The organism is Pseudomonas sp. 8(2025), assembly GCF_052665325.1.
On record NZ_JBQOIE010000016.1, the window covers coordinates 1 to 55,623 of the forward strand.

A 55,623-nucleotide genomic window follows, 5' to 3' on the forward strand; every position below is an offset into this window, starting at 1 on the left:
TGAAAAGCATCGGCAGGTTTGGCGAGGACTGCGTCCTCGTGCGCAGCCTCGCTGCGCTCGACAGCGGCTACAGGTTTCGACGGTCAGGGCCGTCAGGAAACTGCTTCGTTTTGCGCTTTTCAAAAGTGAGTCTCTGTAAGAGCGAAACCATAAGCCGTCGTGACCGCAGCAACGGATATGTACACAGAACCGTATGCAGCCAGGTGAAAAGCATCGGCAGGTTTGGCGAGGACTGCGTCCTCGTGCGCAGCCTCGCTGCGCTCGACAGCGGCTACAGGTTTTGGTCTGGCCCTTCAGCCTTCGCCACAGGGGGTGTGGCCTGCCAAATGGCGGGGGCTGCCACAGGAAAGACTCCAGCCTCAGCGGCCGTAGCCCCGCTTTTCAGCCAATGGCCCGAGCCAACCGCACCGCCACACTCACCGCCTGCTCCGCACTGACCACATTAGTGAACCCCATCACCAACCCCTGCCTAACTCCATCCCCCAGATACCACTGCGACAACGGCTCCACCGCAATCCCCTCCCCCCGCGCCCGCCGAGCAATCTGCACATCGTCCCCCTCCCCCAGCCCAGCCACCACATGCATGCCCCCCGCCTGCGGGTCTATCTGCAAACGCCCACCCAACGCCTGGTGCAACGCCACCACCAGCCACTGCCGCCGACGCGCATACAGGCCACGCATTTTGTTCAGGTGCCGGGCAAAGTGCCCCTCGTTGAGAAAGGCCGCGACCGTCGCCTGCAGCAGGTGCGGGCAGTGGTTGTGCAAACGATCCGCCTGGCGGGCGAACGCTGGGGTCTGTTCGGCGGGCACCACCAGGTAGGCCAGGCGCAGCCCTGGAAACAGGACTTTGCTGAAGGTGCCGGTGTAGAGCACGCGGCCCTGCTGGTCGAGGCTCTTGAGCGCCGGCAAGGGCTTGCCCTGGTAGCGGTATTCGCTGTCGTAGTCGTCCTCGATGATCCAGCTGCCTTGGCGGTTGGCCCAGTCCAGCAGGGCCAGGCGCCGCGGCAGGGACAGCGACACCCCCAGCGGGCTCTGGTGGGTCGGGGTGACCACGGCAAAGCCGGCCTCCGGGGCGCGGGCGATGCCTTGGGCGACGTCCAGGCCCTGATCGTCCACGGGCACCGGCACCAGTTGCGCACCGGCTTCCAGCAGCGCGCTCCTGGCCATGAAGTAGCCGGGCTCTTCCAGCCAGCAAGTGGCGCCCGGGCGCATCAGCGTGTGGCTGATCAGGTCGAGGCAGGCGCGGTAGCCGGCGCAGACGAAAATCTGCTCCGGGTGGCAACTGATGCCCCGGGAAATCCCCAGGTAGGAGGCAATGGCCGCCCGCAACGGGGCGTAGCCGCGCGCGTCCGGGTAGACCAGGCCTTCGACGCCCGCCTGGCGCAGTTGCCGGCCCGCCAGGCGGGTCCAGAGCTTGCGCGGAAAGGCGTCCAGCGCTGGCAGGCCCATTTGCAGTGCCAGCGGCAGCGTGCCGGCATGGGTGGCCTGGTAGGTCGTTGCAGCCACTGGGGCGCGCTGCGTGGGCGCCGAAACCGGTGCCAGTTGCGGCGTGACAATGGTCCCGGCGGCCCCGCGAGCAGTCAGGTAGCCCTCGCCTATCAGCAGCTGGTAGGCCGCTTCCACGGTGCCCCGCGCCAGGTTGAGTTCCGCCGCCAGGGCGCGGACCGCCGGCACTCGGTCCCCCGGACGCAGGCGGCCATCGGCGATGGACTCGCGAAACCGCTGGTAAAGCTGGCGATAGATCGGCGCCGTCTGGCTGCGGTCCAATTCGAAAGGAAGGATCATGGCCTAGTCATTTATGCATTTTTTGGCCCTATAGCTTAAGCCATTGACCTTCTAAAGTGGGTCATCTCTTTTCAGCGGATGACGGACATGCCCTACACCCTTCAACACCTCGAAAGCGAAGCGGCCCTGGCGGCCAGTTTCGACTTGATGCGTGTCTTGCGCCCCCACCTCACCAGCTCGGCAGCCTATGTCGCCCAAGTAGCCCGGCAAACCGAACAGGGCTATCGCTTGCTCGCCGCGTGGGACGCTGAGCGCATCGTCGGCCTGGCGGGCTACCGCGAGCTGGAAAACCTGCTCTACGGGCGCTTCATCTACGTCGATGACCTGGTCGTGAGCCCGGAGCTTCAGCGCAGCGGCTTGGGTGCGCGGCTGTTGAGCGCCGTGCGTGATGAGGCCGTGCAGCGTCAATGCGATCACCTGGTGCTGGATACCGGCCTGCATATGCCCCTGGCCCAGCGTTTCTATTTCCGCCAGGGGCTGCTGGCCCGGGGCATGCATTTCACTCAACGACTTCAGGGTGGGGAGCCGGCATGAACAACCTTCTACTGATCAACGCCAGCCCCCGTGGGCAGGTTTCCCATGGCAACCGGCTGGCACTGGAACTGGTGAGCTCCCTGCGCCAACGCTATCCGCACCTGGAACTGGTCGAGCGCGATCTGGGGGCCAATCCGTTGCCACCCCTGGGCATGGACTACGCCCACGCCCTGACCACCCCCACGCCCTTCGACGCGCCACTGTTCGAGATGTCCGAGGGGCTGATCGGCGAGTTGGAGCGCAGCGATGCCCTGCTCATTGCCACGCCCATGCACAACTTCACCCTGCCGGCCGCGCTCAAGCTGTGGATCGACTATGTGCTGCGCATTCACCGCACCTTCAGCTCCGGCCCGGAAGGCAAGGTTGGCCTGCTCAAGGACCGCCCGGTGCACGTGCTGGTCAGTTCCGGCGGCTTTCACCAGGGCCCGCGGGCACGCCAACCGGATTTTCTGACGCCTTACCTGCGCCAGGTGCTGAACACCCTCGGCCTGTTCGACCTGCAGTTCACTTATCTGCAAGGGTTGGTGTTCGGTGACGAGGCCGTGCGTGCAACCCTCGACGAGGCCCGCAGCGCACTGTCCTTGCAGCCCCTGTTCAACCCTCTCGTTTGTGCCTGATCACTTTTTTCCCTATCGGAGTTTCACCATGAGCCAACTCAGACTGCCCTTTGCCACCCTGTCGCCAGCCGCCTATCAAGGCCTGCTCGCCACCAACACCGCCCTGGTCGCAAGCCCCCTGGGCTTGCCCCTGGTGGAACTGGTGTTTTTGCGCGTGTCGCAGATCAACGGCTGCTCGTTCTGCCTGGGCAAGCACTCACAGACCCTGCGCGAGTGTGGGGTGGCGCAAGACAAGCTGGATTGCCTGGCCGGCTGGCGCGTCAGCGAACTGTTCAGCGAACGCGAGCGCGCCGCGCTGGCCTGGACCGAAACCCTCACCTACGTCCACGACAAGGGCGCGCCGGACGAGCTGTACGAACCGCTGAAAGCGCACTTTAGCAACGTTGAAATTTCCGACCTGACCTTGGCCGTGTCCTTGATGAATGCCTTCAACCGGCTGGCGGTGGGCATGAAGCTCTGAGAGCGAGGCCATCGTTGGCGGTGTTGGCTGTTGATCTTCCTGCCCCTGCGCACAGGAGGGTCGAAGGCAGGCATTGAGCCGTGGCCAACCCGGCAGGATGCCGGGTTGGCCGCCACCCGCCCCCAGGTGCACGCGGTAAGAAGGTGGCTCCGCGTCTTCGTTGGCGAGCTTCGCTGGCAAGCCAGCTCCTACAGGGGAAGCGATATCAGGTCGGCTCAGGGCCTCTCCTGCTCTATGCGAGAAAAGCTCCGCTGGCGCCGGCATCGGCCAATGCAAACAGCAGCGCTTCCAGCGCTTCTTCGGGCGCCGAGCCGAGGTCAATCTTGACCCTGTACCCCTCCTCCGTGGCCTCCGGGTCCGACACAAAATGCAGCACCCCTTGCAGCCCTTCTTCGGTTGGCGAATTCTCGTCTTCGCCATCGAACCACTCAAAGAACCACACCCGAATAACCTCAGAGGCCTGTTCCAGGCTCAAGCCCCGCACCTCCAGGGGCAACCAGTCCCAGCCAAAGGGCGAGATCACCACCGCCATCTGCTCGATCGCAAAGCGCACAGGCTCAAAGCCCAGCTCGGTTTCGGAATCGACCTGCACCGGCTCCCCGCTCTCGGCCGCAATCACATCCACCCGGCAAGGCGTGCCCATGGCCCCTTCAACCGCCAGCGAACCATCGCTGTTGCGGTAAGCGGGCTCGACATGCGCCGCCCCTTCTGCGGCGATACGCGCCAGGGTTTCGACATAGGGTTTACGAATGGCGGCAAGCAGTTCGCTGACGGTCATGGGTCTGATGACTTCCTTGGCAAGGGGCCGTCGAGGGTTCTGTCTTCGACGGGAGGGTGATGGGTGGCTGAAAGGCCGGCGCAATAGTGCAATGGGCGGCCGTGCAACGTCCATGAAAAGCCACGCTCCTCTGGCCGCTCCCCGCCATAGGCCTGCGTCTCGAAAAATTTTGGCTTGCCCAATACATATGGATATTCGTATATTCGATTTTCCACATATAAGGAGCGAGCATGATCACGCCTCCCGAAGTCTTCAAAAGCCTGGCCGACGAAACCCGTGTGCGCGCCACCCTGCTGATCGCCGATCAGGGGGAGCTGTGTGTCTGCGAGCTGATGTGTGCACTCGACGACAGCCAGCCAAAAATCAGCCGCCACCTGGCGCAACTGCGCAGCAGTGGCTTGCTGCTCGATCGCCGCCAGGGCCAATGGGTGTATTACCGCCTCAACCCCGAGTTGCCGGGCTGGGTCCGGGAGATTCTGCATGTGACGGCCAAGGCCAACGCCGCTTGGCTCAAGGACAACGCCGCGCGCCTGCAGAACATGGATGGCCGCCCCGTTCGCGAAGCCGCTTGCTGCTGACCCCTATCGAGTGAATCTGCATGTTTGTCGCTGTGGCTGTTTTTCTCTTCACCCTGATTCTCGTCATCTGGCAGCCCAAGGGCCTCGGCGTCGGTTGGAGCGCCACGCTCGGCACAATCATCGCGCTGGCGGTGGGCGCGGTATCGCTGCAGGACATTCCCACGGTGTGGGCCATTGTCTGGAACGCCACCGCGACTTTCATCGCGGTGATCATCATCAGTCTGCTTCTGGACGAGGCCGGGTTCTTCGAATGGGCCGCCCTGCATGTGGCGCGCTGGGCCAGGGGCAGCGGCCATCGGCTGTTCGCCTTCTGCGTGCTGCTGGGGGCGGCGGTGTCGGCGCTGTTCGCCAATGACGGCGCAGCGCTGATCCTCACGCCCATCGTCATGTCGATGCTGCTGGCGCTGCGTTTCAGCCCCGGGGCGACCCTGGCCTTCGTCATGGCCGCGGGCTTCATTGCCGACACCGCGAGCCTGCCGCTGGTGGTGTCCAACCTGGTGAATATCGTGTCCGCCGACTACTTCCGGCTGGGGTTCGCCGAGTACGCGGCGGTGATGCTGCCGGTGAGCCTGGCCAGTGTCGCCATGACCTTGCTGGTGCTGTTCCTCTATTTCCGCAAGGACCTGCCGCACCGCTACGCCCTGGATGCGTTGCCGCAACCTTGCACGGCGATCCGTGACCGGGCCACCTTCAGGGTCGGGGGCTGGACCCTGCTGATGCTGCTGGTCGGGCTGTTCGCCCTGGAGCCCCTGGGTATTCCTATCAGCGCCGTGGCGGCGGCCTGTGCCGCGCTGCTGTTTGCCGTCGCCGCCAAGGGCCACCGGATCTCCACGCGCCGGGTGCTGCGCGAGGCGCCGTGGCAGATCGTGGTGTTCTCGCTGGGCATGTACCTGGTGGTGTACGGCCTGAAGAATGCCGGCCTGACGGACCTGCTGGCCCAGGTGCTGAACCGCCTGGCCGAACAGGGGCTGTGGAGCGCCACCCTGGGCACGGGCCTGTTGTCGGCGCTGCTGTCCTCGGTGATGAACAACATGCCCAGCGTGCTGATCGGCGCGCTGTCGATACAGGCCAGCGAGGCACAGGGGCTGGTGCGCGAGGCGATGATCTACGCCAACGTCATCGGCTGCGACCTGGGCCCGAAAATCACCCCCATCGGCAGCCTCGCCACATTGCTCTGGCTGCACGTGCTGGAGCGCAAGGGCCTGCGCATCACCTGGGGGTATTACTTCAAGGTCGGCGTGCTGCTGACCCTCCCGGTTCTTCTGGTCACCCTTTCGGCCCTGGCCCTGCGCCTGAGCCTCTGACAGCCGCCCAAAGCGGCAGGAGCCCCCCCATGCGAGTCCTGTTCATGTGCACGGCCAACAGTTGCCGCAGCATTCTTTCCGAAGCCCTGTTCAACCATCTGGCGCCCGAGGGGTTTGCGGCGGTCAGCGCCGGCAGCTTCCCCAAGGGCCAGGTGCTGCCACATAGCCTGTCGACCTTGCAGCAGGCCGGCATCGCCACCGACGGCCTGTACAGCAAGGGCAATGACGCCTTCGCCGACAACCCGCCGGATATTGTCATCACCGTCTGCGACAAGGCGGCCGGTGAAAGCTGCCCGGTGTATTTCGGCCCGGCGCTCAAGGCCCATTGGGGGCTGGCGGACCCGTCCGATGTGCGCGGTGAAGAGGCAGCGATCGACGCCGCGTTCCGCGCCACCCTGGCGCAGATCGAACAGCGCTGCGCAGCCTTCTTCGCACTGCCCTTCAACCACCTCAGCCGCGATCAGCTCAAGACCGAGCTCGATCGCATCGGCACGCTTTAAGGAGGCCCCATGTCCGAGCACCTGCCTAACCTGGATTTGCGCCTGTTCGATGGCGCACCCACTTCGACGCCAGACGAGCACAAGCCGCGCATCCTGTTGCTCTACGGTTCCACCCGCGAGCGCTCCTTCAGCCGGCTGCTGGTCGAAGAAGCCGCGCGCCTGCTGGAGCATTTCGGTGCCCAGACGCGGATCTTCAACCCCTCCGGCTTGCCCTTGCCCGACGATGCCCCGGTGGACCATCCCAAGGTCCAGGAACTGCGGAAGCTGGTGCTGTGGTCAGAAGGCCAGGTCTGGTGTTCGCCAGAACGCCACGGGGCGATATCGGCGGTGTTCAAGGCACAGATCGACTGGGTTCCGCTGGAGCTCGGCGCGGTGCGTCCGACCCAGGGCAAAACCCTGGCAGTGATGCAGGTCTGCGGCGGCTCCCAGTCGTTCAACGTGGTCAACCAGTTGCGCGTGCTCGGGCGCTGGATGCGCATGTTCACCATCCCCAACCAATCCTCGGTGCCCAAGGCCTACATGGAGTTCGACGACGCCGGGCGGATGAAGCCTTCGCCGTTCTACGACCGGGTGGTGGATGTGATGGAAGAGCTGGTGAAGTTCACCGTGCTGCTGCGCGACCGGCAGGCGTTTCTGGTGGACCGTTATTCCGAGCGCAAGGAAAGCGCCGAGCAATTGATGGCCCGGGTCAACCAGCGTTCAATCTGAGGGGCGCAACAGCCCATTTGCAGCCTGCGCCGACAAAAGCCTGTGAACCCGGATTTCAAGAATGGGTTTGGGCAGGCGCACGCTGGCTTGCAAAACACTCGCTGGCGCCGCATTGATTCGCTGATTGCGCATCATCGTTGGCGAGCTTCGCTGGCAAGCCAGCTCCTACGGAGGAACCAGACCACCGTAGGGCAAAAAGCCGCGCTCAAACCTTGAACCGTGCCACCAGCCGGTTCAATTCGATCGCCAGATTGGCCATCTCCCCGCAGGCGCTGGCCGTCTGGCTGGCCCCCGCCGAGCTCTGGATCGACAGCTCGCGAATGCTGGTCAGGTTCTGGTCCGCCTCACGCGCCACCTGGGCCTGTTCTTCCGAGGCGGTGGCAATCAGCAGGTTGCGTTCGTTGATCTGGGTAATCGCCTGGGCGATCTGCTTGAGGGACAGGTCGGCGTTCTGCGCCACGGAGATCGAGCTGCTGGCCATCTCGGCGCTGACGTTCATGGCGCTCACCGCGTGGGTCGAGTCGGCCTGGATCGCGCTGATCATCTGTTCGATTTCCTGGGTCGACTGCTGGGTGCGGTGGGCCAGGGCCCGCACTTCATCGGCCACCACCGCAAAGCCGCGGCCCTGCTCGCCGGCGCGGGCGGCTTCGATGGCGGCATTGAGGGCCAGCAGGTTGGTCTGTTCGGCAATGGCGCGAATCACTTCCACCACTTTGCTGATGTCCTGGGCGCGGCTGGACAGCGCCTTGACCTGCTCGCCAGTGCTGGCCACGTTGCCGGCCAGGCCTTCGATGGCCTTGAGGGTCTGGGCCACGTTCTCGATGCCGGAGCGGGTGAATTCCATGGACTCGCGGGACGACTGGGCGGCGGCTTCGGCGTTGCGGGCCACCTCGTCCACCGCGGCGCTCATTTCGGTCACTGCGGTGGCCGCCTGGCTGACTTCGTCGTTCTGGCGCACCAGCCCGCGGCTGGCGTCTTCGGTCACTGCGGTCATTTCTTCCGAGGCCGAGGCCAGTTGGGTGGAGGAATCGGCGATGTGGGCGATGGTTTCCCGCAGGTTGGTCTGCATCTGCGCCAGGGCGGCCAGCAGGCGGCCGGCTTCATCGCGGCCACTGACGCCGATCTCCCGGGACAGGTCGCTGCCGGCAATACGTTCGGCCACGGCCAGGGCGTCGCTGATGGGCGCGGTGATGCTGCGGGTCAGCACCGCCGCCAACACCACGGTGAGCACCACCGTCACCCCCATCAACACCAGCACCAGCGTCAGGCCACTGCTGTAAACCGACGCCGCAGTGATCCCCGCCTGCCTGGCGCCCTCGTCGTTGAAGTCCGAGAGTTTGTCCATCTTCTCCTGCATGGCGTTGGTCATGGGGCTGATGCGGGTGTTGATCAGGGTAATGGCCGCGGCGTTGTCGCCACTGCGCAGCAGCGGCTCCAGCTCGTCCACCAGCTTGAAGTAGGCCTGCACATCGGTCGCTACAGCCTGGTACAGCTCACGCTCCGCCGGCCCGGTGATCAGGGGTTCGTACTGGTTGATAGTGTTCTGCAGGTTGGATCGATAACCGCTCAACGAGGCGATGCGGGTCTGGCGCTGCTGTTCGTCGGTGGTCACGGTGATGCGGATGCTTTCCAGACGCAGGCGCAAGACGCTGCTCTTCATCTTGCCGATCTCGCGGATGCTGGTCATCCAGTTGGTCTCGACATCCTGCTCCGCGTCTCGCAGCTTGCCCATTTGCAGCACGGCGACAATGCCCAGGGCGAACACCACCAGGACAATGAGCGAGAAAAAGGCGGCAGACCTTGGAGCAAGATTCATTGTCCTGACGTTCATTTTTTATCTCTCTAATAGAATGGTCGGTACTTCCCTGCTGTCATTCCACGCTATCGACTGAGTGTCAGAGAGCTGCAAACACCCCGACGACCAGGTTAGCGGCCCACCCGGCACGGCAACGTCGATACTCACTCGGGTCAATCCAGGCCTGTCGGGATCGCAGGCCCCACTCGGTCCTCCTGCGCCCATGTCCCCCTTGGCGGGTGAGCATCAGTTAAGTCGAATAACGCGGCCCGCGCCGTCTCGATTTTTCTGGGCAATGGCACCTGGAGCCCGGCATCTATCCACGGGGGGCCTAACAAGCCATAGCAGATGATGGCGTTTTGTCACTACCGTCGATCAGGCCGCTATTGAAAAGAGCACGCCGCCGCTCGATCAGGTTGCGCCTGAACGGGGCAAGCCCACCCTGGCCTCGCCCACGGGCCGGAACCGCGACCACCGATTGCCCACTGAAGAAACCCATCGCTACGGCCTATAATGCCGCCGCCCCCACGTTCTGAAGGATCAGCAATGTCCATCACCAATCCAAAAGTCATCGATATCTGGGCCATCCCCAAATCCGCGCCCGACAGCCTGCTGTTGATCATGGTCGACCCCCTCGAATGGGGTGACGAAGCGGCACACAGCGAACACCTGCTCCTGCTGCAAGAGAAGATCAACACCTACATCACCTTCATCGAAAGTGAAGAGATCTACAGCGAAATTCCCGATGCCTGCGGCAAGCACCTGATTATCCGGGTACTGGGTTTGCACGAACTGCCCGAGCAAGTCGATTGGTTTTTCAAACGCATTACCGAGATCCTCCATGAACGGAGCATCGGCTTCGATTTCGAGCTGAAAGTGAACCAAGAGGCTCCCAGCCTGTAGCTCGCCCCCTGCGCGCTCGCCGATTGAGCCGCGCGCAGGGACACCTTGTGCAGGCAGGATCAGCGCCCGATCAAGCGCAATGAAATCCACATGCGGCTCATGGAAAACGCGTCGAGCACCCCGCCAGCGTGACGGTGGGAGCCAGCAAAACGCATGGGGGCTTGGCTGTCGTCAGGCTGCCGGCCAGGGCACCGAGAGCGAGCCGGGTGCGAATGAACTTCTATTTGAACTCGAAATACTCTCTCATCATTTCAATTGGCTTCATCGGTTCCACATTCAAGAAACCCAACACCTCAAGAAACCACGAGAGGTTATCTCCCAACACGGAAATATCGTCCTCATCATTCGACAGCAGACAAATGGCCAGTCGTGCCTTCAATACCTCCCGATCCTTGAACCCTCGTATTGCCCCTTGCTCATCGATTTTTGCCCACCAGAGTGCAGCCTGCGCCTTGCAGCGTTCAGCAGGAATTTCCCCGGCAACATAGGCTTTCGCCAGGCGCAGAGGATCCTGCTCGCAGTCGGAGAACTGGATATCCAGTTCCTCCAGAACCTTGATCAGGAAGCCGAGCTGGTGTTTGAGCGCAGCAGAGCTTTGAGTGGCCCGAACAATGGAGCCGATATTGAATTTCTTGAAGTCATCCGGATTCATGCAGCAACCTTGAAACTGAGTAAAGGATCACGACGATGGGGGCCCGATCATCATCGGCAACGCGCACATCCTATGGCCAACTATCCATTACGCAACGGTTGTTGGAAAATCGCCGGAGCGGTTCTCGCCATCAGGGCCCGGCCCGGTCACTAGAACAGTTCCTGCATCGTGCGCTGCATGTCCGCAGCGCCGTCGACAGCTGCCCCCTCTCCCGCGCCCACCGGCGGCACGTTGTCACTCCTGAACACCTCCATCGCCGTGCCCGGCGCCTGCGCGCTGGCGGCGCTGCCATCTTCCAGGTTGATCCGGCGGGTCACGATGCCATCCGGCTCCGGCTGGGAGTAAGGCGCCGTTCCCTCAAGCGCCGCCGTCATGAAGTCCATCCAGATCGGCAGCGCGATGGTCACGCCCCATTCGCGCCGCCCCAGGCTCTGCGGCTGGTCGAAACCGGCCCAGACGCTGGTGACGTAGTGGCCGTTGTAACCGGTGAACCAGGAGTCCTTGGCCTCGTTGGTGGTGCCGGTCTTGCCCGCGATGTCCGGGCGCTGCATGGCGGCTGCGGCGCGGCCAGTGCCGCGCTTGACCACGTCCTGCAGCAGGCTGGTGAGCAGGTAGGTGGTGCGGCTGTCGACTATCTGCTCGGCCACCGCCTCGGGGGCTGGCCGCTGTGCAGTGGGGGCCGAACGCGGGCTGGCCTGGAACACGATCTGGCCCTTGGGGTCTTCAATGCGCTCTATGAAGTACGGGCTGATCTTGTAGCCGCCGTTGGCAAAGGCGCTCCAGCCCGCGACCACCTCCATGGGCGTGACCGACGCGGTGCCCAGGGCCAGGGAAAGGTTGTGAGGCAGGTCCTGGGGGTCGAACCCGAAACGGGCGATGTAGTCGATGGTCTTGTCCACCCCCATGGCTTGCAGCAAGCGTATGGAGACCATGTTCCTTGAGCGGTTGAGGGCTTCGCGCAGGCGAATCGGCCCCAGGAAGGTCCGGTTCTCATTCTGCGGGCGCCACACCGGGCCGGAGTAGTCGCCCCCCAGGACGATGGGGGCGTCGTTGACCAGGCTCGCCGGGGTGTAGCCGCTGTCCAGCGCCGCGCAGTAGATGAAGGGCTTGAAGCTCGAACCCGGCTGGCGCCTGGCCTGCAGCACACGGTTGAAGCTGCTTTGTTGAAAATCAAAACCGCCCACCAGCGCCTGGATCGCCCCGTCCTCCGGGGCGATCGACACCAGCGCGCCCTGGGCCCTGGGCACCTGGCTGAAGCTCAGCAGCGGATCGTGCTCGGGGTCGACACGGATCACATCCCCGACCTTGACCACCTCGGCCGGGCGCACCGGCTGGCGCCCCAAGGCGCTGTGGCCCAGATAGGGGCGCGCCCATTTCATGCTGCTCCAGGGCACGGAGTGCTCCTGGCCACGGTCATCCACCACGCTGATGCTTTGCTCGAAAACCTGGGTCACCGCCACCGCCCGCAAGCCGCCATACGCTGGAAAAGCCTTCAGTCGCTCGGGCCACTGGCTGCCGGCCCGGCCTGCGAAATGCCCTTCAGGGCCGCGGTAACCATGGCGCTTGTCATAGACCTTCAAGCCCTTGCGCAGCGCGGAAGTGGCCGACGCCTGCAATGAACCGGGAACCGTGGTCACTACCCGCAGGCCCAGGGTGTAGGCCTCATCGCCAAAACGCCGGAACATTTCCGCCCTGACCATTTCTGCGATGTAGGGAGCATCGATCTCGGGTTCCGGGGCGTGGTAGCTGGCGTCTACCCCTTGCGCCAGGGCTGCTTGATACCTGGCTGTATCGATGCTGCCCAACGCGTGCATGCGCCCCAGAATCCAGTCGCGGCGCTGCTTGGCCCTGGCGGGGTTGTTGATCGGGTTGTAGCGCGATGGCGCCTTGGGCAGCCCGGCAATCATCGCCACCTGAGCCAGGCTCAGCTGCGCCACCGGCTTGCCGTAATAGATTCTGGCGGCTGCCGCGATGCCATAGGCGCGCTTGCCCAGGTAGATCTTGTTGACATACAGGTTGAAGATTTCCTCCTTGCTCAGGCTGCGCTCGATCTGCAGGGCCAGGAGAATTTCGCTGAGCTTGCGTGAAAAGGTCTGCTCGCGGCTCAGGAAGAAGTTCTTCGCCACTTGCATGGTGATGGTGCTGCCGCCGGAGCGAACGTGGCCGCTCTTGAGCAACTCGAACGCCGCCCGCAGCAACCCGGCCGGGTCGACCCCGGGGTGCTGATAGAAGTTGCCGTCCTCGGCGGCCATGAAGGCCGCTCGAAAGTCAGGGGGTATGTCCGCGCTGGCGAGGGGTATGCGCCGCACTTCACCGAACTCGGCGATGAGTTTCCCATCCCGGGTGAAGACCTGCAGGGGCTCTTGCAGATGCACGTCCCTGAGGGCCGCGACATCGGGAAGCCGGGGTTGCAGATACAGGTAGGTGCCACTTGCGGCCAGCAGCCCCACGCTGACCAGCGCGAGCACACTCCAACCCAGATATTCAATGACTCGCACCCGCTGTTTCCTCGCTTACCGTTTGAATGTGAACCTGGCGGGCCCTGGAGCCCTGGCTGATTTCCTGCGCGCCTAGCTGGCGTTTACCGTCAGGGTGTTTGCGCGCTTGTCGCTGGATACCGGTACGGCGAACTGCGGCTGCAGATGCCCACTGGCATCGAGCAGCCAGGCGTCCATGACTTTCCTCACCACAGGGCCGGCCACCCGGGCCCCGGCCTCGCCGTTCTCGATCATCACCGCCACCACGATGGCCGGCTGTTCGGCCGGGGCGAAGCCGACAAAGAGCGCGTTGTCCCGGTGGCGCTCATGGGTCTTGTTGCGGTTGTAGCGTTCGCCCTGCTTGATCGCCACCACCTGCGCCGTGCCGCTCTTGCCGGCAATGCGGTACTGCGCGCCCCGGGCTGCTGCGCGGCCTACGCCACGGGGGTTGTGCATGACCATCTGCATGCCCTGGATGACCTGATCCCAGGAATGGGCATCCTTGAGCACGATGTTCGGCATGGGCCTGGGGTCGACCGGCGCCTGGCCGCCGACCGCCAGCGCCAGGTGCGGCCGGTGCCAGATCCCCCGATTGGCGATCAGACTGGTGGCCTGGGCCAGTTGCAGGGGTGTGACCTGCATATAGCCCTGGCCGATGCCCAGAATCAGGGTTTCCCCAGGGAACCAGGGTTGCCGGCGGGTGGCGCGCTTCCATTCAGGGGACGGCATCAATCCCGCTGCCTCTTCGAACATGTCGATCGAAACCTTTTGCCCCAGACCGAATTCGCTGAGGTAGCTGTGCAGCCTTCTGACCCCCAGCCTGTGGGCCAGGTCATAGAAGTAGGTGTCATTGGAGCGCATGATCGCGTCGTACATGTCCACCCAGCCTTCGCCGCCCCGGTTCCAGTTGCGGTACTTGTGCTTGTAGTTGGGCAGCTCGAAATAACCCCGGTCAAACACCTGGCTGGTGGGGGTGATCACGCCGCTGTCCAGGCCCGCCACCACCACCATGGGCTTGATGGTCGAGCCCGGGGGATAGAGCCCGCGCAACACCCGGTTGAACAGCGGCATGTCATCGGAATCGCGCAAGGCGGCGTAGCCTGGCGCAGAGATGCCCTTGACGAAGGGGTTGGGGTCGAAGCTCGGCCGGCTGACCATTGCCAGCACCTGCCCCGTGGCCGGGTCCAGGGCCACCACCGCGCCCCGCCGGTCCCCCAGCGCTTCCTCGGCGGCACCCTGCAGCCCGGCGTCGAGGGTCAGGACGATGTCCTGCCCGGCAATCGGGTTGTGCCGGCGCAGCACCCGCATCACCCGGCCCTGGGCATTGGTCTCCACTTCTTCAAACCCCATCTGGCCATGCAGGGCGTCTTCGTAGAAACGCTCGATCCCGGTCTTGCCGATCAACTGGCTGCGCAGGTATCGGGCCGGATCGAGGCGCTTGTACTCCTGCTCGTTGATCCGCCCGACATACCCCACCGAGTGGGCAAAATGCTCGCCATGGGGGTACTGCCTGAGAAACTGCGCCTGGACCTCGACACCGGGCAACAGGAACTGATTGACCGCTACCTGCGCCATCTGTTTTTCCGTCAGGTCCAGCATCAGCGTCACGGGCTCGAAGGCTCTTCTTGCGCGGCGCAGTTCCTTCTCGACCCGGCTGCGTTCGGCTTCGGGCAATTGCAGAATCCGCGCCAGATGGCCAAGGACGACACCGACATCCCCGGCGCGTTCACGGGTCAGGGTCAAGTTGAAACTGGCTACGTTATCGGCCAGAACCACCTTATTGCGGTCATAGATAAGCCCCCGTTCTGGCGGGATGAGCCTGATGTGCACGCGGTTCTTTTCCGCAACGGCAACCTGGTACTCATGTTGCGTCACTTGCAGAAAATAAAGCCTGACCACCAGCGCCGCGGTCAGCAGAACCACCAGCACGGCACTTGCCATTATTCGTTTGGTGACGATCGCATCTTCTGTTTGCTGGTGATTGAAGTTACTGATTTGCGGCATGGGCAACTCTTGCTGCATAGGCTTCAAATATCATCGGGAGCCACGTTATTGAGGCGCAGAGTCTGCGACATGATCTTGCTGAACAACGGGGCGGATACCAGCCCGCCAAAAAAACCGTGGTGCCTGGGGTTGTCCACCACGACCACGATCACGAACCTGGGGTTTGCCGCCGGGGCGAAGCCGGCAAACATGGCGCGATAGGAGCTGGCCAGATAGCCCTTGGCACCCTGGCTGGTTTTTTTCGCGGTGCCGCTTTTTCCGCCCACCTGATAGCCAGGCACCTTGGCCCGATAGATGCCCCTGGGGCCTTCAACCACCTGCACCAGCATGTCTTTCACGGTATTGGCCACGCTGGCCGGCATCACCTGGACGCCCTTGGGCACGGCAGAAACCCGCAGCAGTGAAGTGGGCACCCGGACACCGCCGTTGACCAGGGTGGCGTAAGCCCTGGCCAGCTGTACCGCGGTAACGGACACCCCATAGCCGTAAGCCAGCGTCGCGGTTTCGGTGGGCCGCCACTCCCGGCGCAGGGGCAGCACCCCGGTCTGTTCACCGGGGAACCCTACGCCCGTCTCCTGGCCCAGCCCCACCCGGTGCAGCAGGTCATGAATCCGCGGTGCGCCGATATCGAAGGCCACCTGGCTGATGGCAACGTTGCTCGAACGCACCAGGATGCCGGTCAGGTCCAGGGTTTCGCCCGCGGTCCTGGAAGCATCGCGAATGGTGTATCGGCCGATCTGCAAGGTGCCGGTTGCCACGTGCACCCTGTCCCCCGGCTTCCAGCGCCCACTTTCCAGCGCGGCGGCCACCGAGAACGGCTTCAGGGTTGAAGCCGGCTCGAATACATCAACCACTGCGCGATTGCGCATCATCGACGGCGTCACCCGAGAGCGATTGTTCGGGTTGTAGCTGGGCTGATTGGCCAAGGCCAGGATCTCGCCGGTGCGCACATCCATGATCACCACGCTGCCGGCATCCGCACCATTGCTGGCAATGCCCTCGCGCAGCTCTCGATCGGCCACGTATTGCAGGCGCAGATCCACAGACAGCGCGAGTGCCTGCCCGGGCCTGGCCAGGCGCGAAACCCCCAGGTCCTCGATCAAGTGGCCACGGCGATCCTTGAGCACCAACTGCTTGCCATCGCGCCCGCGCAGCACACTCTCATAAGCCAGTTCGAGCCCTTCGCTACCGCGGTTGTCGATATCGGTAAAGCCGATGACGTGCGCGATGGAGGCGCCCGCCGGATAAAACCTGCGGGACTCTTGCAGCGTATGAACCCCCGTGACCTTGAGTGCCTGCACCGCCTGCATCATCTGTTCCGCCACCTGGGGAGCAACGCGCCGATGCAGGTAGGCAAACTCTTTCTGCCGGTTGCGCAGGATGATCGAGCTCAACCGGCTCTGTGGCACGTCAAGCGCCTGGGCCAGCGCAGCCCAGTGGCCCTGCTCGCCCATCAGCTCCCGGGGGTTGAGCCAGACCGTGGTCACCGGCGTGCTGACGGATAGAGGCTGCCCATGGCGATCGGTGATCAAGCCTCGGTAGGCCGGGATAGCCACAGAGCGCAGGCTTCGGGCATCGCCCTGCTTGATCAGAAACGCCTTGTCGGCGATCTGCAGTTGAATGATCCGGCCGCACACAATTGCGGCCATCACCCCCACCAGAACAACAGCCAGCCTGAATCGCCACGGATAACCAGACGCTGGGCTATGGGTTAAAGCCATAAGAATAAAACCACTTTCCAGCCACTGACCTTTGATAGCGAAACAATTACGTTTCCCTGTACCGGACCTTCAAGCCACACACTTATTCCGATAACCACAAGGGCGGCCTTATATCCAGCCTTTGCAGGATCTGCGAGTTGATACTGCCGGTTAACGGAAGTTCACAGTCCATCTGGAACAGAAAGATGGCTTCTTCGGTTTTCTCCCCCACCACGCCATCTATTGTTCCCTGATAATAATTTCGCGCCGCCAGGGCCTGCTGCAATCTACCCACAACCTCTTCTCCCAAAGGTGAGCCGATGGCGGTTTCAAACAGGCAAGCAGAAGCCGCAAAGGCCCAGGCAAAGAGCACCATGGCCGCAAGATACTTACAGTGGCGCGCCATACTTCAACCTCTGGTTAAAACCTCTTACCCAACAGCCAAGGCTTATGCCCGCCTATAAAAAACCGAACTAACGGGCACTAACCCAGTATTGGAAACATCAACACCGGCTCTGTAATTCAAGCCGTTGATTGTTTTGGCGGGTCATTTTATGGCTGGTACAATATAGATCAATGCTCTATTCAAGCTATCTGATATGAAAACCATTGATATCGAGAACACCGACCTGAACCTGCTCCGGGTTTTTGCCGCCCTGGTCGAAGAAGGCGGTGCCAGCCGCGCGGCTATCCGGCTGGGCGTCACCCAGCCGGCGGTCAGCGCTTCCCTTGCACGTTTGCGAGAGATCTATAGCGACCCGTTGTTTGAGCGCACAGGGCGCGGCCTGCGCCCGACCATGCGCGCAAGCGAGTTGTACCCCCTGGTCGAAGAAGCCATCAACCGCTGCAGGCTGGCCCTGGCCATGGCCTCCGACGGCCAGCAAGTGCAGGGCCGCACCCTCACCATCGGGCTCTCCGATGACAGTGAAATCGCCCTGGGGCAGAAAATTCTCTCGGTGGTGGAAGAGCGCCTGCCCGGGCTGCGCATCCTCTTCCGGCAAACCCACAGCGGCGTCGTACAAGACATGCTGATGGGCCACAAGATCGATCTCGCCATCTCCGCCGGAGGCTTGTCCTCGCACTTGATCACCCGCATCAGGCTGGGCCGCGGCAACTACCTGGGCATCGCCGATGCCCACAACACCGTCCCGGTGACCGCGGAGGATTACGCTCAGCGCCCGCACCTGCTGGTGTCGTCCGCAGGTTATGTCGGCATTGTCGATGAAGGCCTGAACAACGTCGGCCTGACCCGAACGATCAAGGCCTCGACCTCGCACTTCGCCGCCGTTCCCTTTCTGCTGGTGGGCTCCAAACTGATCACCACCGTGCCCACCCACGCCGCACGCGCAATGGAACGGATCAGTTCGCTGCAAACCTTCCCCTGCCCCGTGCCCATGCCTTCCTACGAACTTGAGATCGGCATGCGCGTGGGCAGCAAACACGACAACGCGTTGCAGATCGTCAAGTCACTGCTGCTGGATTCGATCAAGGAGCATTTCTTTCTGCAATGAAGGGCGAAGGCTTACGAACGTCTAAGAACGGACACTTGCTACAGCACCGCCACTAACCCCGGGGCACGTAATACAATCCCCGCCCCCGCCGCCTGAAGGATCAGCCATGTCCGTCACCAATCCCAAAGTCATCGATTTCTGGGGGATCTCCAAGGAGGCTCCCAACGACCTGCTACTGGTGATGACCGACCACCTCGAATGGGGCGACAAGGCGGAACAAGGCGAGCACTTGCTCGTGCTGCAAGAGAAAATCAACAGCTACATCGCCTTCATCGAAAGTGGCGAGATCTACACCGAGATCCCCGGCGCCTATGGCAAGTACCCGATCATCCGGGTCATTGGCTTGTATGAATTGCCCGCGCAGGCCGAGTACTTCATGGCCCGGGTCACCGAAACCCTGAATGACGTGGGCATTGGCTTTGAGTTCGAGCTCAGGGTCGACGAGAGGATTCGCAACATGTAGACGGGCCGGGCACGGCGCTGCCTCAGGCAGGCTTGATCACAGCCCGGTTGAGGGCAATCACATCCACATGCTCTTGGTGCGAGAAGTGCTCGATCACGTCTTGCAGGTGCACATGCTCCAGGCCATTGGCCGCCATGTCGGCTGAAGCGTTGATCAGGAACTCACCCAGTGCCCTGAGTGTGTCCGGCTCGGCGAGAACGGTCAGCAGCCTCCCTCAGCCCTCTTTCTGCAACCGCGCAATCAAGGTGTCGATAAAGAACGCGAGGCTTTCCGGCAACACCCGCTTGGGCATGGTCAGCACCTGAATGTCCCGATCGCCCAAGCGCGGGTTGGACAGGGGCACCGATACCAGCCCATCCATCCCCTGCCCTTCGCCGCTGATGGCGCTGGCAAAGGCCACCGTGTCGGACTGGCGCACAAACTCATGCAGGGCCCCGGAAAAGTTGCAGGTCATCACCTGATCGAAGCTCAGGCCGTCCATCTGGCACACCAGGTCCAGCAGTTGCCGCTGGGTGGTGCCCTTGGGCGTCAAGGCCACGGGAAACGCCTGCACCTGCTCCAGTGACAGCACCCCGGCGCTGGCCAGCGGATGCCCGGCGCGCATCAGGGCGCGAATCGGCGAGCGGATCGAGTAGCACACGTTGACCCCCTCCACCGGCTCGGTGCTGAAGGTCAGCCCCACGTCCGCCTCTCCCCGGCGAATGCGCTGCACGCACTCGTGGGGCGAGATCACGTCCAGGCGGTACTCGGCTCCGGGCCGCAGGCGGTAATGCTCCAGCAGCACCCGCGGCAGGAAATACCGCGACAGGCCCTCGGTGGATACCAGGCGGATCACCTTGGCCCCCGGGTAACCCTCGCCCCGCAGTTCGGCGAGGATGTTCTCCTGTTCCAGCCAGGTGCGCCGGGCGTGTTCGGCCAGGGCTTCGCCAGCGGCGGTGAGTTGCATGCCCCGCGGGCGCCGCTCGAACAGCGCCACGCCAACGCTCTCTTCCAGCAGGGCGATCTGCCGGCTCACCGCGCTGGGGGCGATGTGCAAACGCTCCCCCGCCGCGGCCAGGGAGCCCGCATCGATCACCGCCAGAAAATACCGATAGTCCATCTGCATCCCCTTGCCAGGCATCCAATTTTTAGAATCATGCCTTCAAAAAACAGCAATATACAGATGCCTTTGCCAACTCCACCATGGGCCCGTTCCCTTGCCCGACCGGAGTTGCAATGACCAAGCAAGCTGCCCTCGCCGGCGTTCGCCAGTACCTGGACGACGGCCACTTTGAACAGGACCTGCGACGCCGGGTGGCGTTTCGCAGTGACAGCCAGGACCCGGCCCATGCCGATGAACTGCCGCGCTACCTGCTGGAGGAAATCCAGCCGCTGCTGCAGCGCCTGGGCTTCGACTGCCACATGCTGGCCAACCCACAGGCCGGTGGACCGTTCCTGATTGCAACGCGCCTGGAAGACCCAGCCCTGCACACAGTGCTCAGCTACGGCCACGGCGACGTGGTGCCGGGTTACGCCGAACAGTGGCGCACGGGCCTGAATCCCTGGCAGCTGACCCTGGAGGGCGAACGCTGGTACGGCCGTGGCACCGCCGACAACAAGGGCCAGCACAGCATCAACCTGACCGCCCTGGAGCAAGTGCTAAAGGCCCGCGACGGGCGCCTGGGCTTCAACCTCAAGCTGCTGTTCGAGATGGGTGAGGAAGCCGGTTCCCCGGGGCTGCGCCAGCTGTGCCAGGAGCAGCGCGAAATGTTGCGGGCCGATGTGTTCATCGCCTCCGACGGCCCACGGCTGAATCAGGCCCGACCGACGCTGTTCCTCGGCTCCCGCGGCTCGGCGCAGTTCCGCCTGGAGGTCAACACCCGGGACAAGGGCCTGCACTCGGGCAACTGGGGCGGGGTGATGAGCAACCCCGGCGTGGTACTGGCCAACGCCCTGGCCAGCCTGGTGGACCAGAACGGCCGCATCCGCTGCCGCGAACTGCTGCCGGCGAACATTCCCGACAACGTGCGCGCCGCCATCGCCGACCTGGAGATCCAGCGCGAGTCCCTGGGCCGCCCTCTGGACGAACACTGGGGCGAACCGGGGCTGACCCTGGGCGAGCGCCTGTTCGCCTGGAACACCCTGGAAATCCTCGCCTTCAGCACCGGCAACCCGCAAAAGCCGGTGAACGCGATTCCGCCCCGGGCCGTGGCCTTCTGCCAATTGCGCTTTGTCCTCGGCACGCCCTGGCAGCAGCTGGAAAGCCTGCTGCGGGCGCACCTGGACCGCGAAGGTTTCAGCCAGGTGGAGATCGTCATGGAGCGCTGCTCCCCGGCCACCCGCCTGGACCCGGACAACCCCTGGGTCAGGTTCGCCAAGACCTCGATTGCAGGTAGCAGTGCGCAGCGCCTGGCGCTGTTGCCGAACCTGGCGGGCACCCTGCCCAACGACATCTTCGCCGAAGTGCTGGGGCTGCCGACCCTGTGGATTCCCCACTCCTACCCCGGCTGCTCGCAGCACGCCCCGGACGAACACCTGCTGCTGCCGGTGATTCGTGAAGGCCTGGAGATCATGACGGCCCTGTTCTGGGACCTGGGGGACCTGCCCCGGACCTGAGGCCATCGCTTACCCCGCCCGGCCCTGGCCGGGCACCTGTCGCTCAAAATCCAACAATAAGCAGGAGCGTCCTGTATGACAGCGTTAGCCACCACCTCGACCGCGACCCGGGTCGAACCCAAGGCCCTGTGGAAACCCATAGGCGCCGCCCTGATCGGCAACACCCTGGAGTGGTTCGACCTGTCGATCTACGCCTACTTCGCCCTGACCATCAGCCAGGTGTTCTTTCCCACCGCGGACCCGACCTTCTCCCTGCTGCTGGCCTTCGCCACCTTCGGCATCTCGTTCCTGATCCGCCCCCTGGGCGCGGCGGTACTGGGCTCCTACGCCGACCGCAAGGGCCGCAAGAAGGCCCTGACCCTGTCGATCCTGATCATGCTGACGGGCACCCTGCTGATCGCCATCATGCCCAGCTACGCCACCCTGGGCCTCGCCGCGCCGATCGGCATCCTCCTGGCCCGGCTGCTGCAAGGCTTCTCCGCCGGTGGCGAGTTCGGCACCTCCACCGCCTTCATGCTGGAACACGCGCCGCCGCGCACCCGGCACTTTGTCGCCAGCCTGCAATTCGCCAGCCAGGGCTTTGGCGTGGTCATCGCCTCGACCTTCGGCTACTTCCTGACCAAGCACCTCGATGCCCAGCAAATGCTCGACTGGGGCTGGCGCGTGCCGTTCTTCTTCGGCCTGCTGCTGGGCCCGGTGGGCCTGTACATCCGCCGTACGGTGGACGAGTCGCCGGACTTCAAGGCCAGCGAACCGGGGGAACGCCCTTTGCGCGAAGTGCTGGTGACCCAGAAGACCCTGCTGCTGATCGCCATGGGCACCCTGGTGGTGTCAACCGCCTCGAACTACATGATCCAGTACATGCCGTCCTACGCCGCCGCCAGCCTGAACATCGCCCAGTCCTCGGGCTTTTTGGCGACCCTTACCGGCGGCCTGATCCTGACCATCATCACGCCCATCGTCGGCTACCTGTCCGGCCATATCGGTCGCCTGAAAATCATGCTGGCAGCGGCGGTGGTCTATGCCGTGGCGATCCTGCCGGCGTTCTTCTGGCTCAACAGCCGCCCCAGCGCCAGCTCCCTGCTGCTGGTGGTGGCGCTGATGGCCCTGATCAAGGCGGTGTACTTCGCCCCGCTGCCGTCGCTGATGGCGGACATCTTCCCGGTGCGCACCCGGGTCACCGGCATGTCCCTGAGCTACAACCTGGGGGTCACGATCTTCGGCGGTTTTGCACCGGTGATCGCTACCGGATTGATTGCCCTGACCGGCTCACAGCTGGCACCGAGTTTCTACCTGATGCTGGCGGCAGCGTTGAGCGTCGTAGCCCTGTTGATGGCGCGCAAGAAACTCGGCATGACCTGAAATGCGACCGTTTTTTGCGCGGGGCAAAAGCGCCGCGTAGGAGCCGGCTTGCCGGCGAAGAGGCCCGCGAGACATGCAGCGTCTGGACGGGCGCCTTCGCTGGCAAGCCAGCTCCTACTGCACCGGCAAGAAATTCATCAGCAGCAGGCTCTGCGCGTAATTGAACCCCACCCGCCGGTAGCGCTCATCGAGAATCTGCGTGAGCAAATCCAGGCGCGCGACGATCTTGCCGAACTCCACGGCAAAACTCAGGTTGCTGCCCTCCTCGGAAATCTCGTTGGAGAACAGCAACAGCACCCCATTGGCATCCTGGCGCTGGCTCAGCAGCCAGGTGGCCTTCTCGATATTGCGCGCGGCGTTGCTGATGAACTGCGGGTCGATGGTATCGGTCATGTAGAACTCGGTGCGCCCGCCATGGGCGGTCACCAGCATGCTGCCAATGGCATAGATGAAGGCCCCCACCCGATCGCCCTGGAACTCCGGGCTCAGGGAATAGCTCAGGGCCGCCAGGTCGCGACGATCCCCCAGGGCCGGCAAGGGCTGGCGCTTTTCGATGGCATTGCGGATCTCGCGCTGGGCCGTGGTGCCATCGGGGAAACCCGACTTGCGCCACTGGCTGGGGTTGCGCAGGTAGAGCTTGCCCATCAGCAGGTACAGGCTCTGCAGGTTGTCGCGCATGCCGATGGTGGCCATGCGATCGACGCTGGTCTGGAAGAATTCGTCAGGCTTGCCTTCACGAAACTGTTTGGCAAAATCGCGCCCTTGCTGTTGGGTACAGGCCGTGGCGCCAAGCATCAGCAGCGCCACCAGGAACAGGCGCTGAAAGCGGGTTTGCATCATGCAAGAAGAGGGAGCGTAGGCCATCGGCACCGGGTCGGAATTCACGGGCTGCGGCGGGGATCGGCGCGGCCAGGCCTGGTGATAGAACGCAAAACTGTAAAAAAGTGCGATGGCCGCGGCCGGCCATCGCCAAATCGCTCGCTTACGAGCGTCGCAACTGACCGGGGGACACGATGATCTTGACGTTGTGCTCCTTGTTGTTGACCAGTTCCTCGAAGCCCTGGCCGACAATCTCTTCCAGCTGGATGCGCCCGGTCACCAGGGGCGAAATATCCAGCCGGCCATCGGCGATGAAAGCGATCACATCGGCGAACTCACCGTTGTAGGCCAGGGCCCCCAGCACCGTTTTCTCGGTGGCCACCAGCTCGAAGAAGTTGAACTCGCTAGGCTCTTCGAATATTCCCACCATCACGCACTTGCCGGCCTTGCGGATCAGGTCGATGGCCAGCTTGGCGGTGTGCTTGTTGCCGATGCACTCAAAGCTGACATCGGCCCCCAGCCCGCCGGTCAGGCGCTTGACCTCGGCCAGGGCATCGCACTCCTTGGGGTCGAGCACGTGGGTCGCGCCCACCTCCAGGGCCTTGGCCTTGCGCGCGCCGGACATTTCCAGGGCGATCACCTGGGCCGCGCCGGCGGCCTTGGCGCACATGATGGTGCACAGGCCGATGGTGCCGGCGCCGACCACCACCACGTTCTGCCCCAGCAGGCTGCCGGCCTTTTTCACCGCGTGCATGCCCACCGCCAGCGGCTCGATCAGCGCTCCGGCCTCGGCGGGAAAGTTGGCCGGCAAGGCGTACAGCAGGTTGGCCGGCACGTTGACCAATTCGGCGAAGGCGCCGTTGTTCATCAGCCCGGTAAAGGCCAGGTTTTCGCAGATGTTGTACAGCCCGTGGGTGCAGTAGTAGCAGGTGCCGCAGTGCTGGCAGGCGTCGGCGGCCACCGGCTGGCCAACGCTGAAACCCTGGACCCCTTCGCCCAGGGCGACGATTTCGCCGCAGAACTCGTGGCCGAGGATGCACTGGCCCTTGATCCCGGTCAGCGGGTGCGGTGCGTCCACCGGAATGAACACCGGCCCGGCCACGTATTCGTGCAGGTCGGAACCGCAGATCCCGCACCAATCGACGCGGATCTGCACCCAGCCGGCAGGCGGCGCGTCGGGCAGCGGTACGTCTTCGACGCGGATATCGTGGCGGCCGTGCCAGACCGCGGCACGCATGCTGGGAACAGGCTTGAGGGAAACACTCATCTTGGCTTCTCCTTATTCTTGTAGAGCTGCGACGGCCCCCTGGCCGCCGCAGAACACCTCAGTGCTGCTGGATAAAGTCGAGGATCAGGCGGTTGACCTGCTCCGCCGCTTCCATCTGCAGCATGTGCCCCTGCCCCGGCAGCACCTCGATCTGCGCCTTGAGATCGGCGCTGTGGCTCACCGGAATGATCCGGTCGTCGCGGCCCCAGATCACCAGCACCGGCTGCGGGCCGTCCTGCACCACCGGGCGCAGGTCGGCCTGCTGGCGGCCGTCGGCAAACAGGTTGCCGGCCAACTGCCCGAGGGCCGCCTGCACCCCTTCCAGGCGCTTGTACTTGAGCATGTCGTCGAGCATCTGCCGGTTCACCAGCTCGGCGTTGGAGAACAGCTGCACCAGCTGCGGCTTCAGCGCATTGCGGTTGCTGGCCTCGACAAAGCCTTGCAGGTAGTCGCCGTTGATCTCGCGGCCCAGCCCGGCGCTGCCGATCAGGGTCAGGGTGCGCACGCGGTCCGGCGCCAGCCGCGCGGTGTTGAGGGACACCGCGCCGCCCATGGAGTGGCCCACCAGATGGGCCACGGGAATCTCCAGGTGATCCAGCAGCGCCAGCAGCACCTGGCTCAACTCGTCCAGGTCGCCCCGTTGCAGGGCCTTGGTCGATTCGCCGTGGCCCGGCAGGTCGAGGGCGATCACCCGGCGCCCGGCGGCCAGGGCTTCGTGGTTAAACAGCCAGTTGTTGAGGTCGCCGCCAAAGCCGTGCACCAGCAGCAGCGGCGTGCCACCTTCACCGCGCTCGAAATAGCGGATCAGGCGGTCGCCCAGTTCGACCTTCTGCGGCGCCGGGCCGCTGTCTTCATCGGCGCTGTCGCCGGGCACGAAGCTGGCCTGGAACTGCTCGATCACCGCGTCGATCTCGGCGTCACTGGCTTCGCCATCGACCACGATGCCCAGCAGCGCGCCCACCGCCAGGGTCTCGTCCTGGCGGGCGATCTGCCGACGCAGGATGCCGGAGAACGGCGCCTCGACGCTGCTGGAGATCTTGTCGGTCTCCACGTCCAGCACTTCATCGCCCTTGCTGATGCTCTGGCCTTCTTCCTTGAGCCAGGCATCGACCCGGCCCTCGGTCATCGACAGGCCCCACTTGGGCATGGTCAGGGTATGGATCTGGCTCATCAGCGGCTCCACTCGATCACGGTGAGCACGGCTTTTTCGATCTTCGCCGCGTCGGGGATGTACAGGTCTTCCAGGGCGTCGGAGAACGGCACTGGGGTGTGGGGCGCGGTGACCATTTCAATCGGCGCCTTGAGGGAGGCGAAGGCTTTCTGCGCCACCAGGGCCGAAATGTCGGTGGCCATGGAGCAGCGCGGGTTGGCTTCGTCGATCACCACCAGGCGCCCGGTCTTCTCCACGCTTTCGAGGATGCTGTCTTCATCCAGCGGGCTGGTGGTGCGCAGGTCGATCACCTCGCAGTCGATACCGCGCCCGGCCAAGCTGCGGGCCGCGTCCAGGGCGGTGTTCACCGTGCGCCCGTAGGACACCAGGGTCACGTCCTTGCCGTCGCGCAGGAAGTTGGCCTCGCCGAAGGGAATCGCGTAGGACTCCTCCGGCACTTCGCCCTGCAGGCTGTAGAGCAGCTTGTGCTCGCAGAAGATCACCGGGTCGTTGTCGCGGATGGCCTGGATCAGCAGGCCCTTGGCGTCGTAGGGCGACGAGGGGCAGACCACTTTCAGCCCGGGGATGTGGGTCCACAGCGAGGTCAGCATTTGCGAGTGCTGGGCCGCGGCGCGCAGGCCGGCGCCGACCATGGTGCGGATCACCAGCGGGGTCTGGGCCTTGCCGCCGAACATGTAGCGAAACTTCGCCGCCTGATTGAGGATCTGGTCCAGGCAGCAGCCGGCGAAGTCGACGAACATCAGCTCGCACACCGGGCGCACGCCACGGGTGGCGGCGCCGACCGCGGCACCGACGTAGCCGATCTCCGACAGCGGTGTGTCCAGCACCCGCCCGGGGAATTGATGGTAGAGGCCCTTGGTCACCCCGAGCACACCGCCCCAGGCGTCGTTGTCGCCGGGGGCGCCGGCGCCGCCCGCCACGTCTTCACCCATGATGAACACGCTGGGGTCGCGCCGCATTTCCTGGGCCAGGGCTTCGTTGATGGCCTGCTGGTAACTGATTTTTCTCGCCATGATGGTGGTCTCTTGTTGTTCTGTGGGGCGTTATGGATAAGCGACGTAGACGTCGCTGAGCAGGTCGGCGGGGCTCGGCTTGGGGTCGGTCTTGGCCTTGCGCACCGCGTCTTCGATCAGCGCTTCCACGTCGGCATCGATCTGGTCCAGCTGGCTGGCCTGCACCAGGCCCGAACGGGTGGTGCGCTCGCGGAACTGCATCAGGCAGTCGTTGTGCTCGCGGTAATGCTTGACCTCGTCGGGGGCGCGGTAGGTCTGGGCGTCGCCCTCGAAGTGGCCGTAGTAGCGGGTCAGCTTGACCTCGATCAGCGACGGCCCCTCCCCGGCCCGGGCCCGCTCCACGGCGGCGCCGGCGGCTTCGTGCACGGCGAAGAAATCAAAACCGTCCACCGTTACCCCGGGCATGCCGAAACCGGCGGCGCGGTCGGCAATGTGGTCGCACGCCACCGACCAGTTGGACGCCGTGGCTTCGGCGTAGCCGTTGTTCTCGGCGATGAACAGGCACGGCAGGTTCCATACCGAGGCCATGTTCATGGCCTCGAACACCGCGCCTTCGTTGGAGCCGCCGTCGCCGAAGAACACCACCGACACACCGTCGGTGCCTTGCAGCCGGGCGGCCAGGGCCGCGCCCACCACCAGCGGCGCACCGGCACCGACGATGCCGTTGGCGCCGAGCATGCCCTTCTCGAAATCAGCGATGTGCATAGAGCCGCCCTTGCCCTGGCAGACCCCGGTCTTCTTGCCGTAGATCTCCGCCATCATCCCGTAGACGTCCACGCCCTTGGCGATGCAATGGCCGTGGCCACGGTGGTTGGAGGCGATGCAGTCGTCGTCGCGCAGGTGGGCCATGACCCCGGCGGCCGAGGCTTCTTCCCCGGCATAGAGGTGGACGAAACCGGGGATCTCGCCGGTGGCGAATTCCACGTGCAGGCGTTCTTCGAATGCGCGGATGGTGCGCATCACCCGGTAGGCGTGGAGCAACTGGTCAGTGGTCAGGGGTGTCGACATTTTTATTCTCCAGGGTGTCTTCGGACTGAAGGTTCACGGGGTGTTGCCGGTGATCGCGGTCAATGGCCAGCAGGCGCTGGCGCGCCGCGTGTTCCAGGACCGCGTTGACGTCGATGCTCAGCGGGCCGCCGGCATCCAGGGTGACCGTGGGCCGGTCGTGGGGGTTGAACTCGATCTCGCGCTCGCCATCCAGGGCCAGGGTGCCGGCGTTCAGGCACAGGGGCTGGGGCACATCGGGTTGCAGGTAGCCGGCCTCCAGCACCCCGCAGCCCTGCAGCAGGCCGGGAGCCAGGGGCACCAGCAGCGCCTCGGGGGATTGCGGGTCCAGGCGCATCCAGGCGCCGTGGGGTTCCTGGCGAGTCACCGGCAGCCACAGCCCGCAGAGCGCGGAAATGCCGATGGACTGCGGTTCGGCGAAGGTCACGAAGACCTCGGCCAGATCACTGGCGCGGCTGATGGCCCGGGCGCCGACAAAGGCCAGGGGCGACACCGCCACATCCACCAGGGCCACTTCGCATAGGCCCCGGGACGGCTCGCGCACCAGCAGGCGCTTGTTGCGCCGCAGGGCGATCTCGGCGGGCACCCGGCCGCTGGCGTAGAGCCCGCCGGCCAACCCGGCGCTGGTGGCTTCGCGCAGCTCCGGAAAGGCGTTGTTGGTGCCGGTGGACAGGGTCAGCAGCGGAATGTCGCCAACCTCGGCGGCCACCGCCTTGTGGGTGCCGTCGCCACCGAGCACGGCGATCAGCGACACCCCGCGCTCGGCCATCCAGCGCGCTGCCTGGCGGGTGTCCTCGACGCTCTGGCGCAGGGTCAGGTCGAGGAACTCCAGGGCCGGCCAGTGCTGCTCCCGGGCCTGGCGGCTGCGGCTGTTCTTCTGCACCGCGGCGGCGATGCCGGTCATGTCGGTGGGCATCAGCACCTGCTCGATGCCGGTGGCGCCGAAGGCCGCCAGCAGGCGCTGGATCACCGAGACCTTGTCGGTGCTGGAGAACAGGCCGGCGTTGGCGGTGAGGCGGCGCACATCACGGCCCGAAGCCGGGTTGGCGATGATGCCGACGGTGAGGGGGCGGCGGTTCATGGGCTCACCGCGGGCGGAGCACAGGCAGGAGAAAACATCGGGCACCTCGTTCTTATTCTTCGATGGGCCAGTCGGCGCGGGTTGCCAAGGGCTGGTTGCCAAGAGCCAGAGCAAGGCCGGTGCCAGTTATGGAAAAACCGCTGCAAAGGCCCGTGGCAGAGCGGCTGTTGCACTCGCCCGCAGGTGTCGGGAAGCCCTGCGCCTGAGACGTTGCATGTCAGGCTGCACGGGGCCTTGGCGAGACCCTGAGACGTTGCGTCTCAGCGCCCCCACGGCGCCGCCCGGTGCTTGTCGGGAGCCGCGGATCGGCGCTTAATGCGCCGACAACGATAAGAAGCTGCAACCGGAGGCCTTCATGCTTTCCGCACATTCAAAAGCCCATGTGGACTGCGTCAGCCGGGTCCTGAAAAACGCCGATCACCTGCCCCAGGCGCCGGTGCCGAGCCTGATCCTCGATTCCTGGCGCCGCTCCATGGAGCAGCACCAACTGGACCCCGGCTCGCTGCAGGGGCCGCGCATCCTGTCCGAAAACGTGCTCAAGGAATGCCGCGAGCGTTCCGAGCTGTTCCTGCGCATCGCCAGCGAAGAAGTGGCCCGCCTGCATGGCCGGGTGCGCGACGCCGACTACTGCGTGCTGCTCACCGACGCCCAAGGCCAGACCATCGACTACCGGGTGGAGTCCACCCTGCGCAACGACTGCCGCAAGGCCGGGCTGTACCTGGGCACCTGCTGGTCGGAGGGTGAAGAAGGCACCTGCGGCGTGGCGGCGGTGCTCACCGCGCGCACGCCGATCACCGTGCACAAGCGCGACCACTTTCGCGCCGCGTTCATCGGCCTGACCTGTTCCGCCGCCCCGGTGTTCGACCCCCAGGGCGAGTTGCTGGGGGTGCTGGACGTGTCGGCGGTGCGCTCCCCGGATGACCGTCGCTCCCAGCACCTGATCCGGCAGATGGTGGTGCAGAGCGCGCGGGAGATCGAACAGGCGTTCTTCATGAACAGCGCCCAGGGCTACTGGGTGCTGCGGGCCCATGCCAGCCCGGGCTATGTCGACAGCCAGCCGGATTACCTGCTGGCCTGGGACGACGACGGTTGCCTGCGCGCGCTCAACCCGGCGGCGCGCCATTACCTGCTGCGCCGCTATGGCCGCTTGCCGCAGCACATCGCCCAGGTGTTCGACCCGCAGCTGTTGCAGCGCGCCCGCGACGAAGCCCTGTGCCCCCTTTCCGACAACCTGCACGGCCGCCTGCAAGCGCCAAGGCGCCCGGCACAGCGCCCGCGCCTGAGCCTGGCCGGAGAACCGCTGGACCCGCGGGTGGAACAGAGCCTGCGCCTGGCGGTGCGGGTCAAGGACCGCCACCTGCCGGTGCTGATCCAGGGCGAGACCGGTTCCGGCAAGGAAGTCTTCGCCCGCCAGCTGCACCAGGCCAGCCAGCGTCGGGACCGGCCCTTTGTCGCGGTGAACTGCGCGGCGATTCCCGAGAACCTGATCGAAAGCGAACTGTTCGGCTACGTCGCCGGGGCCTTTACCGGCGCTTCGAACAAGGGCATGCAGGGCCTGCTGCAACAGGCCGATGGCGGCACCCTGTTCCTCGATGAGATCGGCGACATGCCCCTGGCCTTGCAGACCCGCCTGCTGCGGGTGCTGGCCGAGGGTGAAGTGGCGCCGCTGGGGGCCGCGCAGCGCAAGGCGGTGGATATCCAGGTGATCTGCGCTACCCACCGCGATCTGGAAGCGCTGGTGGCCGAAGGCAGCTTTCGCGAGGACCTGTATTTCCGCCTGGGGGGCGCGCGTTTTCAGTTGCCACCACTGCGCGAGCGCAGCGACCGGCTGGCGCTGATCACCCGGATTGTCGAAGAGGAATCCAAGCGCTGCGGTGTGCCGGTGCAACTGGGCAATGCGGCGCTGGAATGCCTGTTGGGCTACCGCTGGCCGGGCAACGTGCGGCAATTACGCCATGTGCTGCGCTATGCCTGCGCGGTGTGCGAAGGGCCGCTGATCCAACTGCATGACTTGCCCGAACAACTGCGCGGCGCCGAGGCCGAAGGCGCCCTGCCCGCCCTGGAAACCGCCACCAGCCCCGAGCGCCAGGCCCTGCTGGACGCCCTGGTGCGCCACCGCTGGAAACCCGTGGCGGCAGCCAAGGCCCTGGGCATTTCCCGCGCCACCCTGTACCGCCGCGTGCAGCAGCACGGCATCCAGATGCCCGGCCGCAGCCCGGCCTAATCCACACCGACCGTAGGCGCCGGCTTGCCGGCGAACAGGCCCTCGGATGGGGCGGTGATCTTGCGGGCACCTTCGCTGGCAAGCCAGCTCCTACGGTGGCCCAACCACCGCACACCTCTGTAGGAGCCGGCTTGCCGGCGAAAGGGCCCTCGGATCGGGCGGTGATCTTGTGGACGCCTTCGCTGGCAAGCCAGCTCCTACAGGGGGCCCGGTGTCAGCGGCCGGGCTGGAAGCGGGCGCGGTAGCGCCCGGGGCTTTCGCCGGTCCATTTCTTGAAGGCGCGGTGGAAGGCGCTGGGCTCTTGGAAACCGGTGAGTTCGGCAATCTCGCTGACGCTGACGGTCGAGCGCCGTAGCAGGTACACGGCGACTAATTAGAATTATGCTTCCGATCATTCTAATTAGTCATTCATCTGAGGCTTTCTGTTCGTGGCCTACCCTTCATAGGTCATTTCGCCGAATCGTCTTTATCTTTTGTCGTCTTTGGCTCTCTTTTTGCAAACGCTGTAACTGCTTGCAAAATCTCAGTTACCGGACCATCTTCTGAGGCCTTCAGCCTTTCCAAAGACTCTGTAGTTTCATCTTTGCTGATTCTTCCAGACAAATCTTCTTGAATCAGAGAGACCGCAATAAACATATCTTCAGGGCGAACCACCGCTCTATCTAAAACCCTAAGAGCCGCAAGATAATTTGCTCGCTTCATATAAATCCGATGAAACCACTTATAGTCCTCTACAAGAGTTCTATATTGCCGCAATAAAAACCACGCGATAGCTTCGACAAAAATCAACACACCTGTAGGTCTCAGAGCCTTTATCCAGAAACTCTGAAAGGTATCTTCCTTGGTTCCTTCAGGAAGGGTTAGATAAAATATCACGACCCCAATAAATGCCATGATAATCCCACCACCCAACAACAACGTCGAGCGAGTAAATAAAACCTCTGCTTTCTTTTCAGCCAACTTTACTTCATCCTCAAACAAGTCTATCGCAGAGACATGATAGCCATTTGAAGAAGATTTGCTCACTTCACTTTTAACTTCAGCTTCACTCGAAAGCTTTCTTTGAACTTTATCAGACTGTTGAGAACCATTCGAAAACAACGTATAAAAAATCAGAGCCCAAACCAGCATCAAACCAAATACGAGCGTTAAATTATCATAACGCAATGAAACTTTCGGAGTTTCATATTTAATATCGGCATCGTTAAAACGCGGATCCGCACGAAGATGAACAATCACGCTAACCAAGCTACTCACCTCATACTTGAAGTAGCTCTCACTTCCACCCTTGTATGTTGCCCTCTGCGACAGCTCTCGTTTAGCGCTATTAAATTCGTCCGATGACACTGCTGAAGCTATAGCGCTATCAGGATCAAGCACAGGACTCAAGCCATACAAAACATACAAAAAAACCACCAAAGCAACTACACCAAAACAAAGTTTCCTCCACTGAAATAAACCCATATTTACGCCTTCGCCAAGAGCACCAACCCAAAATTTCTTCACAGAACCTCCTTATTAAAGTCACGTCCCACGCACAAATTAAACAGATACAGCTTCACAAACTAATTTCAACCAAAACCAACAAGGGCACAATGCTATCACGAAGCATAATTCCAGAAATCAATATATTGTTCATCATGAACATTCTTGGCCACCCCAGGTATACCACTAGTACTAGCCAGCTATAGAACCAGCATTTCTTATGGAAGAACTCATCAACCAATTAGAGAGTCAAACGACCGAGACCCAACAAAGCCACTCAGTTGCTTTTGAAACTTTCTACGCCCTTTCGCACCAGAAACACTAACCACAAAATCAATAGAGCCTTACAAGGCTAATGACGGGCGCGGTAGCGCCCGGGACTTTCGCCGGTCCATTTCTTGAACGCGCGGTGGAAGGCGCTGGGCTCCTGGAAGCCGGTGAGTTCGGCAATCTCGCTGATGCTGACGCTGGTGCGGCGCAACAGTTCAACGGCGACACCGCGGCGCACTTCGTCCTTGATTTCCTGGTACGAGCCGCCTTCGCGCTCCAGGCGCCGGCGCAGGGTGCTGGCGCTCATCTGCACTTCGCGGGCGAAAGCTTCCAGGGTCGGCCACTGGCTGTAGTGGCTGCCCCGCAGGCGCTGGTGCACCTGGGTGGTCAGGCCATGCTGGTTGCGAAAGCGGATCACCAGCCATTGCGGGGCGCTGCGCAGGAACACCTTGAGCGAGGCCAGGTCCTGGACCACCGGCAGGCGCAGGAAGCGGCTGGCGAATTCGATCTCGGTGCGCCCGGCGTTCCAGCTCAGGTTGCTGCCCCACAGCAGCGGGTCATCGCTGAGGCTCAGGCGTGAATGACGAAAATCGGCGCGGTCGATGGGAATCCGTCGCCCGCCGAGCCAGCACAGCAGGCTGATGACCAGCACCAGCAGGGTTTCCTCAGCGTAATGGCTACGCAGCGGATCGTCGCAGCGGCTGTCCAGGCTGATCACCGCGCGCTTGCCCCGCAGGCTGAGGCTGGCGCGGACGTCCCGCAGGAACAGGCCGAAGTTGTTCAGGCACTGGCGCAGGGCCTTTTCCAGATTGGGCTCCTGGATCAGCCCGCGGCAGATCAGGGCAAAGGCCCCCGGCGGCATACCCCGGGAGTCGAGCTGGAAGAATTCGTCCTGCAACTCGCGGATCTGGATCAGCCACAGGGCGGCAAAGGCACTGCCGGGCACCCGCGCCCGGGGCTGGTCGAGCAACGCCGGATCGATACCGGCCTCGCGCAGCACGGCCGCCAGCCGCGCCGGCTGCTGGCGCAGGGCGTGGGTCATCACCCGGACAAAGTAGACCGCGACCGAATCCGATTCACGCATGTAGAGGCTGTGCTCCCGTAGCTGGACCTATGGCAAAAAACGCCAGCACGCTTGACCGCTTTCGGCATAGGCCGGCCACCGCACCGGGCTCTAGACTCGCGCTGGATAACGCGCTGTGCAAGGCAACCGCGCCATGCTCCGCGAAGGCAATGAACAAAGGAAGAGCTGAAGATGAATCTTGCGAATATCGGGGTGATCGGCGCCGGCACCATGGGCAACGGCATCGCCCAGGTCTGCGCCCAGGCGGGCTTTGACGTGACCCTGCTGGACATCGCCCAGGGCGCCCTGGAAAAGGCCCTGGCCACCATCGGCAAGAACCTCGACCGCCAGGTGAGCAAGGGCACCCTCGGCGAAGACGACAAGCTCGCCGCCCTGGGCCGGATCCGCATCAGCACCGACTACGGCGTGCTCAAGGATGCGCAACTGGTGATCGAAGCCGCCACCGAGAACCTCGACCTCAAGCTCAAGGTGCTGCAGCAGATCGCCGCCCAGGTCAGCGCCGAGTGCGTGATCGCCTCCAACACCTCGTCGCTGTCGATCACCCAACTGGCCGCCAGCGTCAGCGCGCCCGAGCGGTTCATCGGCCTGCACTTCTTCAACCCGGTGCCGGTGATGGGCCTGATCGAGGTGATCCGTGGCCTGCAGACCAGCGACGCGACCCACGCCCTGGCCATGAATATGGCCCAGCGCCTGGGCAAGACCGCGATCACCGCCGGCAACCGCCCCGGTTTTGTGGTCAACCGCATCCTGGTGCCGATGATCAACGAGGCGATCCTGGTGTTCCAGGAAGGCCTGGCCAGCGCCGAGGACATCGACGCTGGCATGCGCCTGGGCTGCAACCAGCCGATCGGCCCACTGGCCCTGGCCGACCTGATCGGCCTGGACACCCTGCTGGCGATCCTTGAAGCCTTCTACGACGGCTTCAACGACAGCAAGTACCGCCCCGCGCCGCTGCTCAAGGAAATGGTTGCCGCCGGCTACCTGGGGCGCAAGACCGGTCGGGGTTTCCATCACTATGGCTGAGCGTTGCTCACGCTTTGCCGAAAGCCGCGACAAGGCCCTGGAGCTGTTCGCCAGCAAGGGCTTCGGCCAGGTCGGCATGCGTGAGCTGGCGAGCCATCTGGGGCTGACCCCGGGCTCGCTGTACCACCATTACCCGAGCAAGCAGCACCTGTTGCTGGACCTGATCGAGGAGTTCTTCGATGAGCTGCACAGCACCCTCAAGCGCCTGCAACGGCGCAAGTTGCAGGGCGACTGCCTGCCGGCGCTGATCCGCGCCCACCTGAAGCTGCATCGGGAATTGCCGCGGCATTTCCGCCTGGTGGAGCGCGACAGCGGCTGCCTCAATCCCGACCAGCAACTGCGGGTCGGGCAATTGCGCGAACGCTACGAACAACAGCTGGTGCAGTTGCTGGGCACCCCGACCGGCCTTGGCCCACAGGCGCAGCGCGCCGCGGCCCATGCTTTGGCCAACCTGCTCAACAGCGCCCCCAGCTGGTTCAGCGAACAACCCCTGGCCGAGCGTGAACGCGAAGCCCTGTTGGAAAACCTGCTGAGCGGCGCCATCGAGCGGCTGCTGGGCGGCGTGCCCGTGCGCAGCGCGGTGGCCTGAGCCTCAGCGCAGGTGCAGCGGGTCTACCAGCCCGGCGGCAATGGCCATGCCCACCAGTTCCGGCAGGTGTTCGGCCTGCATGCGTTTCATCACCCGTGAGCGATACAGGTCGATGGTCTTGATGCTGACCCCCAGTTGCTCGGCAATTTCCCGGTTGGTGTAGCCCTGCACCAGCGGCAGCAACACGTCTTTCTCCCGTGGCGTCAGGCTTTCCAGCAGCGCCTGCACCCGGGCCTGCCCGGCACTCTGGTTCTGATGGTTGTCGGCGCGGCTCAGGGCCTGCTGCACGCTGTCCAGCAGCAGCTGTTCGTTGTAGGGCTTTTCAATGAAATCCACCGCCCCGGCCTTGAACGCGCGGACCACGATGGGCACGTCGGCGTGGCCGCTGACAAAGATCAGCGGCAGGCGGATATCGCGCTGGCGCAGCTCTTCCTGAACGTTCAGCCCGCCCATGCCGGGCATGCGCACATCCAGCAGCACGCAGGCATTGAGGCTCGGATCGCAGTGTTCGAGAAACTCGCGGCCACTGGTGAAGGGCAGCGCCTTGAGCCCCACCGACTCCAAGAGCCAGACGGTGGAGTCGAGCATGCCCGGGTCGTCGTCGACCACATACACCAGTTGCTGCGCCACACTCGTCATTGCCTTGCTCCTGTCGTTGCGGGGGAAGTTGCCTGGGACGTTGCCGAGGGGTCGGCCGGGGCACTGGCCGGCAGCCGGCAGCACATGCGCAGGCCGACGGCCTGGGGCTGGGCCTGCAAGTCGCCGCCAAAGCCCTCGACGATGCTGCGGCTCATGGACAGCCCGAGCCCCAGGCCATTGGCCTTGCTGGTGTAGAACGGGGTGAACAGCTGCGGCAGTTGCTCGGCGCAGACACCGGGGCCCTGGTCGCTGACGCTGATCTGCACCCCGCCTTCGGCCGTCGCCTCGGCGGCCAGCACAATGTGCGAGCCCTGCTGCCCATGCACTTCGCGGTTGGCCTCGATGGCGTTGCGCAGCAGGTTCAGCAGCACCTGCTCCAGCAGCACCCGGTCGGCGTACACCGGCGGCAGATTATCCGCCAGCTGCAAGTCGATCGTCACCTGGCTGGCCTGGGCTTCCCAGGCACACAGGCGCACGGTTTCCCGGGCCACTTCGGCGATGTCCAGGGCCTGCACCCGGCGCCCGCCCTTGCGCAAAAAGGCCCGCAGGCGCTTGATCACTTCGGCGGCGTGGGTCGCCTGCTCGGCAATCCGTTCCAGGCCCTGGGCCACCTTGCGGGCGGCCTCGGGCTGGGTGCCCAGGGCCTGCAAGTAGCGCTGGCTGGCATTGGCGTAGTTGACCACTGCGGCCAGCGGCTGGTTGATCTCGTGGGCGATGCCCGAGGCCAGTTCGCCCAGGGTCACCAGGCGCGCGGTGTGGGCCAGTTCGTCCTGGTGATGGCGCTGCTGGGCTTCGCGCAGTTCGCGCTCGCTCTGGTCGTGGGCCACCAGGGAATAGAAACGCTCGCCACTGGCCGCGCGGTGGGCCAGGAGCATCAGCGAGACCGGCACCGAGGCGCCGCCGGCCGGCGGTTGCAGGCGCGCCTCGATGCTCCAGCGGCCGCTGTGTTCAGCGCGGTCCCAGCCTTCGCGTTGCAGGCTGTCGAGTACCGCAGCGCTGAGGATGGCCGCCAGTGGCGGCATTGCCTGCCCGTCGCCGAGCCCCAGGGTGCGCCGCGCCGCCGGGTTGAGGTAGGTCACCGCGCCGCCGGGCTGGATGAACAGCACCGGGTCGGGGTTGGCCTCTACCACTTCCGCCAGGCGCCGCTTGTTCTCTTCGGCCTGGACCCGGGCGGTGATGTCCCGGGACACCGCCACCACTTCCACCACGGTGCCGGTGTAGGTGTCGCGAATGCCGCGGCAGGCGGTTTCGAACCACAGGTAGTGGCCGTCGCGATGGCGGATGCGATAGGTCATGGTGTGGTAGCCGTCCTGCTCCAGGGCATCGCGGGTGCGCTGCATCAGCCCGGCCAGGTCCTGGCTGTGGAACAGGCTGCGGGCCAGGCGCCCGCGCAGTTGCTCGGGCCAGTAGCCGAGCAGGGTCCAGGAGGCCGGTGAGGCGTCGAGGAAGCTGCCGTCCGGGGTGTGCCGGGAAATCAGGTCAGTGGTGTTTTCGGTGATCAGGCGGTACAGGCGCCGGGCCTTGGCCGACTCGCGCTCGGCCCGGACCTGGGCCGTGGCTTCCTGGCAGCGCGCCAGTACCCGCTGGCGATGCGGATCGGGGATAAAGCTCCAGAGCAGGATGCGCTCGCCCCACTGGGCTTCCACCTGCTCGATGGCCCGCTGCTGCTCCAGGCAGGCACGCACCAGGGCCGGGTGGTTGATCGGCAGCAGGGCCGCGAGATCGCCAGTGGCCGCATCATCCAGCCACTGGCTCAGCGCCGGGTTGAGGTCCAGCGGCTGCGCCTGGGCGTCCAGCAGCAGGCTGGGTTGCGGGTCGTGGCCGAGCCAGGGCGAGTCCGGCAACTGGCCTTCACGCTGCAGGCGCAGCCAGTGACGCAGGTGGGTAGAGTCGGGCATGGTCGATCAGTCTCGCGGCCGGAAGGGTAGGTTCTTTTTATAGTATAACTACTATACAACTCAGGTAGTACTTCCATATCAATCAACAAACAGTATATAAAAGACCCCGGATAAGTCACCGAGCTTTCGCTGGGTGTGCTGCGTACCTGTAAGCAACGCCGAACGTAGGAGCTGGCTTGCCAGCGAAGAGGCCCGTGGGATCGCTTTCGCCGGCAAGCCGGCTCCTACGGGCGCAGGTGTTCTTGAGATCGCCTTCGCCGGCAAGCCGGCGCCTACAGTGGGTGCCCCCAGGTACACAGCACACGCCACCCAAGCCTCGGCCAATAGAGCTAATAATCAGCCACCGGGTACCCGAACCATGTCCATCTACGAGCAAGGCCTGGCGCCGACTGCCGTCAACCATATCGCCCTCTCCCCCTTGAGCTTCATCGAGCGTACCGCTGCGGTTTACCCCGATTACCCGGCGGTGATCCACGGTTCGATTCGCCGCACCTGGGCCCAGACCTACAGCCGCTGCCGGCGCCTGGCCTCGGCCCTGGCCGGGCGCGGCATCGGCAAGAACGACACGGTGGCGGTGATGCTGCCCAACATCCCGGCAATGCTCGAAGCACACTTCGGCGTGCCGATGATCGGCGCCGTGCTCAATGCCCTCAATGTGCGCCTGGACGCCGAGGCCATCGCCTTCATGCTGGCCCACGGCGAAGCCAAGGTGCTGATCGCCGACCGCGAGTTCCATGAGGTGATCCACGCCGCCGTGGCCATGCTCGATCACCCGCCCCTGGTGATCGACCTCGACGACCCGGAGTACGGCGAGGGCCAGCCGGTCAGCGAGCTGGACTACGAAGCGTTCCTCGCCGAGGGCGATCCCGAGTTTGCCTGGCAGTGGCCCGATGACGAGTGGCAGGCCATCGCCCTGAACTACACCTCGGGCACCACCGGCAACCCCAAGGGCGTGGTCTACCACCACCGCGGCGCCTACCTCAACGCCCTGGGCAACCAGATGACCTGGGCCATGGGCAACCACCCGGTGTACCTGTGGACCCTGCCGATGTTCCACTGCAACGGCTGGTGCTACCCCTGGACCGTCACCGCCCTGGCCGGGGTGCATGTGTTTTTGCGCCGGGTTGACCCGCAGAAGATCCTCGACCTGATCCGCGAGCATCAGGTCACGCACCTGTGCGGCGCGCCCATCGTGCTCAATGCCCTGGTGAACATGCCCGACACCGCCAAGGCGGCCATCGACCACCCGGTCAACGCCATGGTGGCCGGGGCCGCGCCGCCGGCCAAGGTGATCGGCGCGGTGGAGGAAATGGGCATCAAGGTGACCCACGTCTACGGCCTGACCGAGGTCTATGGCCCGGTGACCCTGTGCGCCTGGCACGCCGCCTGGGATGAACTGCCCCTGGAACAGCGGGCGCAGATCAAGTCGCGCCAGGGCGTGCGCTACCCGACCCTGGAAGGGGTGATGGTGGCCGACCCGAAAACCCTCGAACCCACACCCCGGGACGGCCAGACCATCGGCGAGATCTTCATGCGCGGCAACACCGTGATGAAGGGCTACCTGAAGAACCCCACGGCCACCGCCGAAGCCTTCGAGGGCGGCTGGTTCCATACCGGCGACCTGGGGGTGACCCACCCGGACGGCTACGTGGAGATCCGCGACCGGCTCAAGGACATCATCATTTCCGGGGGCGAGAACATTTCCACCATCGAACTGGAAGGCGTGCTCTATCGCCACCCGGCAGTGCTGGAAGCCGCGGTGGTGGCCCGGCCCGATGAAAAGTGGGGTGAGACGCCCTGTGCCTTCATCACCCTCAAGGCCGATCATCAGGACGTGCGCGAAGCCGAGATCATCGCCTTCTGTCGCGAGCACCTGGCAGGCTTCAAGGTGCCGCGTACCGTGGTCTTCAGCCCGTTGCCCAAGACCTCCACCGGCAAGATCCAGAAGTTCGTCCTGCGCGACATGGCGAAAAACCTCTAGCCTGAATACACCTACCCAGCCCTTGTAGGAGCTGGCCGGGCGGCGCTCCGCTTGCCAGCGAAGGCGTCGGCCAGGGCGATGCATGGCTTGCGGGCCTCTTCGCCGGCAAGCCGGCTCCTACATGGTGGCGGGATTTTCGTTGTCGATTCATGCGGCCGAGGCCGCTCAACCTCCACTTTTGCCCGAGGTTCCTGCAATGCCCGAATTCAACGCTCCGCTGCGCGACATGCGCTTTGTCCTGCATGAAGTGTTCAACGCACCCAAGCTCTGGGCGCGCCTGCCGGCCCTGGCCGATACCGTGGACGGCGACACCGCCGACGCCATTCTCGAAGAAGCGGCCAAGGTCACCGGCAACCTGATCGCCCCGCTCAACCGCAGCGGCGACGAGGAAGGCGCCAGCTGGCACGCCGGGCAGGTGCACACCCCGGCCGGTTTCAAGGAGGCCTACAGCACCTATATCCAGGGCGGCTGGGTCGGCCTGAGCGGCAACCCGGCCTACGGCGGCATGGGCATGCCGAAGATGCTCGCGGTGCAGTTCGAGGAAATGCTCTACGCCGCCAACTCCAGTTTCGCCCTGTACTCGGCCCTGAGTTCCGGGGCCTGCCTGGCCATCGATGCCCACGCCAGTGAAGCGCTGAAACAGCTGTACCTGCCGCCGATGTACGAAGGCCGCTGGGCCGGTTCCATGTGCCTCACCGAGGCCCACGCCGGCACCGACCTGGGGATCATCCGCACCCGCGCCGAGCCCCAAGCCGACGGCAGCTACCGCATCAGCGGCAGCAAGATCTTCATCACCGGCGGCGAGCAGGACCTGACCGAGAACATCATCCACCTGGTGCTGGCCAAGCTGCCGGACGCCCCGGCCGGGCCCAAGGGCATCTCGCTGTTCCTGGTGCCGAAGATCCATGTGGACGCCAACGGCAATCTCGGCGCGGCCAACGCGGTGAGCTGCGGTTCCATCGAGCACAAGATGGGCATCAAGGCCTCGGCCACCTGCGTGCTGAACTTCGACGGCGCCACCGGCTGGCTGATCGGCGAGGCCAACAAGGGCCTGGCGGCGATGTTCACCATGATGAACTACGAGCGCCTGTCCATCGGCATCCAGGGTATCGGCTGCGCCGAGAACTCCTACCAGAACGCCCGCACCTACGCCCGCGAGCGCATCCAGAGCCGCTCCCCGGCCGGCCCGGTGGCCAAGGACAAGATCGCCGACCCGATCATCGTCCACCCCGATGTGCGGCGCATGCTGCTGACCATGAAGGCCATGACCGAAGGCGGCCGCGCCTTCGCCAGCTACGTCGGCCAGCAGCTGGACCTGGCCAAGTTCGCCGACCAGCCCCATGAGCGGCACAACGCCGAGGCCCTGGTGGCGCTGCTGACCCCGGTGGCCAAGGCGTTCTTCACCGACACCGGCCTGGACAGTTGCGTGCTGGGCCAGCAGATCTTCGGCGGCCACGGCTACATCCGCGAATGGGGCCAGGAGCAACTGGTGCGGGATGTGCGCATCGCCCAGATCTACGAAGGCACCAACGGCATCCAGGCCCTGGACCTGTTGGGGCGCAAGGTGGTGGGCAACGGCGGCGTGGCCCTGCGCCTGTTCACCGGCGAGATCCGCGACTACGCCTACCTGCCCGGCGCCGCCTACGCCGCCGAGCTGCTGGACGCGGTGCAACGCCTGGAAGACCTCAGCGACTGGCTGCGTGAACAGGCGGCGCAAAACCCCCACGCGGTGGGCAGCGCCTGCGTCGAATACCTGCAGCTGTTCGGCTACGTGGCCTACGCCTACCTGTGGGCGCGCATGGCCCAGGTGGCCGAGCACAAGCGTTCCGAGGACGACGGTTTCTACGGTGCCAAGCTGGCCACCGCGCGCTTCTACTTCAGCCGCATGCTGCCGCGCATCCTCAGCCTGGAGCAGAGCATCCGTGCCGGCAGCGCCTCCTTGTTCGGCCTCGACGCCGAGCACTTCTGAGCCCCTGGGCAGGGCGCCCGGCGCCCTGCCCCGTGCTGGCAAAAAACCGCCGCCCGCAGGTGCAAAACCCCGGGCGGCCCGGCATACTCCGCGCACCCGAGCACCGCCCAAGGAAGAAACGTGTTGGCCCCCGCCCTGATCATCGCCAGCTCAGCCATCGTGCTGCTGCTCGGCACCCTGCACCTGATCTACACCTTCGCCACCGACAAATTCCAGCCCCGTGACCCGGCCCTGGCCGAACGCATGCGCCAGGTGTCACCGATGATCACCCGCCAGACCAGCCTGTGGCGGGCCTGGGTCGGCTTCAACGCCAGCCACAGCCTGGGCGCCATGCTGTTCGGCCTGGTCTATGGCTACCTCGCCTGGCTGCACCCGGCCCTGCTGCTGGAGGCCCGTGGCTTGCTGCTGATCGGCCTGGGGTTTCTCGCCAGCCTGTGGGTGCTGGCCATCCGTTACTGGTTTCGCATTCCCCTGGCGGGCATCAGCATCGCCCTGGTGCTGTTCGTGTTTGCCTGCGGTTTGCTGTTGGTTTGAACCCAGCCCACCACACACTCTCATCGGCCCTGTTTTTTTCGAGTCTCTGCATGTCGCCCCTGCACACCTTCTGGTCCCGGCTCTACTACCTCCTGTGCTGGATCGCCGTGGCCGCACAATTGGCCACCATGATCCGTTGCAACCTGCACCTGATCGTCCCCCGGGAAGTCGGCGGCACGCTGTTCGGCGGCTCCATGGGTTTCATGCTGTACCTGGGCGGCTGGGCCTTCAGCGTCATCGGCCTGGGCCTGGCCGTGCTGACCCGGGTGCCCGGCGCCCGCCTGGCCTGGATCATCGGTGGGCTGGTGCAGTTGCTGCTGGGCCTGTGGTGGCGGATCCACTACCCGGATGATTTCGACGGCAACCTGATCTTCAGCATCCAGGCCCGGGAGCTGGACTATGTGATGGTCTTCGGTTTCGCCCTGGTCTACAGCGGCATCTACCTGTTGCACCAGCAGCGGCTCAAGCCGAGAGCCCCCGCCACCCTCCGTGAGCTGTCGTTGCGGATTGCATGGGCGGTGTTGCTGGGGGGCTTCTTCATCCCCCCCTTGGTCAATGCCAGCAAGGCGCCCCTGCCGTACTGCGCCTTCAACCGGGCCGGCGAACAGTTGAGCCTGTGCCTGGGCCCTGGCACCCGGGTCATTGTCGACTGACCGTCAACCCCGCCTCTTTCTTGCTTCACCAAACCTCGATGAGTGTGCCCATGTCTCGCCTGTTTACCCTGTGGTTGTGGCTCTACCGCCCTCTGTGCTGGATCGTCGTTGCCGCGCCCTTGTCGCTGATGCTGCTGTGCGACGTGCAGATGATGCAGCCGCGGGATGTCAGCAGCACGCTGTTCGGTGGGGCCATGGGCTTTCAGCTGTACCTCTTTGTCTGGGTGCTGTGCCTGATCGGCCTGGCCGTGACCCTGCTGACCCGGATGCCCGGCGCGCGCCTGGCCTGGCTCCTGGCCGGGCTGGTGCCGCTGCTGCTGGGCGCCTGGTGGCGGCTCGACTACCCGGATGACCAGGACGGCAGCCTGGCCATCAGCCCCCAGAAGTGGGAGCTGGAGTACATGATGGGCATCACCTGTGTGTTCGTGGTCAGCGGCCTGTACTTCTACTGGCGCCGCCGCCTCGCCCCGCGGCCCGCCGCCGACAACGCCGATGAGCTGTTTCTGCAGACCCTGTGGGCACTGGCCCTGGCAGCAGCCTTCATCCTCCCGCTGCTGAGTTTCATGCAGCCGTAATTGCGCCCCGCTGCGCCCTCGCCCCGTCCGGCCATGCCCCCGGCCGGGCATAAAAAAGCCCCGAACCGGTCGGGGCTTTTTTCCTGCCAGGGCGCTAGCCACCGGTGGCGGCCGGTCGTTGCCTGCGCGCCGGCAGGGCGGCGGCAAAGGCCATGGCCTCTTCCCGGGTGCCGAAGGTAGCAAGCCGGTCACCCGGCGTGCAGACCTTCCAGGGCCCGTGGTTGACGCTCAAGACCTGATAGCCGTTGATCTGCAGTTTGTTCAGCAGCGGCGTGCTCATGGACACCTCCTTTTTCCTCGGCGAGCCTGGGGCTTGGGCGTTTTACCTTACACCCGCCACACCGCCCGGCGACTGCCGCATGTCGGCGCGCCGGGTCACTTCTTCAGGTTGGCCAGGGGATCGTAGGCCCGCGAGCGCTTGCGCCGGTGCTCGGGTTCAGGGCGATCCAGGGGTGCCCTGGCCGGGCCTACCGGGTCTACCTGGGGGTCGGCCAGGTCTGGCGAATCGGGGTCGAAACCCGGGTCATGATGATTCGAGGCATGCTCGGACGAGCGCGGCCCCGTGGGGTTCTTGGCAGTCATGGGCAGCTCCTGTGCCAGCCTGGAAAAGGCCGGATACAGGGGTTGGATCACGATTCGTGGCCAGGGTGCCGCCGAGCGGACCAGCGGCCAGCGGCAAATTGCATTGTGCTGCCGGGCGTCGCAGGATGGCGCCTGGCCCATAACCGCTCAAAAGGACGTGTTCATGACGATTCGTGCCGTGGTTTTCGATTTTGGTGGCGTGCTGTTCGACTGGAGCCCGCACCACCTGTACCGCCAGCTGATCCCCGACGATGAGCGCCGCCAGTGGTTCCTCGACACCATCTGCACCCAGACCTGGAATACCCGGCAGGACGCCGGCCGCAGCCTGGCCGAGGCGACCCGCAGCCTGGTGGCCGAGCACCCCGACCATGCCCCCTTGATCGAGGCCTATTACGGGCGCTGGCCGGAAATGCTCAAGGGTCCACTGGATCAGGGCGTGGCCCTGCTGGAAGAACTGCACCAGGCGCAGGTGCCCCTGTTCGGGCTGACCAACTGGTCCCGGGAAACCTTTCCCTATGCCTGGGACAATTACCCGTTTCTGCAGCGCTTTCGCGACATCGTCGTGTCGGGACAAGAGCGCCAGATCAAGCCGGATGCCGAGATCTATCACACGACCCTGGGGCGCATTCGTGCGCATTTGCCGGGGGTGGCCCCCGAGGAACTGGTGTTCATTGACGACCATGCGCCCAATATCGTCGCCGCAACGGCGCTGGGGTGGCATGCGATTCATCATGTGACGGCGGCTGAGACGCGGCGCCGGCTGGAGGAGTTGGGGGTGGTCCGAGCGCACTGACACCCCGTAGGGGCTGGCTTGCCAGCGAAGGCGCCGGCCAGGGCGATGCATGGCTGTCGAGGGCCTCTTCGCCGGCAGCCGGTGCCTACGCTCGCCCCCCTTTCTCACCCCCTCCTATCACCATCCGCAATCACCTCCCGCCTGCATATCGCCCTTTGGAATGTCTCCAAAATCAACCCTTTACCGACCGTGAATCCACCGGTCGGAAACCCACAAAATCAATGTGCCATTACCCTGCCAATTCCACACGCGCTGCTTAACTGCAAAAGCTGCCGAGTAGCGCAGCACCCCATCCACACCCACGGAAGGCAAACGCCATGAGCAATGCATCCCAACATGTGATCCCCCCCTACGGAGTCGCCATCCAGTCGGCCATCAGCGAAGGCAAGCTGCCGGAGATGAAAGCCCTGCTGGCCAAGCGCGATCCGGCCAGGAACGAACCCAAGGATCTGCACAACGCCTACGAACAGCTGGCCAAGGAAGTCGCCCGCCTGGAACGCCGCTGATCGCGGTTCCCCTGTCATTGAATGGAGGCAAAGCAAATGTCCGGCAACTACTCGCAAGCCGAAGGCCTGTTCCCCCTGAGCTACCGCATCGGCACCTCGCAACCCGGCGCGCCCACCCTGATCCTCAACCTGCTGGTCTATACCCCGGAACACAGTGTGCGCGGCACTTCCAGCATCACCCAGGCGGTCAACCCGCCCCTGGACCTGCACAGCGATGTCTGGGGCCAGTACACCTACCTCACCGTCATGCCGCCCAGCACCAGCAAGATCCTCATCACGGCCCAGGGCAACCAGGGCGGCCCGGGGTCGAACTCGGTGATCAACTTCAAGCTGCACCTGGTGGTCAGCGACGACTGGAAGGAAGGCGTGGCCAACTATCAGTACTACAACGGCCACAGCTGGGTGACGGTCAACCAGGTGCCCGCCCACCTGCAGGAAACCGTGCAGTCCAGCACCCTGTCGGCCCCTCTGCACCGCGGCCAGCCCAACCATCCGCTGCCGCCGATCTCGGCGCTGTACGGGGCGCCGATCCACGGTGCCATCGCCAGCGGTGACCTGGCGCAGATGAAGAGCCTGCACAAGGTCGCCACCCAGCAACTGGAACAGCTGCCGCTGATCCGCACCGCACTGGTGGCCGCCAAGGCCGAGATCAGCCAGCAGGAGCGGCGCTGAGCCCGGCCGTCCATCGAACCTGATGTCTTCAAGAAGATAAGGAGTTGCAGCATGACAATCGGACTGTTCCATACCCGCCTCATCGTCGCCAACCCCGTGATCGGTGGGCCGGTGCTGACCCTCGACCTGCTGGTCGATACCCCGAAGAAACGCGTCAGCGGCGTTGCCCGCGTGACCCAGAGCACCTCGCCACCGGTGCAGTTCCACGCCGACGTGTGGGGCGACTACTCCCAGGTCAAGCTCGACCCCTCCAGCGAGGGACACATCATCCTCAGCCTGGCCGGCAATCCCAGCGGCCCCACCAGCCAGATCGCCGAGACCTTCCATCTGCAGGGCATCCTCGGCCTGGACTGGGCCAGCGGTTTCGCCAGCTACAAGTACCAGTTCCAGGGGCACTGGCACGTGGTGCAACACGCCGCCGTGAGCCCGGCCCCGGTGGAGCAGGCGCAGGCGGCGGACTACGCCAGCCAGGCCGGCCCGGCCGCCGAAGTGCGCCACCCGCTGTATGCCGTGGCGCTGCAGCAGGCCCAGGCCAGCGGCGACCTGGCGCGGCTCAAGGCACTGGTGGCCCAGGGCGAGCAGCAACTGGCCAACGCTGACAACCTGACCCAGGCGGTGCAGCAGTTGCAGGCAGAAATCAGCCGCCTGGAACAGCGCTGACCACCAGCCCCCGGGGCCGCCCGCCGCGGCCCCGGGGGCTGCCACAAAACGACCGCGCCATTGCGACACAAGGAAGGCGCGCCTATTTCGATGGGTTGGTGCCGCGCACCGCCGGGTGCGCAAGGAACTCTCATGTCAGACCGTCTCCCCGCCCGCTACCTCAGCGAAACCGACCTCAAGCGCTTTGTCCCGGTGCACGTGGTCTGGGAAATCACCCTCGCCTGCGACCTCAAGTGCCTGCATTGCGGCTCCCGCGCCGGGCATCGGCGCCCGGGCGAACTCAATACCCAGGAATGCCTGTCGGTGATCGATTCGATCGCCGCCCTGGGCACCCGGGAAGTCACCCTGATCGGTGGCGAAGCCTATCTGCGAAAGGACTGGACGCGGCTGATCCAGGCCATCCACGACCACGGCATGTACGTGGCGATCCAGACCGGCGGGCGCAACCTGACCCCGGCCAAGATGCAGGCCGCGGTGGATGCCGGGCTCAATGGCGTCGGCGTCTCTCTGGATGGCCTGGCGCCGCTGCATGACGCGGTGCGCAATGTCCCCGGCTCCTTCGACAAGGCCCTGGATACCCTGCGCCGGGCCAAGCAGGCCGGGCTCAAGGTCAGCGTCAACACGCAGATCGGCGCCGCCACCCTGCCCGACCTGCCGGCCCTGATGGAGCTGATCATCGATGCCGGCGCCAGCCACTGGCAGATCCAGCTGACCGTGGCCATGGGCAATGCGGTGGATCACCCCGAGCTGCTGCTGCAGCCCTACCAGTTGCTGGAGGTGATGCCGCTGCTGGCGCGCCTATACCGCGAAGGCGCCGAGCGCGGGCTGCTGATGAATGTGGGCAACAACATCGGCTACTACGGCCCCTACGAGCACATGTGGCGCGGCTTCGGCGACGACCGCGTGCACTGGAGCGGCTGCGCCGCCGGGCAGACGGTCCTGGCCCTGGAGGCCGACGGCACGGTCAAGGGCTGCCCGTCCCTGGCCACCGTGGGTTTCTCCGGTGGCAACGTGCGCAGCATGAGCCTGCACGACATCTGGCACTACAGCGAAGGCATCCACTTCGGCCGCCTGCGCTCGGTGGACGACCTATGGGGCTACTGCCGCACCTGTTACTACAACGATGTCTGCCGCGGCGGCTGCACCTGGACCTCGCACTCGCTGCTGGGCAAGCCGGGGAACAATCCCTACTGCCACTACCGGACCCTGGACCTGGCGAAAAAGGGCCTGCGCGAACGCATCATCAAGCTCGAAGACGCCGGCCCGGCGTCGTTCTCGGTGGGCCGTTTCGACCTGATCACCGAACGCATCGACACCGGCAAGGCGGTATCGAGCGTTAACGACAGCGGCCAGGTGATCAAGCTGGCCTGGGTCAACCAGGGCCAGGCGTCGCCCGAGGAAGGCCGCATCCCGCCGCGCCTGGCCCTGTGTCGCAGTTGCCTGGAGTACATCCACGCCCATGAAAGCACCTGCCCGCACTGCAACGCCGATGTTGCCGCCGCCGAAGCCCGGCACCAGCAAGACCGGCTGCGCCAGCAGGCGCTGATCAACACCCTGCACCAGTTGCTCGGCACGCCCCAGGAGCAGCCGCGCCTGTAACCCCCGCCCGCACCGCCGCCGCGCCCCCAATGGCGCGGCGACGGTTATATCGCCACGGGCGAGCATGGAAAAACCATCTATAAAAAAACCTCCGCGCAGGGCCGATAGCGGCTTTGCTATGGAAGTTCGTCCACAGGCCCGCGTGCCTGCCCGTTACCTGCGACCGGAGCACAGCATGAAAATCAACCCCTACCTGGTGTTCAACGGCACCTGCAAGGCCGCCTTCACCTTCTATGCCCAATGCCTGAACGGCACCCTGGAAATGATGATGACCTTCGGTGAAAGCCCGGCCCGTGATCACATCTCTGCCGACTGTCACGAACGCATCATGCACACCCGCCTGAGCGTCGGCGACCAGGTGCTGATGGGCTCGGACACCACCCCTGAGCTGCCCTACCTGGGCATCCACGGCTGTTCGATCTCGCTGAACATCGACAACGCCGCCGAAGCCGAACGGGTATTCGCCGCCCTGGCCGAACAGGGCAACGTGCAGATGCCCCTGGAAGCCACCTTCTGGGCCGAGCGCTTCGGCATGCTGGTGGACCGCTTTGGTGTGCCATGGATGGTCAATTGCGAGAAGCGCCAGTAACCCTGGCCCACCTGACTACCAACATTGCCCTCCTCCAGGAAGTTCTGGGTGGCTTCCCGGGGAGGTCAATCCGTTGCGGATGTAGCAGCCAAACCAATTGTCGGAAGCGGATATTCCTGCGACCAATGAGGACGAAGACCAGATCAGTTTGCTGTTTCGCTCCGAAAACAGCACTCGTGGGCCAACAATAGAGGACTCCCTAGAGGGACTGAGGGTATACTCGCCGCCAAATTTACCTCTCGCCCCTTAGCTTGACGGGGACTTGGGCCTATAAGGTCCGGCAGCAGGACGATGCTCTTGAACCTAAAACAGAAAGTAAAACAGGAACAGATTCTGAACACGAAAATCAAAACATCATCGTCGTCAATAAACCATTGACTCAGTGCGACCCAGAATTACTTTATCACTTAAACATATGCAAAAAACATAGACCAACCCAAAGACCAACTCATTCCGGCAAGATTAAATAGAACACCAAAACCACTCCAAGAATAGATTCCTGTAAAAACCAGAATAAAATAGGCGAGAGCGAATGACAGACGACAATATAAGCGAAACATATCCAGCACCAGATAAAAACCGCCAACACCACACTCGCGCCTACTTCATACTACTTGCATTTACTTTCATCACCTTCACCCCCCTTATATATAAGCTCTCAACAATTGGCGGAGACTATGTTGCACACCTGAAATGGGCGAGCGATATGGAAGATAACGGCACTCTCATGCTGCCGCACCCGCTATACCATCTACTCACGATCCTCACTAAAAATATTTTAAGTGTCAATTACGCCATAGCCTCCACCATCATCATAGTTTCCGCCATTTACCTGCTGGCGATCTTAAACTATAAAGTCCTCAGCCGGTACACCTCAGCTAAAACAGCCACGCTTGTGTCAGTATGTTTACTAGTGGCCAGCCCCCTCCAGATCCTTGCGGTATTTGACCATCATTTCTATTTTGGCTATGTGGGGCTTACGATTTATCATAGTCCAACAATGCTCCTGCTCAAGCCACTAGCCCTCATCGCTTTTTGCTACACATTAAAATCTTTCACCGAAACCTCAGGCAACACACTCTCAAGAGGCACGCTACTGGCAATTTCAATTTTTTTCTGCGGAATATCAAAGCCAAATTTCCTTATTATCATTTTGCCAGCACTGATTTTATTTCTCATCGCAACCCAGCAACTGAAAAGCAGCCTGAAAAGCGCATATATTTACTGGGCTTTTTTCCTGCCGACAGTATTCGTGCTCAGTCTTCAGTTTCTGCACACCTACTTCTACCAAAGCCTTTCAATAGAAACCGCAAATGAGGAAAGCCACGTTTTATTTCTTCCTTTTAAAAGCATGGCCCACTACTCAAAATACTTGTTCATCAAGCTGATTCTATCTATCGCATTCCCACTTCTTGTACTCTGCTACTACCCTAAAGAGTTCATCAAAGACAAGGCACTGCTTCTCGCATCGCTCTGTCTCTTGATGGGGTTAATTTTGACTTACTTCTTTTCTGAAAGTGGCTACCGGATGTATGCCGGAAATTTTTGGTGGAGCGGTCAGATTGGCCTATACTTGACTTTCCTTTTCTCTGCAGCATTCCTGCTAAAAAACAAAGAAGCTTTTACAACAACAATAAGCAACGTAAAAAAATATAAACGTTGCGTCATCTTGTTTTTCGCACACACTGCATTCGGAGCACTCTACTACTTCCTAGAGCTCTGTTTTCGCTATCAAAAATTCTGGTAAATCCCGAACTCCCCTTTAAACCTATAAATGATAAGCACAGTGGAAAATCCAAAAGAAAAACCTCACATTTCTGTCGTCGTACCTGTTTACAAGGCTGAAAATTCGCTGATGGAGCTTTATGCGCGATTGAAAACATCGCTGGAAGAGATCACACCAAATTTTGAAATCCTGTTGATTGAGGACTGCGGCGGCGATCGCTCCTGGGATTTAATAAAACAGTTGGCAAAGGTCGATCCAAGAGTGCGGGGAATTCAGCTAAGCCGGAACTTCGGCCAGCATTACGGCATCACTGCGGGTCTCGATAGTTCCCGAGGAGATTGGGTTGTGGTCATGGACTGCGACCTACAGGATCGTCCTGAAGAAATTCCCCGGTTATATGCCAAGGCACAGGAAGGGTACGACATTGTCCTGGCTCTACGAGGTTTAAGAAAAGACTCTGCAATAAAGCGCCTAGGCTCGTGGTTTTTTTACAAGACGTTCAGTTATCTTGCCGACTTTGAGTATGACGGGAATAGCGGTAACTTTCGAATAATTTCCCGCCAAGTTACTGACAATCTGTGCCAAATGCGTGAACAGTTGCGTTTTTTTGGCGCCTTGGTCCACTGGATGGGCTTTACCAGCACCGGCATTGATGTCGAGCACTGCGAACGTGGCCACGGCAAAAGCACTTACACTTTCTCCAAACTTTGGAGTCTGGCCATGGATACCATTATCGCCTATTCGGACAAACCACTTAGGCTTGCAGTAAAGCTCGGCTTTACAATGGCCTCACTTTCATTCATCTATGGTATCTACCTTATGATCACCACCTACTTTCATGGCACGGTAGTACAAGGTTGGACCAGCCTCATGGTATCTATTTTCTTCATTGGCGGAATTGTCATCTCCATTCAGGGCGTAGTCGGCATATATATAGGCAAGACATTCGATGAGACTAAAAAGCGTCCGCTTTATATCGTCGGACGAAAAACCTTCTAGTCTGAATACTGGCAGTTCCACTACCCCTTCAACTCCAAAGCCAAATAGAATGCCATAGTGAACACTATCCCTACCCATACCATCATTCAGCTGATTCGCTACGGAATTATTGGCGTAACCAGCAATGCCTTGGCTTACGCTGGTTACTTACTGATCGTGTATGCCGGTTGCGGAGAAAAATTGTCTATGACGCTTATGTATCTGGCAGGAGCCACCTACAGCTATTCTGTCAACTACCGTTGGACTTTCAAAAAAAGCGGGCGAGCTGGCGCACCATTTCGCTACATACAAATGCATGTATCAGGCTATGTGATAAACCTGATATTACTGTATGTATTTTTCGACCAACTCCACTACCCACATGAAATAGTCCAAGCATCGGCCATAATATTATTAGCGGCGTACAGTTTTCTCGCATGCAAGTACTACGTGTTCAGGGAAAACCCTGTCACCCCCTTAAACTCTTAATACTTATCTCTTTGTAAAACAGCAATTAACTTAAACATCGAGAGAGCAATGGATATAGAAAAGCTTGAGTGGGACACCGATTTTTTTCAGACCCCAGTCTATCGAATCAGCAACCCCACACTTTCGAAGGCCCATCTGCAAGAGCAGTTAAGCAAGGCGCTAAAACTAGGTGCCAGCTTAGTTTACTGGCAATCAGAAAAAGAGCTGAGTGAGCTGGACTCACTCCCCATGAAAGGCAGCCTAGTAGATCTTAAGGCTACGTTCATCACCAACCTCGCCACCACCAAGGGCAAGAGATATTCGTCACTGGTGGAAACCTACCATCCATCAATGAAAGTTGAAGAGTTGATCGACCTCGCTGTTCAAAGCGGCGAGTACTCAAGGTTTTCAGTTGACCCTAATATCGACCTGGAAAAATTCCATGAGCTCTACAGCATCTGGGCCAGAAGGTCAGCAGCCAAGGAAATCGCTCTCGAGGTATTTGTGATACGCAGTAACACTAAAATAGTGGCGATGTTGACCGCTGGCACAAAGAACGGCATTGCAGACATAGGGCTACTCGCCGTTGATTCATCAGTTCGCGGACAAGGACATGGTCAAACGCTGGTCAGACACGCTCAACAATGGTTCCAGGACCGAGGTTTCAAGCAATGTCAGGTTGTTACCCAAAAGAACAACCTGTCCGCATGTGGGCTTTACCAGAAATGCGAATTTCAGATTCAGAAGATCGAACCTTTTTATCACTTCTGGAAAAAACCCAGTACTAGCGCCTGAGAATGTGATGAGCAGAACACTATCAGCCTCATTGGCCCAGCTAGGACCAGAGGAATGAGGCCATCGATGTATTGTGGTCCAGACCGATTTCAAGCTGCTCCCCCTCTACAGCGATTGATGGTGCGATCCTTCTTTAACCAGCCCCTCAAAAAAGCAAAGTCGATGCTTGAAAAATCGACTATTTGACCATTTTCACCAAACGACCAACAAAACCTTGTACTAGGATACGAGGCGACCCTTTGTCGCCCAGAGCAAACAGGAGGTAAATCAACCCTGACCCAAACTCGTTGCTATAAGGCAGCCCCCCTCCACACCTTCACATTCATGGATGAAATGATGAACTCACAAATACTGTTTCCACACATTGGTAAGGTCATCGCCAGCACCGGCAGCCGCAACTTTCCGCGTATGCTGCACGACCTGATACTCACCCAGCTGGCTGTGGACGCCACCCATATCACCCAACTGCGGGCCGACCCGGAACAGGCCGTCGGCAGAACCGGCAACACCCTGATGCAGACCCGCCACCCGCTGTACAGCGATGCCCATGCCAGCAATGACCCGCTGCTGCTCACCGGCTTTCCCGAACAACCCGGCGAACCGGCCCCGGGCCCGTCGCTGCAACGCCAGCGCGGCCACGCGGACCCGGCACAACTGCACCTGACCGGGCGCAAGGACTCCTACCACTACGTGCTCTCGGTGTACCGCAGCAGCCAGGACCAGAGCTTTTCCCCCCAGGAACGCCTGCTGTTGGAGGACATCTCGCCGTTGCTGCTGCCCATGGTGGAAAAACACATCAGCGCCCTGCAGCCCCGGGGCGATGCCGCCGAGCAGGACAGTGCCGCCATCGAGGGCCTGGCAAGCCTGCGCCTGCGCTTTGCCGCGCGCCTGGAACAGTCCGGGCTGCGCCTGTCCAACCGCGAGCTGGAGGTCTGTGTCGGGCTGCTGGCCGGGCGCACCGCGCCGCAGCTGGCCGAGCAGCTCAATCTCAAGGTCAATACCGTCGAAAGCTACTTGAAGCGCGCCGCCATCAAGCTCGGCATCAGTGGCCGGCACTCGCTGCTGCGCTGGATGTACTCGCCCGAGGAACAAGCGCCGCACAGCAGCGAAACCCCGACGGCCTGATCCGGCCTTGGCCCTGTAACCCCCGCCGGCCCCAGCGCCGGCGGTTCGGTCTACGGCCTGTCAATCCCGGGCCAGGGCCTCGATGGGATCCAGGCGCGCGGCGTTGCGCGCCGGAACGAAGCCGAAGACGATGCCGATCAGGGTCGAACAGGCGAACGCGGTAATGATCGACCCCATGGAAAACACCATCTCCCACTCCTTGATGAACAGGGTGAACAGGTAGCCGATGGCGAACGACAGGCTGATGCCGATGGCCCCGCCGATCAGGCAGACCATCACCGCCTCCACCAGGAACTGCTGGCGGATATCCGACTGCCGGGCCCCCACCGCCATGCGGATGCCGATCTCCCGGGTCCTCTCGGTGACCGACACCAGCATGATGTTCATCACCCCGATTCCCCCCACCACCAGGGAAATCACCGCGATCAGCGACAGCAGCAGGGCCAGGGAGCGGCTGGTGCGCTGCACCGTCTGCATGATGCTGTCGAGGTTGTTGGTGAAGAAATCCTTGGTGCCGTGGCGCTGCTCCATCAGCTTCTTCACATGCTCCTCCACCACTTTGCTCGGCTGGCCGTCCTTGATCCGCACGCTGATGCTGTCCAGGTGGCGCTGGCCGAGCACCCGCCCGGCGGCGGTCTCGTAGGGCAGCCAGACGTTCAGCAGGTTGCTGGCGGCGAACATGTTCTTGTTCTCCCGGGTCACGCCGATCACCGTGCACGGCAGGTTGCCCACCAGGATCACCTGCCCCAGCGGGTCGACATCCGGGCCGAACAGGCGGTTGCGGGTGTTGTGGTCGATCACCACCACCTGGGCCTGGCGCCGCGCGTCGTTCTCGCTGAAGGAAATGCCGCTGGCCAGCTTGATGTCGCGAACCTGGAAATACAGGTGGCTGACGCCGTTGACCGTGGCGTTGAGGTCGATGTTGCCGTAGCGCAGCAACAGGCTGCGGCCGACCATGGGCGTGGCACTGTCGACGTAGTACAGCTGGTTCAGGGCCGTCACGTCAGCGGGCATCAGGGTCTGGATCGCCGCCGCCCGGCTGTCGCCGAAACTGGCCCCGGGGAAGATGTCGATGGTGTTGCTGCCAATGGCCTGGATGTCCTTGAGCACGTAGCGCTTGGCGC

At 63.1% G+C, this 55,623-nt stretch carries 53 protein-coding genes and 3 pseudogenes (1 of these 56 only partly in view); 31 read left to right on the plus strand and 25 right to left on the minus strand.

What is annotated here, in order from left to right; all coding sequences use genetic code 11:
• Nucleotides 1–381 precede the first annotated feature (381 nt).
• Nucleotides 382–1,785 (minus strand): MocR-like pyridoxine biosynthesis transcription factor PdxR, encoded by a 1,404-nt coding sequence (pdxR, locus tag ACUXVH_RS25680; protein ID WP_065363525.1) that lies wholly within the window; start codon nt 1,783–1,785, stop codon nt 382–384.
• A gap of 87 nt (nt 1,786–1,872) precedes the next feature.
• On the opposite strand from pdxR, the gene ACUXVH_RS25685 reads away from it, so the two are divergent.
• Genes ACUXVH_RS25685 through ACUXVH_RS25695 form a run of 3 tightly spaced genes read left to right on the plus strand, consistent with a single transcriptional unit; the run spans nt 1,873 to nt 3,396 of the window.
• Entirely contained in the window at nt 1,873–2,319 is a 447-nt protein-coding gene (locus ACUXVH_RS25685) for a GNAT family N-acetyltransferase (RefSeq protein WP_065363524.1), read from the plus strand.
• Complete coding sequence (locus ACUXVH_RS25690) at nt 2,316–2,936, plus strand: FMN-dependent NADH-azoreductase (protein WP_065363523.1); 621 nt, start codon at nt 2,316–2,318, stop codon at nt 2,934–2,936. The genes ACUXVH_RS25685 and ACUXVH_RS25690 overlap by 4 nt, the downstream gene beginning before the upstream one ends.
• Nucleotides 2,937–2,964: 28 nt before the next feature.
• Nucleotides 2,965–3,396 carry a carboxymuconolactone decarboxylase family protein gene (locus ACUXVH_RS25695; RefSeq protein ID WP_065363522.1) on the plus strand — a complete coding sequence of 144 codons (432 nt, stop codon included), beginning with the start codon at nt 2,965–2,967 and terminating at the stop codon, nt 3,394–3,396.
• 232 nt (nt 3,397–3,628) lie between these two features.
• On the opposite strand, the gene ACUXVH_RS25700 is transcribed toward ACUXVH_RS25695, so the two are convergent.
• A complete protein-coding gene (locus ACUXVH_RS25700; RefSeq protein ID WP_047336261.1) occupies nt 3,629–4,174 on the minus strand; it encodes a hypothetical protein in 546 nt (181 codons plus the stop codon).
• A 230-nt stretch (nt 4,175–4,404) separates the two neighbouring features.
• On the opposite strand from ACUXVH_RS25700, the gene ACUXVH_RS25705 reads away from it, so the two are divergent.
• The 4 genes from ACUXVH_RS25705 to arsH are packed head-to-tail and all read left to right on the plus strand — an operon-like array spanning nt 4,405 to nt 7,264.
• The gene (locus ACUXVH_RS25705; RefSeq protein ID WP_011060486.1) at nt 4,405–4,752 is read left to right on the plus strand and encodes a metalloregulator ArsR/SmtB family transcription factor; all 348 of its coding nucleotides are present in this window, start codon (nt 4,405–4,407) and stop codon (nt 4,750–4,752) included.
• A 20-nt stretch (nt 4,753–4,772) separates the two neighbouring features.
• The gene (locus ACUXVH_RS25710; protein WP_065363521.1) at nt 4,773–6,056 is read left to right on the plus strand and encodes an arsenic transporter; all 1,284 of its coding nucleotides are present in this window, start codon (nt 4,773–4,775) and stop codon (nt 6,054–6,056) included.
• A 29-nt stretch (nt 6,057–6,085) separates the two neighbouring features.
• On the plus strand, nt 6,086–6,556 hold the full coding sequence (locus ACUXVH_RS25715) for an arsenate reductase ArsC (protein WP_065363520.1): 471 nt from the start codon (nt 6,086–6,088) through the stop codon (nt 6,554–6,556).
• A 9-nt stretch (nt 6,557–6,565) separates the two neighbouring features.
• Entirely contained in the window at nt 6,566–7,264 is a 699-nt protein-coding gene (gene arsH / locus ACUXVH_RS25720) for an arsenical resistance protein ArsH (RefSeq protein WP_445496245.1), read from the plus strand.
• 205 nt (nt 7,265–7,469) lie between these two features.
• Here the strand turns inward: arsH and ACUXVH_RS25725 are convergent, their stop codons facing one another.
• The gene (locus ACUXVH_RS25725) at nt 7,470–8,333 is read right to left on the minus strand and encodes a methyl-accepting chemotaxis protein (RefSeq protein ID WP_370508343.1); all 864 of its coding nucleotides are present in this window, start codon (nt 8,331–8,333) and stop codon (nt 7,470–7,472) included.
• A pseudogene (locus ACUXVH_RS25730) lies at nt 8,325–9,095 on the minus strand (MCP four helix bundle domain-containing protein); the annotation flags it as partial. The gene ACUXVH_RS25725 and the pseudogene ACUXVH_RS25730, both read right to left, overlap by 9 nt.
• A 510-nt stretch (nt 9,096–9,605) precedes the next feature.
• Here ACUXVH_RS25730 and ACUXVH_RS25735 point away from each other — a divergent pair.
• Nucleotides 9,606–9,962 carry a DUF6572 domain-containing protein gene (locus tag ACUXVH_RS25735; protein WP_065363518.1) on the plus strand — a complete coding sequence of 119 codons (357 nt, stop codon included), beginning with the start codon at nt 9,606–9,608 and terminating at the stop codon, nt 9,960–9,962.
• Nucleotides 9,963–10,182: 220 nt separating this feature from the next.
• Here ACUXVH_RS25735 and ACUXVH_RS25740 read toward each other — a convergent pair whose 3' ends face one another.
• The 5 genes from ACUXVH_RS25740 to ACUXVH_RS25760 form a co-directional block, all read right to left on the minus strand.
• A complete protein-coding gene (locus tag ACUXVH_RS25740; protein WP_041752106.1) occupies nt 10,183–10,614 on the minus strand; it encodes a hypothetical protein in 432 nt (143 codons plus the stop codon).
• A 149-nt stretch (nt 10,615–10,763) separates the two neighbouring features.
• Complete coding sequence (locus tag ACUXVH_RS25745) at nt 10,764–13,112, minus strand: penicillin-binding protein 1A (RefSeq protein WP_065363517.1); 2,349 nt, start codon at nt 13,110–13,112, stop codon at nt 10,764–10,766.
• Between the two features lie 72 nt (nt 13,113–13,184).
• Nucleotides 13,185–15,095 (minus strand): penicillin-binding protein 2, encoded by a 1,911-nt coding sequence (mrdA, locus tag ACUXVH_RS25750; protein ID WP_072451478.1) that lies wholly within the window; start codon nt 15,093–15,095, stop codon nt 13,185–13,187.
• Between the two features lie 23 nt (nt 15,096–15,118).
• Nucleotides 15,119–16,744 (minus strand): peptidoglycan D,D-transpeptidase FtsI family protein, encoded by a 1,626-nt coding sequence (locus ACUXVH_RS25755; protein WP_445496249.1) that lies wholly within the window; start codon nt 16,742–16,744, stop codon nt 15,119–15,121.
• A 154-nt stretch (nt 16,745–16,898) separates the two neighbouring features.
• On the minus strand, nt 16,899–17,201 hold the full coding sequence (locus tag ACUXVH_RS25760; protein WP_041117152.1) for a peptidoglycan-binding domain-containing protein: 303 nt from the start codon (nt 17,199–17,201) through the stop codon (nt 16,899–16,901).
• Nucleotides 17,202–17,394: 193 nt separating this feature from the next.
• Between ACUXVH_RS25760 and ACUXVH_RS25765 the strand changes: the two genes are divergently transcribed.
• Together ACUXVH_RS25765 and ACUXVH_RS25770 are read left to right on the plus strand one after the other, a co-directional pair.
• Complete coding sequence (locus tag ACUXVH_RS25765) at nt 17,395–18,306, plus strand: LysR family transcriptional regulator (protein WP_053157432.1); 912 nt, start codon at nt 17,395–17,397, stop codon at nt 18,304–18,306.
• A 106-nt stretch (nt 18,307–18,412) separates the two neighbouring features.
• On the plus strand, nt 18,413–18,769 hold the full coding sequence (locus ACUXVH_RS25770; RefSeq protein ID WP_026020166.1) for a DUF6572 domain-containing protein: 357 nt from the start codon (nt 18,413–18,415) through the stop codon (nt 18,767–18,769).
• Nucleotides 18,770–18,791: 22 nt separating this feature from the next.
• Here ACUXVH_RS25770 and ACUXVH_RS25775 read toward each other — a convergent pair whose 3' ends face one another.
• The gene (locus ACUXVH_RS25775; RefSeq protein ID WP_445496301.1) at nt 18,792–18,977 is read right to left on the minus strand and encodes an Imm32 family immunity protein; all 186 of its coding nucleotides are present in this window, start codon (nt 18,975–18,977) and stop codon (nt 18,792–18,794) included.
• Nucleotides 18,978–18,983: 6 nt separating this feature from the next.
• Nucleotides 18,984–19,868 (minus strand): LysR family transcriptional regulator, encoded by an 885-nt coding sequence (locus ACUXVH_RS25780; RefSeq protein WP_011060477.1) that lies wholly within the window; start codon nt 19,866–19,868, stop codon nt 18,984–18,986.
• 116 nt (nt 19,869–19,984) lie between these two features.
• On the opposite strand from ACUXVH_RS25780, the gene ACUXVH_RS25785 reads away from it, so the two are divergent.
• The gene (locus ACUXVH_RS25785) at nt 19,985–21,364 is read left to right on the plus strand and encodes a M20 family metallopeptidase (protein WP_123397588.1); all 1,380 of its coding nucleotides are present in this window, start codon (nt 19,985–19,987) and stop codon (nt 21,362–21,364) included.
• A gap of 75 nt (nt 21,365–21,439) precedes the next feature.
• Nucleotides 21,440–22,726, plus strand: coding sequence for an MFS transporter (locus tag ACUXVH_RS25790; protein ID WP_445496253.1), 1,287 nt, complete (start codon nt 21,440–21,442; stop codon nt 22,724–22,726).
• 114 nt (nt 22,727–22,840) lie between these two features.
• Here the strand turns inward: ACUXVH_RS25790 and ACUXVH_RS25795 are convergent, their stop codons facing one another.
• The 6 genes and pseudogenes from ACUXVH_RS25795 to ACUXVH_RS25820 all read right to left on the minus strand — a co-directional run bounded on the left by ACUXVH_RS25795 (nt 22,841) and on the right by ACUXVH_RS25820 (nt 29,082).
• Complete coding sequence (locus ACUXVH_RS25795) at nt 22,841–23,566, minus strand: hypothetical protein (protein WP_026020167.1); 726 nt, start codon at nt 23,564–23,566, stop codon at nt 22,841–22,843.
• A 142-nt stretch (nt 23,567–23,708) separates the two neighbouring features.
• On the minus strand, nt 23,709–24,782 hold the full coding sequence (locus ACUXVH_RS25800; RefSeq protein ID WP_228102375.1) for a 2,3-butanediol dehydrogenase: 1,074 nt from the start codon (nt 24,780–24,782) through the stop codon (nt 23,709–23,711).
• A gap of 88 nt (nt 24,783–24,870) precedes the next feature.
• Complete coding sequence (locus ACUXVH_RS25805) at nt 24,871–25,983, minus strand: acetoin dehydrogenase dihydrolipoyllysine-residue acetyltransferase subunit (protein ID WP_123397589.1); 1,113 nt, start codon at nt 25,981–25,983, stop codon at nt 24,871–24,873.
• The gene (locus tag ACUXVH_RS25810) at nt 25,983–26,996 is read right to left on the minus strand and encodes an alpha-ketoacid dehydrogenase subunit beta (protein ID WP_011060471.1); all 1,014 of its coding nucleotides are present in this window, start codon (nt 26,994–26,996) and stop codon (nt 25,983–25,985) included. Before ACUXVH_RS25810 ends, ACUXVH_RS25805 begins: the two co-directional genes overlap by 1 nt.
• A gap of 30 nt (nt 26,997–27,026) precedes the next feature.
• Nucleotides 27,027–28,004 (minus strand): thiamine pyrophosphate-dependent dehydrogenase E1 component subunit alpha, encoded by a 978-nt coding sequence (locus tag ACUXVH_RS25815; RefSeq protein ID WP_019094732.1) that lies wholly within the window; start codon nt 28,002–28,004, stop codon nt 27,027–27,029.
• 2 nt (nt 28,005–28,006) lie between these two features.
• Nucleotides 28,007–29,082 (minus strand): annotated as a pseudogene (locus ACUXVH_RS25820) (ATP-NAD kinase family protein).
• 355 nt (nt 29,083–29,437) lie between these two features.
• On the opposite strand from ACUXVH_RS25820, the gene ACUXVH_RS25825 reads away from it, so the two are divergent.
• The gene (locus tag ACUXVH_RS25825; protein WP_445496257.1) at nt 29,438–31,306 is read left to right on the plus strand and encodes a sigma-54-dependent Fis family transcriptional regulator; all 1,869 of its coding nucleotides are present in this window, start codon (nt 29,438–29,440) and stop codon (nt 31,304–31,306) included.
• Nucleotides 31,307–31,520: 214 nt separating this feature from the next.
• On the opposite strand, the pseudogene ACUXVH_RS25830 reads toward ACUXVH_RS25825, so the two are convergent.
• The 3 genes and pseudogenes from ACUXVH_RS25830 to ACUXVH_RS25840 all read right to left on the minus strand — a co-directional run.
• Nucleotides 31,521–31,676, minus strand: a pseudogene (locus ACUXVH_RS25830) (helix-turn-helix domain-containing protein); the annotation flags it as partial.
• 77 nt (nt 31,677–31,753) lie between these two features.
• Complete coding sequence (locus ACUXVH_RS25835) at nt 31,754–32,812, minus strand: hypothetical protein (protein ID WP_445496259.1); 1,059 nt, start codon at nt 32,810–32,812, stop codon at nt 31,754–31,756.
• A gap of 331 nt (nt 32,813–33,143) precedes the next feature.
• Nucleotides 33,144–34,145, minus strand: coding sequence for an AraC family transcriptional regulator (locus tag ACUXVH_RS25840; protein WP_445496261.1), 1,002 nt, complete (start codon nt 34,143–34,145; stop codon nt 33,144–33,146).
• 171 nt (nt 34,146–34,316) lie between these two features.
• On the opposite strand from ACUXVH_RS25840, the gene ACUXVH_RS25845 reads away from it, so the two are divergent.
• The gene (locus ACUXVH_RS25845; RefSeq protein ID WP_015634954.1) at nt 34,317–35,168 is read left to right on the plus strand and encodes a 3-hydroxybutyryl-CoA dehydrogenase; all 852 of its coding nucleotides are present in this window, start codon (nt 34,317–34,319) and stop codon (nt 35,166–35,168) included.
• Nucleotides 35,161–35,757 (plus strand): TetR/AcrR family transcriptional regulator, encoded by a 597-nt coding sequence (locus ACUXVH_RS25850; protein ID WP_011060465.1) that lies wholly within the window; start codon nt 35,161–35,163, stop codon nt 35,755–35,757. The genes ACUXVH_RS25845 and ACUXVH_RS25850 overlap by 8 nt, the downstream gene beginning before the upstream one ends.
• A 3-nt stretch (nt 35,758–35,760) precedes the next feature.
• Here ACUXVH_RS25850 and ACUXVH_RS25855 read toward each other — a convergent pair whose 3' ends face one another.
• Together ACUXVH_RS25855 and ACUXVH_RS25860 are read right to left on the minus strand one after the other, a co-directional pair.
• Nucleotides 35,761–36,396 (minus strand): response regulator transcription factor, encoded by a 636-nt coding sequence (locus ACUXVH_RS25855; protein WP_011060464.1) that lies wholly within the window; start codon nt 36,394–36,396, stop codon nt 35,761–35,763.
• Nucleotides 36,393–38,294: a PAS domain-containing sensor histidine kinase gene (locus ACUXVH_RS25860; RefSeq protein WP_220224080.1), complete on the minus strand. Its 1,902-nt coding sequence runs from the start codon at nt 38,292–38,294 to the stop codon at nt 36,393–36,395. Before ACUXVH_RS25860 ends, ACUXVH_RS25855 begins: the two co-directional genes overlap by 4 nt.
• A gap of 358 nt (nt 38,295–38,652) precedes the next feature.
• On the opposite strand from ACUXVH_RS25860, the gene ACUXVH_RS25865 reads away from it, so the two are divergent.
• The 5 genes from ACUXVH_RS25865 (at nt 38,653) to ACUXVH_RS25885 (ending at nt 44,006) form a co-directional block, all read left to right on the plus strand.
• Nucleotides 38,653–40,275, plus strand: coding sequence for an acyl-CoA synthetase (locus ACUXVH_RS25865; protein WP_015634950.1), 1,623 nt, complete (start codon nt 38,653–38,655; stop codon nt 40,273–40,275).
• 196 nt (nt 40,276–40,471) lie between these two features.
• Entirely contained in the window at nt 40,472–42,244 is a 1,773-nt protein-coding gene (locus ACUXVH_RS25870) for an acyl-CoA dehydrogenase C-terminal domain-containing protein (protein ID WP_065363507.1), read from the plus strand.
• A gap of 120 nt (nt 42,245–42,364) precedes the next feature.
• On the plus strand, nt 42,365–42,778 hold the full coding sequence (locus ACUXVH_RS25875) for an LIC_13387 family protein (protein ID WP_065363506.1): 414 nt from the start codon (nt 42,365–42,367) through the stop codon (nt 42,776–42,778).
• A 50-nt stretch (nt 42,779–42,828) separates the two neighbouring features.
• Nucleotides 42,829–43,431 (plus strand): hypothetical protein, encoded by a 603-nt coding sequence (locus ACUXVH_RS25880; protein ID WP_019095110.1) that lies wholly within the window; start codon nt 42,829–42,831, stop codon nt 43,429–43,431.
• A 50-nt stretch (nt 43,432–43,481) separates the two neighbouring features.
• Nucleotides 43,482–44,006 (plus strand): hypothetical protein, encoded by a 525-nt coding sequence (locus ACUXVH_RS25885; RefSeq protein WP_019095111.1) that lies wholly within the window; start codon nt 43,482–43,484, stop codon nt 44,004–44,006.
• A 94-nt stretch (nt 44,007–44,100) separates the two neighbouring features.
• On the opposite strand, the gene ACUXVH_RS25890 is transcribed toward ACUXVH_RS25885, so the two are convergent.
• The gene (locus ACUXVH_RS25890) at nt 44,101–44,286 is read right to left on the minus strand and encodes a DUF2188 domain-containing protein (RefSeq protein ID WP_011060459.1); all 186 of its coding nucleotides are present in this window, start codon (nt 44,284–44,286) and stop codon (nt 44,101–44,103) included.
• 95 nt (nt 44,287–44,381) lie between these two features.
• Nucleotides 44,382–44,588 (minus strand): DUF6021 family protein, encoded by a 207-nt coding sequence (locus tag ACUXVH_RS25895; protein ID WP_015634945.1) that lies wholly within the window; start codon nt 44,586–44,588, stop codon nt 44,382–44,384.
• Nucleotides 44,589–44,751: 163 nt separating this feature from the next.
• On the opposite strand from ACUXVH_RS25895, the gene ACUXVH_RS25900 reads away from it, so the two are divergent.
• From ACUXVH_RS25900 to ACUXVH_RS25950, 11 genes are all read left to right on the plus strand, one after another.
• Nucleotides 44,752–45,381, plus strand: a complete 630-nt coding sequence (locus tag ACUXVH_RS25900; RefSeq protein ID WP_065363505.1) for an HAD family hydrolase — start codon at nt 44,752–44,754, stop codon at nt 45,379–45,381.
• Nucleotides 45,382–45,698: 317 nt separating this feature from the next.
• Complete coding sequence (locus ACUXVH_RS25905) at nt 45,699–45,887, plus strand: DUF1843 domain-containing protein (RefSeq protein ID WP_015634943.1); 189 nt, start codon at nt 45,699–45,701, stop codon at nt 45,885–45,887.
• A gap of 36 nt (nt 45,888–45,923) precedes the next feature.
• Nucleotides 45,924–46,559, plus strand: coding sequence for a DUF1842 domain-containing protein (locus tag ACUXVH_RS25910; RefSeq protein ID WP_065363504.1), 636 nt, complete (start codon nt 45,924–45,926; stop codon nt 46,557–46,559).
• A 51-nt stretch (nt 46,560–46,610) separates the two neighbouring features.
• The gene (locus tag ACUXVH_RS25915) at nt 46,611–47,219 is read left to right on the plus strand and encodes a DUF1842 domain-containing protein (protein ID WP_011060454.1); all 609 of its coding nucleotides are present in this window, start codon (nt 46,611–46,613) and stop codon (nt 47,217–47,219) included.
• Between the two features lie 132 nt (nt 47,220–47,351).
• The gene (locus tag ACUXVH_RS25920) at nt 47,352–48,818 is read left to right on the plus strand and encodes a GDL motif peptide-associated radical SAM/SPASM maturase (RefSeq protein WP_065363503.1); all 1,467 of its coding nucleotides are present in this window, start codon (nt 47,352–47,354) and stop codon (nt 48,816–48,818) included.
• A 175-nt stretch (nt 48,819–48,993) separates the two neighbouring features.
• Nucleotides 48,994–49,407, plus strand: coding sequence for a VOC family protein (locus tag ACUXVH_RS25925; RefSeq protein WP_041117105.1), 414 nt, complete (start codon nt 48,994–48,996; stop codon nt 49,405–49,407).
• 532 nt (nt 49,408–49,939) lie between these two features.
• Nucleotides 49,940–51,154, plus strand: a complete 1,215-nt coding sequence (locus ACUXVH_RS25930) for a hypothetical protein (protein WP_065363502.1) — start codon at nt 49,940–49,942, stop codon at nt 51,152–51,154.
• Between the two features lie 39 nt (nt 51,155–51,193).
• A complete protein-coding gene (locus ACUXVH_RS25935; RefSeq protein WP_197731928.1) occupies nt 51,194–52,132 on the plus strand; it encodes a glycosyltransferase family 2 protein in 939 nt (312 codons plus the stop codon).
• A gap of 57 nt (nt 52,133–52,189) precedes the next feature.
• Entirely contained in the window at nt 52,190–52,600 is a 411-nt protein-coding gene (locus tag ACUXVH_RS25940; protein WP_051167105.1) for a GtrA family protein, read from the plus strand.
• A 48-nt stretch (nt 52,601–52,648) separates the two neighbouring features.
• Entirely contained in the window at nt 52,649–53,374 is a 726-nt protein-coding gene (locus ACUXVH_RS25945; protein ID WP_041117100.1) for a GNAT family N-acetyltransferase, read from the plus strand.
• Nucleotides 53,375–53,710: 336 nt separating this feature from the next.
• A complete protein-coding gene (locus ACUXVH_RS25950; RefSeq protein ID WP_053150412.1) occupies nt 53,711–54,499 on the plus strand; it encodes a helix-turn-helix transcriptional regulator in 789 nt (262 codons plus the stop codon).
• 60 nt (nt 54,500–54,559) lie between these two features.
• Here ACUXVH_RS25950 and ACUXVH_RS25955 read toward each other — a convergent pair whose 3' ends face one another.
• A protein-coding gene (locus ACUXVH_RS25955) for a MacB family efflux pump subunit (RefSeq protein ID WP_041117091.1) crosses the window boundary here: on the minus strand, nt 54,560–55,623 show its 3' portion. 895 nt of this gene lie beyond the right edge of the window; 1,064 of the gene's 1,959 nt are visible here — the last part of the coding sequence; its start codon lies beyond the right edge, outside the window — the gene reads right to left on this strand; the stop codon is at nt 54,560–54,562.

Excerpts from the sequence above, each read along its gene's own strand:
- pdxR (WP_065363525.1), bottom strand. The coding sequence starts at position 1,785 with ATGATCCTTCCTTTCGAATTGGACCGCAGCCAGACGGCGCCGATCTAT.
- ACUXVH_RS25685 (WP_065363524.1), top strand. The coding sequence starts at position 1,873 with ATGCCCTACACCCTTCAACACCTCGAAAGCGAAGCGGCCCTGGCGGCC.
- ACUXVH_RS25690 (WP_065363523.1), top strand. The coding sequence starts at position 2,316 with ATGAACAACCTTCTACTGATCAACGCCAGCCCCCGTGGGCAGGTTTCC.
- ACUXVH_RS25695 (WP_065363522.1), top strand. The coding sequence starts at position 2,965 with ATGAGCCAACTCAGACTGCCCTTTGCCACCCTGTCGCCAGCCGCCTAT.
- ACUXVH_RS25700 (WP_047336261.1), bottom strand. The coding sequence starts at position 4,174 with ATGACCGTCAGCGAACTGCTTGCCGCCATTCGTAAACCCTATGTCGAA.
- ACUXVH_RS25705 (WP_011060486.1), top strand. The coding sequence starts at position 4,405 with ATGATCACGCCTCCCGAAGTCTTCAAAAGCCTGGCCGACGAAACCCGT.
- ACUXVH_RS25710 (WP_065363521.1), top strand. The coding sequence starts at position 4,773 with ATGTTTGTCGCTGTGGCTGTTTTTCTCTTCACCCTGATTCTCGTCATC.
- ACUXVH_RS25715 (WP_065363520.1), top strand. The coding sequence starts at position 6,086 with ATGCGAGTCCTGTTCATGTGCACGGCCAACAGTTGCCGCAGCATTCTT.
- arsH (WP_445496245.1), top strand. The coding sequence starts at position 6,566 with ATGTCCGAGCACCTGCCTAACCTGGATTTGCGCCTGTTCGATGGCGCA.
- ACUXVH_RS25725 (WP_370508343.1), bottom strand. The coding sequence starts at position 8,333 with ATGCAGACCAACCTGCGGGAAACCATCGCCCACATCGCCGATTCCTCC.
- ACUXVH_RS25735 (WP_065363518.1), top strand. The coding sequence starts at position 9,606 with ATGTCCATCACCAATCCAAAAGTCATCGATATCTGGGCCATCCCCAAA.
- ACUXVH_RS25740 (WP_041752106.1), bottom strand. The coding sequence starts at position 10,614 with ATGAATCCGGATGACTTCAAGAAATTCAATATCGGCTCCATTGTTCGG.
- mrdA (WP_072451478.1), bottom strand. The coding sequence starts at position 15,095 with ATGCCGCAAATCAGTAACTTCAATCACCAGCAAACAGAAGATGCGATC.
- ACUXVH_RS25755 (WP_445496249.1), bottom strand. The coding sequence starts at position 16,744 with ATGGCCGCAATTGTGTGCGGCCGGATCATTCAACTGCAGATCGCCGAC.
- ACUXVH_RS25760 (WP_041117152.1), bottom strand. The coding sequence starts at position 17,201 with ATGGCGCGCCACTGTAAGTATCTTGCGGCCATGGTGCTCTTTGCCTGG.
- ACUXVH_RS25765 (WP_053157432.1), top strand. The coding sequence starts at position 17,395 with ATGAAAACCATTGATATCGAGAACACCGACCTGAACCTGCTCCGGGTT.
- ACUXVH_RS25770 (WP_026020166.1), top strand. The coding sequence starts at position 18,413 with ATGTCCGTCACCAATCCCAAAGTCATCGATTTCTGGGGGATCTCCAAG.
- ACUXVH_RS25780 (WP_011060477.1), bottom strand. The coding sequence starts at position 19,868 with ATGGACTATCGGTATTTTCTGGCGGTGATCGATGCGGGCTCCCTGGCC.
- ACUXVH_RS25785 (WP_123397588.1), top strand. The coding sequence starts at position 19,985 with ATGACCAAGCAAGCTGCCCTCGCCGGCGTTCGCCAGTACCTGGACGAC.
- ACUXVH_RS25790 (WP_445496253.1), top strand. The coding sequence starts at position 21,440 with ATGACAGCGTTAGCCACCACCTCGACCGCGACCCGGGTCGAACCCAAG.
- ACUXVH_RS25795 (WP_026020167.1), bottom strand. The coding sequence starts at position 23,566 with ATGATGCAAACCCGCTTTCAGCGCCTGTTCCTGGTGGCGCTGCTGATG.
- ACUXVH_RS25800 (WP_228102375.1), bottom strand. The coding sequence starts at position 24,782 with ATGCGTGCCGCGGTCTGGCACGGCCGCCACGATATCCGCGTCGAAGAC.
- ACUXVH_RS25805 (WP_123397589.1), bottom strand. The coding sequence starts at position 25,983 with ATGAGCCAGATCCATACCCTGACCATGCCCAAGTGGGGCCTGTCGATG.
- ACUXVH_RS25810 (WP_011060471.1), bottom strand. The coding sequence starts at position 26,996 with ATGGCGAGAAAAATCAGTTACCAGCAGGCCATCAACGAAGCCCTGGCC.
- ACUXVH_RS25815 (WP_019094732.1), bottom strand. The coding sequence starts at position 28,004 with ATGTCGACACCCCTGACCACTGACCAGTTGCTCCACGCCTACCGGGTG.
- ACUXVH_RS25825 (WP_445496257.1), top strand. The coding sequence starts at position 29,438 with ATGCTTTCCGCACATTCAAAAGCCCATGTGGACTGCGTCAGCCGGGTC.
- ACUXVH_RS25840 (WP_445496261.1), bottom strand. The coding sequence starts at position 34,145 with ATGCGTGAATCGGATTCGGTCGCGGTCTACTTTGTCCGGGTGATGACC.
- ACUXVH_RS25845 (WP_015634954.1), top strand. The coding sequence starts at position 34,317 with ATGAATCTTGCGAATATCGGGGTGATCGGCGCCGGCACCATGGGCAAC.
- ACUXVH_RS25850 (WP_011060465.1), top strand. The coding sequence starts at position 35,161 with ATGGCTGAGCGTTGCTCACGCTTTGCCGAAAGCCGCGACAAGGCCCTG.
- ACUXVH_RS25855 (WP_011060464.1), bottom strand. The coding sequence starts at position 36,396 with ATGACGAGTGTGGCGCAGCAACTGGTGTATGTGGTCGACGACGACCCG.
- ACUXVH_RS25860 (WP_220224080.1), bottom strand. The coding sequence starts at position 38,294 with ATGCCCGACTCTACCCACCTGCGTCACTGGCTGCGCCTGCAGCGTGAA.
- ACUXVH_RS25865 (WP_015634950.1), top strand. The coding sequence starts at position 38,653 with ATGTCCATCTACGAGCAAGGCCTGGCGCCGACTGCCGTCAACCATATC.
- ACUXVH_RS25870 (WP_065363507.1), top strand. The coding sequence starts at position 40,472 with ATGCCCGAATTCAACGCTCCGCTGCGCGACATGCGCTTTGTCCTGCAT.
- ACUXVH_RS25880 (WP_019095110.1), top strand. The coding sequence starts at position 42,829 with ATGTCGCCCCTGCACACCTTCTGGTCCCGGCTCTACTACCTCCTGTGC.
- ACUXVH_RS25885 (WP_019095111.1), top strand. The coding sequence starts at position 43,482 with ATGTCTCGCCTGTTTACCCTGTGGTTGTGGCTCTACCGCCCTCTGTGC.
- ACUXVH_RS25890 (WP_011060459.1), bottom strand. The coding sequence starts at position 44,286 with ATGAGCACGCCGCTGCTGAACAAACTGCAGATCAACGGCTATCAGGTC.
- ACUXVH_RS25895 (WP_015634945.1), bottom strand. The coding sequence starts at position 44,588 with ATGACTGCCAAGAACCCCACGGGGCCGCGCTCGTCCGAGCATGCCTCG.
- ACUXVH_RS25900 (WP_065363505.1), top strand. The coding sequence starts at position 44,752 with ATGACGATTCGTGCCGTGGTTTTCGATTTTGGTGGCGTGCTGTTCGAC.
- ACUXVH_RS25905 (WP_015634943.1), top strand. The coding sequence starts at position 45,699 with ATGAGCAATGCATCCCAACATGTGATCCCCCCCTACGGAGTCGCCATC.
- ACUXVH_RS25910 (WP_065363504.1), top strand. The coding sequence starts at position 45,924 with ATGTCCGGCAACTACTCGCAAGCCGAAGGCCTGTTCCCCCTGAGCTAC.
- ACUXVH_RS25915 (WP_011060454.1), top strand. The coding sequence starts at position 46,611 with ATGACAATCGGACTGTTCCATACCCGCCTCATCGTCGCCAACCCCGTG.
- ACUXVH_RS25920 (WP_065363503.1), top strand. The coding sequence starts at position 47,352 with ATGTCAGACCGTCTCCCCGCCCGCTACCTCAGCGAAACCGACCTCAAG.
- ACUXVH_RS25925 (WP_041117105.1), top strand. The coding sequence starts at position 48,994 with ATGAAAATCAACCCCTACCTGGTGTTCAACGGCACCTGCAAGGCCGCC.
- ACUXVH_RS25930 (WP_065363502.1), top strand. The coding sequence starts at position 49,940 with ATGACAGACGACAATATAAGCGAAACATATCCAGCACCAGATAAAAAC.
- ACUXVH_RS25945 (WP_041117100.1), top strand. The coding sequence starts at position 52,649 with ATGGATATAGAAAAGCTTGAGTGGGACACCGATTTTTTTCAGACCCCA.
- ACUXVH_RS25950 (WP_053150412.1), top strand. The coding sequence starts at position 53,711 with ATGAACTCACAAATACTGTTTCCACACATTGGTAAGGTCATCGCCAGC.